At 28.6% G+C, this 52548-nt stretch carries 90 protein-coding genes and 2 CRISPR repeat arrays; of the genes, 5 read left to right on the top strand and 85 right to left on the bottom strand.

Going from position 1 to position 52548, the window contains the following annotated elements; translation table 11 throughout:
* Nucleotides 1-432 precede the first annotated feature (432 nt).
* A complete protein-coding gene (locus tag IC175_RS17230; protein ID WP_227851759.1) occupies nucleotides 433-861 on the bottom strand; it encodes an HTH domain-containing protein in 429 nt (142 codons plus the stop codon).
* An 18-nt stretch (nucleotides 862-879) separates the two neighbouring features.
* The gene (locus IC175_RS17235) at nucleotides 880-1386 is read right to left on the bottom strand and encodes a hypothetical protein (protein ID WP_095903999.1); all 507 of its coding nucleotides are present in this window, start codon (nucleotides 1384-1386) and stop codon (nucleotides 880-882) included.
* A 244-nt stretch (nucleotides 1387-1630) separates the two neighbouring features.
* Between IC175_RS17235 and IC175_RS17240 the strand changes: the two genes are divergently transcribed.
* Complete coding sequence (locus IC175_RS17240) at nucleotides 1631-2134, top strand: hypothetical protein (protein ID WP_227851760.1); 504 nt, start codon at nucleotides 1631-1633, stop codon at nucleotides 2132-2134.
* A gap of 28 nt (nucleotides 2135-2162) precedes the next feature.
* On the opposite strand, the gene IC175_RS17245 is transcribed toward IC175_RS17240, so the two are convergent.
* The 77 genes from IC175_RS17245 to IC175_RS17615 all read right to left on the bottom strand — a co-directional run bounded on the left by IC175_RS17245 (nucleotide 2163) and on the right by IC175_RS17615 (nucleotide 48930).
* The gene (locus IC175_RS17245) at nucleotides 2163-2882 is read right to left on the bottom strand and encodes a hypothetical protein (protein ID WP_227851761.1); all 720 of its coding nucleotides are present in this window, start codon (nucleotides 2880-2882) and stop codon (nucleotides 2163-2165) included.
* A 2-nt stretch (nucleotides 2883-2884) separates the two neighbouring features.
* Nucleotides 2885-3328 carry a hypothetical protein gene (locus tag IC175_RS17250; protein WP_227851762.1) on the bottom strand — a complete coding sequence of 148 codons (444 nt, stop codon included), beginning with the start codon at nucleotides 3326-3328 and terminating at the stop codon, nucleotides 2885-2887.
* Nucleotides 3321-4232, bottom strand: coding sequence for a ParA family protein (locus IC175_RS17255; protein ID WP_227851763.1), 912 nt, complete (start codon nucleotides 4230-4232; stop codon nucleotides 3321-3323). The genes IC175_RS17250 and IC175_RS17255 overlap by 8 nt, the downstream gene beginning before the upstream one ends.
* 246 nt (nucleotides 4233-4478) lie before the next feature.
* Nucleotides 4479-5294 (bottom strand): N-acetylmuramoyl-L-alanine amidase, encoded by an 816-nt coding sequence (locus tag IC175_RS17260; RefSeq protein ID WP_227851764.1) that lies wholly within the window; start codon nucleotides 5292-5294, stop codon nucleotides 4479-4481.
* Nucleotides 5291-5551, bottom strand: a complete 261-nt coding sequence (locus tag IC175_RS17265; RefSeq protein WP_227851765.1) for a phage holin family protein — start codon at nucleotides 5549-5551, stop codon at nucleotides 5291-5293. The genes IC175_RS17260 and IC175_RS17265 overlap by 4 nt, the downstream gene beginning before the upstream one ends.
* Nucleotides 5552-5566: 15 nt before the next feature.
* The gene (locus tag IC175_RS17270; protein WP_227851766.1) at nucleotides 5567-5797 is read right to left on the bottom strand and encodes a hemolysin XhlA family protein; all 231 of its coding nucleotides are present in this window, start codon (nucleotides 5795-5797) and stop codon (nucleotides 5567-5569) included.
* A 34-nt stretch (nucleotides 5798-5831) separates the two neighbouring features.
* Complete coding sequence (locus IC175_RS17275; RefSeq protein WP_227851767.1) at nucleotides 5832-6002, bottom strand: hypothetical protein; 171 nt, start codon at nucleotides 6000-6002, stop codon at nucleotides 5832-5834.
* An 11-nt stretch (nucleotides 6003-6013) separates the two neighbouring features.
* On the bottom strand, nucleotides 6014-6361 hold the full coding sequence (locus tag IC175_RS17280) for a hypothetical protein (RefSeq protein ID WP_227851768.1): 348 nt from the start codon (nucleotides 6359-6361) through the stop codon (nucleotides 6014-6016).
* A 25-nt stretch (nucleotides 6362-6386) separates the two neighbouring features.
* Nucleotides 6387-7799 carry a hypothetical protein gene (locus IC175_RS17285; RefSeq protein WP_227851769.1) on the bottom strand — a complete coding sequence of 471 codons (1413 nt, stop codon included), beginning with the start codon at nucleotides 7797-7799 and terminating at the stop codon, nucleotides 6387-6389.
* Between the two features lie 16 nt (nucleotides 7800-7815).
* Nucleotides 7816-8622: a phage tail protein gene (locus tag IC175_RS17290; protein ID WP_227851770.1), complete on the bottom strand. Its 807-nt coding sequence runs from the start codon at nucleotides 8620-8622 to the stop codon at nucleotides 7816-7818.
* Between the two features lie 15 nt (nucleotides 8623-8637).
* A complete protein-coding gene (locus IC175_RS17295) occupies nucleotides 8638-9255 on the bottom strand; it encodes a YmfQ family protein (protein WP_227851771.1) in 618 nt (205 codons plus the stop codon).
* The gene (locus IC175_RS17300; protein ID WP_227851772.1) at nucleotides 9248-10297 is read right to left on the bottom strand and encodes a baseplate J/gp47 family protein; all 1050 of its coding nucleotides are present in this window, start codon (nucleotides 10295-10297) and stop codon (nucleotides 9248-9250) included. The genes IC175_RS17295 and IC175_RS17300 overlap by 8 nt, the downstream gene beginning before the upstream one ends.
* Nucleotides 10298-10717 (bottom strand): DUF2634 domain-containing protein, encoded by a 420-nt coding sequence (locus IC175_RS17305; RefSeq protein ID WP_227851773.1) that lies wholly within the window; start codon nucleotides 10715-10717, stop codon nucleotides 10298-10300. It abuts the gene before it with no gap.
* 4 nt (nucleotides 10718-10721) lie between these two features.
* Nucleotides 10722-10982: a DUF2577 domain-containing protein gene (locus tag IC175_RS17310; RefSeq protein ID WP_227851774.1), complete on the bottom strand. Its 261-nt coding sequence runs from the start codon at nucleotides 10980-10982 to the stop codon at nucleotides 10722-10724.
* Nucleotides 10983-10995: 13 nt separating this feature from the next.
* Nucleotides 10996-12969, bottom strand: coding sequence for an NlpC/P60 family protein (locus IC175_RS17315; RefSeq protein ID WP_227851775.1), 1974 nt, complete (start codon nucleotides 12967-12969; stop codon nucleotides 10996-10998).
* Nucleotides 12962-13651, bottom strand: a complete 690-nt coding sequence (locus tag IC175_RS17320; protein ID WP_227851776.1) for a LysM peptidoglycan-binding domain-containing protein — start codon at nucleotides 13649-13651, stop codon at nucleotides 12962-12964. Before IC175_RS17320 ends, IC175_RS17315 begins: the two co-directional genes overlap by 8 nt.
* Before the next feature lie 16 nt (nucleotides 13652-13667).
* On the bottom strand, nucleotides 13668-16019 hold the full coding sequence (locus IC175_RS17325) for a tape measure protein (RefSeq protein WP_227851777.1): 2352 nt from the start codon (nucleotides 16017-16019) through the stop codon (nucleotides 13668-13670).
* Between the two features lie 71 nt (nucleotides 16020-16090).
* On the bottom strand, nucleotides 16091-16660 hold the full coding sequence (locus IC175_RS17330) for a zinc-ribbon domain-containing protein (RefSeq protein ID WP_227851778.1): 570 nt from the start codon (nucleotides 16658-16660) through the stop codon (nucleotides 16091-16093).
* Between the two features lie 372 nt (nucleotides 16661-17032).
* Complete coding sequence (locus tag IC175_RS19735) at nucleotides 17033-17260, bottom strand: hypothetical protein (RefSeq protein ID WP_413927254.1); 228 nt, start codon at nucleotides 17258-17260, stop codon at nucleotides 17033-17035.
* A 256-nt stretch (nucleotides 17261-17516) separates the two neighbouring features.
* Nucleotides 17517-17675 carry a hypothetical protein gene (locus IC175_RS17335; RefSeq protein WP_227851779.1) on the bottom strand — a complete coding sequence of 53 codons (159 nt, stop codon included), beginning with the start codon at nucleotides 17673-17675 and terminating at the stop codon, nucleotides 17517-17519.
* 59 nt (nucleotides 17676-17734) lie between these two features.
* On the bottom strand, nucleotides 17735-18577 hold the full coding sequence (locus IC175_RS17340) for a BRO family protein (protein WP_227851780.1): 843 nt from the start codon (nucleotides 18575-18577) through the stop codon (nucleotides 17735-17737).
* A 126-nt stretch (nucleotides 18578-18703) separates the two neighbouring features.
* On the bottom strand, nucleotides 18704-18880 hold the full coding sequence (locus tag IC175_RS17345) for a ribbon-helix-helix protein, CopG family (RefSeq protein WP_021360954.1): 177 nt from the start codon (nucleotides 18878-18880) through the stop codon (nucleotides 18704-18706).
* A gap of 225 nt (nucleotides 18881-19105) precedes the next feature.
* Nucleotides 19106-19526: direct repeats of the CRISPR family, unit length 29 nt; unit sequence CTTTACATACCACATAGTTAATATAAAAC.
* A 91-nt stretch (nucleotides 19527-19617) separates the two neighbouring features.
* Nucleotides 19618-19974: a CRISPR direct-repeat array (repeat unit 29 nt; unit sequence CTTTACATACCACATAGTTAATATAAAAC).
* 237 nt (nucleotides 19975-20211) lie between these two features.
* Nucleotides 20212-20370: a hypothetical protein gene (locus IC175_RS17350; RefSeq protein WP_227851781.1), complete on the bottom strand. Its 159-nt coding sequence runs from the start codon at nucleotides 20368-20370 to the stop codon at nucleotides 20212-20214.
* A 54-nt stretch (nucleotides 20371-20424) separates the two neighbouring features.
* The gene (locus IC175_RS17355) at nucleotides 20425-21243 is read right to left on the bottom strand and encodes a toxin Bro (protein WP_227851782.1); all 819 of its coding nucleotides are present in this window, start codon (nucleotides 21241-21243) and stop codon (nucleotides 20425-20427) included.
* A gap of 123 nt (nucleotides 21244-21366) precedes the next feature.
* The gene (locus IC175_RS17360) at nucleotides 21367-21534 is read right to left on the bottom strand and encodes a ribbon-helix-helix protein, CopG family (protein WP_196377605.1); all 168 of its coding nucleotides are present in this window, start codon (nucleotides 21532-21534) and stop codon (nucleotides 21367-21369) included.
* A 523-nt stretch (nucleotides 21535-22057) separates the two neighbouring features.
* Nucleotides 22058-22216 (bottom strand): hypothetical protein, encoded by a 159-nt coding sequence (locus IC175_RS17365; RefSeq protein WP_227851783.1) that lies wholly within the window; start codon nucleotides 22214-22216, stop codon nucleotides 22058-22060.
* A gap of 54 nt (nucleotides 22217-22270) precedes the next feature.
* Nucleotides 22271-23086 (bottom strand): Bro-N domain-containing protein, encoded by an 816-nt coding sequence (locus IC175_RS17370; RefSeq protein WP_227851784.1) that lies wholly within the window; start codon nucleotides 23084-23086, stop codon nucleotides 22271-22273.
* A 120-nt stretch (nucleotides 23087-23206) separates the two neighbouring features.
* Nucleotides 23207-23395 carry a hypothetical protein gene (locus tag IC175_RS17375; protein ID WP_227851785.1) on the bottom strand — a complete coding sequence of 63 codons (189 nt, stop codon included), beginning with the start codon at nucleotides 23393-23395 and terminating at the stop codon, nucleotides 23207-23209.
* Nucleotides 23396-23544: 149 nt separating this feature from the next.
* Entirely contained in the window at nucleotides 23545-24372 is an 828-nt protein-coding gene (locus tag IC175_RS17380; RefSeq protein ID WP_227834517.1) for an SHOCT domain-containing protein, read from the bottom strand.
* Between the two features lie 277 nt (nucleotides 24373-24649).
* A complete protein-coding gene (locus IC175_RS17385; RefSeq protein WP_227851786.1) occupies nucleotides 24650-24811 on the bottom strand; it encodes a type I toxin-antitoxin system toxin in 162 nt (53 codons plus the stop codon).
* A 267-nt stretch (nucleotides 24812-25078) separates the two neighbouring features.
* A complete protein-coding gene (locus IC175_RS17390; protein ID WP_227851787.1) occupies nucleotides 25079-25402 on the bottom strand; it encodes a DUF6054 family protein in 324 nt (107 codons plus the stop codon).
* 57 nt (nucleotides 25403-25459) lie between these two features.
* Nucleotides 25460-25714 carry a hypothetical protein gene (locus IC175_RS17395; protein WP_227851788.1) on the bottom strand — a complete coding sequence of 85 codons (255 nt, stop codon included), beginning with the start codon at nucleotides 25712-25714 and terminating at the stop codon, nucleotides 25460-25462.
* Between the two features lie 354 nt (nucleotides 25715-26068).
* Nucleotides 26069-26509 carry a phage tail assembly chaperone gene (locus IC175_RS17400; protein WP_227851789.1) on the bottom strand — a complete coding sequence of 147 codons (441 nt, stop codon included), beginning with the start codon at nucleotides 26507-26509 and terminating at the stop codon, nucleotides 26069-26071.
* 70 nt (nucleotides 26510-26579) lie between these two features.
* Nucleotides 26580-27053 (bottom strand): phage tail tube protein, encoded by a 474-nt coding sequence (locus IC175_RS17405; RefSeq protein WP_223195609.1) that lies wholly within the window; start codon nucleotides 27051-27053, stop codon nucleotides 26580-26582.
* Nucleotides 27054-27069: 16 nt separating this feature from the next.
* Complete coding sequence (locus IC175_RS17410; protein WP_227851790.1) at nucleotides 27070-28380, bottom strand: phage tail sheath family protein; 1311 nt, start codon at nucleotides 28378-28380, stop codon at nucleotides 27070-27072.
* Entirely contained in the window at nucleotides 28381-28566 is a 186-nt protein-coding gene (locus IC175_RS17415) for a hypothetical protein (protein WP_413927255.1), read from the bottom strand.
* Nucleotides 28550-28987, bottom strand: coding sequence for a DUF6838 family protein (locus IC175_RS17420; RefSeq protein ID WP_227851792.1), 438 nt, complete (start codon nucleotides 28985-28987; stop codon nucleotides 28550-28552). Before IC175_RS17420 ends, IC175_RS17415 begins: the two co-directional genes overlap by 17 nt.
* Entirely contained in the window at nucleotides 28980-29405 is a 426-nt protein-coding gene (locus tag IC175_RS17425) for an HK97 gp10 family phage protein (RefSeq protein ID WP_227851793.1), read from the bottom strand. Before IC175_RS17425 ends, IC175_RS17420 begins: the two co-directional genes overlap by 8 nt.
* Nucleotides 29405-29767 (bottom strand): hypothetical protein, encoded by a 363-nt coding sequence (locus tag IC175_RS17430; RefSeq protein ID WP_227851794.1) that lies wholly within the window; start codon nucleotides 29765-29767, stop codon nucleotides 29405-29407. Before IC175_RS17430 ends, IC175_RS17425 begins: the two co-directional genes overlap by 1 nt.
* A complete protein-coding gene (locus IC175_RS17435) occupies nucleotides 29761-30162 on the bottom strand; it encodes a hypothetical protein (RefSeq protein ID WP_227851795.1) in 402 nt (133 codons plus the stop codon). Before IC175_RS17435 ends, IC175_RS17430 begins: the two co-directional genes overlap by 7 nt.
* A gap of 9 nt (nucleotides 30163-30171) precedes the next feature.
* Nucleotides 30172-30405, bottom strand: a complete 234-nt coding sequence (locus tag IC175_RS17440) for a hypothetical protein (protein ID WP_227851796.1) — start codon at nucleotides 30403-30405, stop codon at nucleotides 30172-30174.
* The gene (locus IC175_RS17445) at nucleotides 30405-31304 is read right to left on the bottom strand and encodes a capsid protein (protein ID WP_227851797.1); all 900 of its coding nucleotides are present in this window, start codon (nucleotides 31302-31304) and stop codon (nucleotides 30405-30407) included. The genes IC175_RS17440 and IC175_RS17445 overlap by 1 nt, the downstream gene beginning before the upstream one ends.
* An 11-nt stretch (nucleotides 31305-31315) precedes the next feature.
* Nucleotides 31316-31879 carry a phage scaffolding protein gene (locus tag IC175_RS17450; RefSeq protein WP_227851798.1) on the bottom strand — a complete coding sequence of 188 codons (564 nt, stop codon included), beginning with the start codon at nucleotides 31877-31879 and terminating at the stop codon, nucleotides 31316-31318.
* Between the two features lie 42 nt (nucleotides 31880-31921).
* Nucleotides 31922-32116 carry a hypothetical protein gene (locus IC175_RS17455; RefSeq protein WP_227851799.1) on the bottom strand — a complete coding sequence of 65 codons (195 nt, stop codon included), beginning with the start codon at nucleotides 32114-32116 and terminating at the stop codon, nucleotides 31922-31924.
* Nucleotides 32117-32137: 21 nt separating this feature from the next.
* On the bottom strand, nucleotides 32138-32788 hold the full coding sequence (locus tag IC175_RS17460; RefSeq protein ID WP_227851800.1) for a hypothetical protein: 651 nt from the start codon (nucleotides 32786-32788) through the stop codon (nucleotides 32138-32140).
* A gap of 1 nt (nucleotide 32789) precedes the next feature.
* Entirely contained in the window at nucleotides 32790-33041 is a 252-nt protein-coding gene (locus IC175_RS17465) for a hypothetical protein (RefSeq protein ID WP_227851801.1), read from the bottom strand.
* A gap of 72 nt (nucleotides 33042-33113) precedes the next feature.
* A complete protein-coding gene (locus tag IC175_RS17470; RefSeq protein WP_227851802.1) occupies nucleotides 33114-33356 on the bottom strand; it encodes a hypothetical protein in 243 nt (80 codons plus the stop codon).
* A gap of 2 nt (nucleotides 33357-33358) precedes the next feature.
* The gene (locus IC175_RS17475; RefSeq protein WP_227851803.1) at nucleotides 33359-34798 is read right to left on the bottom strand and encodes a minor capsid protein; all 1440 of its coding nucleotides are present in this window, start codon (nucleotides 34796-34798) and stop codon (nucleotides 33359-33361) included.
* On the bottom strand, nucleotides 34791-36242 hold the full coding sequence (locus IC175_RS17480; RefSeq protein ID WP_227851804.1) for a phage portal protein: 1452 nt from the start codon (nucleotides 36240-36242) through the stop codon (nucleotides 34791-34793). Before IC175_RS17480 ends, IC175_RS17475 begins: the two co-directional genes overlap by 8 nt.
* Before the next feature lie 5 nt (nucleotides 36243-36247).
* Nucleotides 36248-37489, bottom strand: coding sequence for a PBSX family phage terminase large subunit (locus IC175_RS17485; protein ID WP_227851805.1), 1242 nt, complete (start codon nucleotides 37487-37489; stop codon nucleotides 36248-36250).
* Nucleotides 37479-38162 (bottom strand): phage terminase small subunit, encoded by a 684-nt coding sequence (gene terS / locus IC175_RS17490; protein WP_227851806.1) that lies wholly within the window; start codon nucleotides 38160-38162, stop codon nucleotides 37479-37481. Before terS ends, IC175_RS17485 begins: the two co-directional genes overlap by 11 nt.
* A 49-nt stretch (nucleotides 38163-38211) precedes the next feature.
* Entirely contained in the window at nucleotides 38212-38940 is a 729-nt protein-coding gene (locus IC175_RS17495) for a hypothetical protein (RefSeq protein ID WP_227851807.1), read from the bottom strand.
* A gap of 165 nt (nucleotides 38941-39105) precedes the next feature.
* Nucleotides 39106-39258 carry a hypothetical protein gene (locus tag IC175_RS17500; RefSeq protein WP_227851808.1) on the bottom strand — a complete coding sequence of 51 codons (153 nt, stop codon included), beginning with the start codon at nucleotides 39256-39258 and terminating at the stop codon, nucleotides 39106-39108.
* A gap of 119 nt (nucleotides 39259-39377) precedes the next feature.
* Nucleotides 39378-39563, bottom strand: a complete 186-nt coding sequence (locus IC175_RS17505; RefSeq protein ID WP_169470346.1) for a DUF4177 domain-containing protein — start codon at nucleotides 39561-39563, stop codon at nucleotides 39378-39380.
* Between the two features lie 93 nt (nucleotides 39564-39656).
* Nucleotides 39657-39932, bottom strand: a complete 276-nt coding sequence (locus tag IC175_RS17510; protein WP_169468902.1) for a heavy metal-binding domain-containing protein — start codon at nucleotides 39930-39932, stop codon at nucleotides 39657-39659.
* Nucleotides 39933-40395: 463 nt separating this feature from the next.
* A complete protein-coding gene (locus IC175_RS17515; RefSeq protein WP_227851809.1) occupies nucleotides 40396-40896 on the bottom strand; it encodes a hypothetical protein in 501 nt (166 codons plus the stop codon).
* Nucleotides 40897-41049: 153 nt separating this feature from the next.
* Nucleotides 41050-41871 (bottom strand): ORF6C domain-containing protein, encoded by an 822-nt coding sequence (locus IC175_RS17520; RefSeq protein ID WP_227851810.1) that lies wholly within the window; start codon nucleotides 41869-41871, stop codon nucleotides 41050-41052.
* 101 nt (nucleotides 41872-41972) lie between these two features.
* Nucleotides 41973-42380, bottom strand: coding sequence for a RusA family crossover junction endodeoxyribonuclease (locus IC175_RS17525; protein ID WP_227851811.1), 408 nt, complete (start codon nucleotides 42378-42380; stop codon nucleotides 41973-41975).
* Nucleotides 42381-42389: 9 nt separating this feature from the next.
* Entirely contained in the window at nucleotides 42390-42692 is a 303-nt protein-coding gene (locus tag IC175_RS17530) for a hypothetical protein (RefSeq protein ID WP_227851812.1), read from the bottom strand.
* Between the two features lie 21 nt (nucleotides 42693-42713).
* Nucleotides 42714-42929, bottom strand: a complete 216-nt coding sequence (locus IC175_RS17535) for a DUF3850 domain-containing protein (RefSeq protein ID WP_227851813.1) — start codon at nucleotides 42927-42929, stop codon at nucleotides 42714-42716.
* 18 nt (nucleotides 42930-42947) lie between these two features.
* The gene (locus IC175_RS17540; RefSeq protein WP_227437391.1) at nucleotides 42948-43187 is read right to left on the bottom strand and encodes a zinc-ribbon domain-containing protein; all 240 of its coding nucleotides are present in this window, start codon (nucleotides 43185-43187) and stop codon (nucleotides 42948-42950) included.
* A gap of 13 nt (nucleotides 43188-43200) precedes the next feature.
* Nucleotides 43201-43395 (bottom strand): hypothetical protein, encoded by a 195-nt coding sequence (locus tag IC175_RS17545; protein ID WP_227482694.1) that lies wholly within the window; start codon nucleotides 43393-43395, stop codon nucleotides 43201-43203.
* Nucleotides 43396-43465: 70 nt separating this feature from the next.
* Nucleotides 43466-43645 (bottom strand): hypothetical protein, encoded by a 180-nt coding sequence (locus IC175_RS17550; protein WP_227482695.1) that lies wholly within the window; start codon nucleotides 43643-43645, stop codon nucleotides 43466-43468.
* Nucleotides 43638-43808: a hypothetical protein gene (locus tag IC175_RS17555; RefSeq protein ID WP_227851814.1), complete on the bottom strand. Its 171-nt coding sequence runs from the start codon at nucleotides 43806-43808 to the stop codon at nucleotides 43638-43640. The genes IC175_RS17550 and IC175_RS17555 overlap by 8 nt, the downstream gene beginning before the upstream one ends.
* A gap of 63 nt (nucleotides 43809-43871) precedes the next feature.
* Entirely contained in the window at nucleotides 43872-44051 is a 180-nt protein-coding gene (locus IC175_RS17560; protein ID WP_227851815.1) for a hypothetical protein, read from the bottom strand.
* A 108-nt stretch (nucleotides 44052-44159) separates the two neighbouring features.
* Complete coding sequence (locus tag IC175_RS17565; protein WP_227851816.1) at nucleotides 44160-44492, bottom strand: hypothetical protein; 333 nt, start codon at nucleotides 44490-44492, stop codon at nucleotides 44160-44162.
* Nucleotides 44476-44610: a hypothetical protein gene (locus IC175_RS19500; protein WP_255615867.1), complete on the bottom strand. Its 135-nt coding sequence runs from the start codon at nucleotides 44608-44610 to the stop codon at nucleotides 44476-44478. Before IC175_RS19500 ends, IC175_RS17565 begins: the two co-directional genes overlap by 17 nt.
* Entirely contained in the window at nucleotides 44610-44975 is a 366-nt protein-coding gene (locus IC175_RS17570; RefSeq protein WP_227851817.1) for a hypothetical protein, read from the bottom strand. The genes IC175_RS19500 and IC175_RS17570 overlap by 1 nt, the downstream gene beginning before the upstream one ends.
* A gap of 13 nt (nucleotides 44976-44988) precedes the next feature.
* Nucleotides 44989-45246: a hypothetical protein gene (locus tag IC175_RS17575; protein WP_227851818.1), complete on the bottom strand. Its 258-nt coding sequence runs from the start codon at nucleotides 45244-45246 to the stop codon at nucleotides 44989-44991.
* A gap of 75 nt (nucleotides 45247-45321) precedes the next feature.
* Nucleotides 45322-46212: a hypothetical protein gene (locus tag IC175_RS17580; protein WP_227851819.1), complete on the bottom strand. Its 891-nt coding sequence runs from the start codon at nucleotides 46210-46212 to the stop codon at nucleotides 45322-45324.
* 14 nt (nucleotides 46213-46226) lie between these two features.
* The gene (locus IC175_RS17585; protein ID WP_227851820.1) at nucleotides 46227-46853 is read right to left on the bottom strand and encodes an ERF family protein; all 627 of its coding nucleotides are present in this window, start codon (nucleotides 46851-46853) and stop codon (nucleotides 46227-46229) included.
* On the bottom strand, nucleotides 46843-47121 hold the full coding sequence (locus tag IC175_RS17590) for a hypothetical protein (protein WP_227851821.1): 279 nt from the start codon (nucleotides 47119-47121) through the stop codon (nucleotides 46843-46845). The genes IC175_RS17585 and IC175_RS17590 overlap by 11 nt, the downstream gene beginning before the upstream one ends.
* An 80-nt stretch (nucleotides 47122-47201) precedes the next feature.
* On the bottom strand, nucleotides 47202-47447 hold the full coding sequence (locus IC175_RS17595) for a hypothetical protein (protein ID WP_227851822.1): 246 nt from the start codon (nucleotides 47445-47447) through the stop codon (nucleotides 47202-47204).
* Nucleotides 47437-47619, bottom strand: a complete 183-nt coding sequence (locus tag IC175_RS17600) for a hypothetical protein (RefSeq protein ID WP_054270888.1) — start codon at nucleotides 47617-47619, stop codon at nucleotides 47437-47439. Before IC175_RS17600 ends, IC175_RS17595 begins: the two co-directional genes overlap by 11 nt.
* 132 nt (nucleotides 47620-47751) lie before the next feature.
* Entirely contained in the window at nucleotides 47752-48081 is a 330-nt protein-coding gene (locus IC175_RS17605) for a helix-turn-helix domain-containing protein (protein WP_227851823.1), read from the bottom strand.
* A gap of 37 nt (nucleotides 48082-48118) precedes the next feature.
* Complete coding sequence (locus IC175_RS17610) at nucleotides 48119-48757, bottom strand: BRO family protein (RefSeq protein WP_227851824.1); 639 nt, start codon at nucleotides 48755-48757, stop codon at nucleotides 48119-48121.
* Nucleotides 48758-48759: 2 nt separating this feature from the next.
* Nucleotides 48760-48930: a hypothetical protein gene (locus IC175_RS17615; protein WP_227831648.1), complete on the bottom strand. Its 171-nt coding sequence runs from the start codon at nucleotides 48928-48930 to the stop codon at nucleotides 48760-48762.
* Nucleotides 48931-49051: 121 nt separating this feature from the next.
* Between IC175_RS17615 and IC175_RS17620 the strand changes: the two genes are divergently transcribed.
* The gene (locus tag IC175_RS17620) at nucleotides 49052-49363 is read left to right on the top strand and encodes a hypothetical protein (protein ID WP_227831649.1); all 312 of its coding nucleotides are present in this window, start codon (nucleotides 49052-49054) and stop codon (nucleotides 49361-49363) included.
* On the opposite strand, the gene IC175_RS17625 is transcribed toward IC175_RS17620, so the two are convergent.
* On the bottom strand, nucleotides 49349-49486 hold the full coding sequence (locus IC175_RS17625) for a hypothetical protein (protein WP_227851825.1): 138 nt from the start codon (nucleotides 49484-49486) through the stop codon (nucleotides 49349-49351). The genes IC175_RS17620 and IC175_RS17625 overlap by 15 nt on opposite strands.
* 76 nt (nucleotides 49487-49562) lie before the next feature.
* Between IC175_RS17625 and IC175_RS17630 the strand changes: the two genes are divergently transcribed.
* Nucleotides 49563-49742: an Arc family DNA-binding protein gene (locus IC175_RS17630; RefSeq protein ID WP_227831651.1), complete on the top strand. Its 180-nt coding sequence runs from the start codon at nucleotides 49563-49565 to the stop codon at nucleotides 49740-49742.
* A 3-nt stretch (nucleotides 49743-49745) separates the two neighbouring features.
* Here the strand turns inward: IC175_RS17630 and IC175_RS19505 are convergent, their stop codons facing one another.
* A complete protein-coding gene (locus IC175_RS19505) occupies nucleotides 49746-49874 on the bottom strand; it encodes a hypothetical protein (protein ID WP_255615868.1) in 129 nt (42 codons plus the stop codon).
* 102 nt (nucleotides 49875-49976) lie between these two features.
* Here IC175_RS19505 and IC175_RS17635 point away from each other — a divergent pair, with 102 nt between their 5' ends.
* A complete protein-coding gene (locus tag IC175_RS17635) occupies nucleotides 49977-50171 on the top strand; it encodes a hypothetical protein (RefSeq protein ID WP_227851826.1) in 195 nt (64 codons plus the stop codon).
* Between the two features lie 77 nt (nucleotides 50172-50248).
* Here the strand turns inward: IC175_RS17635 and IC175_RS17640 are convergent, their stop codons facing one another.
* The 3 genes from IC175_RS17640 to IC175_RS17650 are packed head-to-tail and all read right to left on the bottom strand — an operon-like array spanning nucleotide 50249 to nucleotide 51742.
* Nucleotides 50249-51016 (bottom strand): phage antirepressor KilAC domain-containing protein, encoded by a 768-nt coding sequence (locus IC175_RS17640; protein WP_227851827.1) that lies wholly within the window; start codon nucleotides 51014-51016, stop codon nucleotides 50249-50251.
* A 15-nt stretch (nucleotides 51017-51031) separates the two neighbouring features.
* Nucleotides 51032-51475, bottom strand: coding sequence for a helix-turn-helix domain-containing protein (locus IC175_RS17645; RefSeq protein WP_227851828.1), 444 nt, complete (start codon nucleotides 51473-51475; stop codon nucleotides 51032-51034).
* Nucleotides 51476-51514: 39 nt separating this feature from the next.
* Nucleotides 51515-51742, bottom strand: coding sequence for a helix-turn-helix domain-containing protein (locus tag IC175_RS17650; RefSeq protein ID WP_255615869.1), 228 nt, complete (start codon nucleotides 51740-51742; stop codon nucleotides 51515-51517).
* Nucleotides 51743-51930: 188 nt separating this feature from the next.
* Here IC175_RS17650 and IC175_RS17655 point away from each other — a divergent pair, with 188 nt between their 5' ends.
* Nucleotides 51931-52302: a helix-turn-helix domain-containing protein gene (locus IC175_RS17655; RefSeq protein ID WP_227851829.1), complete on the top strand. Its 372-nt coding sequence runs from the start codon at nucleotides 51931-51933 to the stop codon at nucleotides 52300-52302.
* A 21-nt stretch (nucleotides 52303-52323) separates the two neighbouring features.
* Here IC175_RS17655 and IC175_RS19510 read toward each other — a convergent pair whose 3' ends face one another.
* Nucleotides 52324-52455, bottom strand: coding sequence for a hypothetical protein (locus IC175_RS19510; RefSeq protein ID WP_255615870.1), 132 nt, complete (start codon nucleotides 52453-52455; stop codon nucleotides 52324-52326).
* Between the last annotated feature and the right edge of the window lie 93 nt (nucleotides 52456-52548).

Genomic DNA, 52548 nt, shown 5'->3' on the forward strand with positions numbered 1-52548 from the left:
AACTCGAAGTTTTGACTTAGATAATCTAATTTTTACTGCAACAGAAATATTAGAAGAAAATGAGATTGATTTGATAATTATTGATGAAGTAAATAATATTGTTTGGAAAAATGAAAAAAGCACTCCCGCTCATGAGAATGCTTAGTTATAGATATAGAAGTGTACTGCGAATACACTTCTATTTTTTATTATATCATATAATTTATACTGTTAAAAAGACTTATTTAAATCGATTTTAAGGTGTGTTGAGCAAGGTTCTTGATAGTTTATACATTAATGTATTTCAAAAAAATAAGCACTCCCATAAAAAGAGTGCTTTGGTGTATGTTAATGTATATATCTAATACAATCATAACATGTCTTATGTTTTAGTATGATAATTTTCGTTCGCTTTATTGTTACATGTTATACTATAATTTTTTAACTATCCATTTACTTTTCTGTATTTTTAAACAATAAACTCAAACTCATGACAGTAGCACATATCTTATACTTTATTTCTGTTGATAGATAATCCTCTCCATTTATAAAGTCTATTAGATATTTTTCTTCAATATGTGCAGCCCTAGCTATAAAATCGATATTAATTTCATATACATTAATTAAAAGACTTAAGATACCTCTGAGTCTAGAGTCAGAATCAACATCTATAATATATTCAAGTTGCAAAACAAAATTTATCCATTTAGACCATATATCTAAATCTACTGTAAATTCTTTTTCATACTTTTTATAACTTTTCAATTTTTCTGTTTCTATCTCAAGTAAATTGGATAGAATATTTTCATTTATATAATATTCATCTATTAATTTCTTAAGAAGAGACTCTATGTAATCCTTATCTATTTTTTTTGTTTCCATCAAATTCTCCTCTTTAAATTAACGAACCCATGTAATTAAATTAGGAACTACTCTTGCAACTACTTTACCACCTAAATCATAAGCAGCGCCAGTTACTATTGCACTATATCTACATCCAGAAAGTGCTCTATATGGTACGGAACCACTAAATCCAGTTACTCTATTACTTGAAGAAGAACCACCATGAGAAACATTAGTTACATTTACAGCTCCAGAAAATCTAGCAGCTGGTATAAACATTGTTATTTTATAATTGACAGTTTTAGAACCAGCTGTTAAACTTAATTTCCCTGTATTTCCTTCAAATATCTCGCGAGTAGATATTTTATTTGGATCAATATTAGGGTCAACTAAAGGAATAACTATTTCTTCGCCTTCTTTTAGTTTTATTTCCTTTCCTGCTACATTAACTACATATTCTTTTTCTTGTGTCTCTGAATCATATGCAAAAGAAGTTATAGACATAGATGCAACTAATAAAACTGCTGATAATATTCCTGTTAATTTTTTAAATATTTTTGACATAAAAACCTCCTATAATTTAAATTAATTATTTTGAAATCGATTTCTCCTTTATTCTATTATAATAGAGTTTATAAGTCAATACATTATTCTATGCAGATAGAATAAGTTTTATGTACAAGCTTTTAAAATACTTGCATTAAGTCTAAATATTTTTTCATCTAAAATTGTTCGACAAACTGCTGATATAAATTCTTAAATATGCTATAAATTAAAGTATATTGTATATGAATTTATGGAGGATTTTATGAACTTGATAAGTTGGAATCAAAATAGAAAATTAAAAAAACGTTTTAAAGGAAATAAGAAAAATATAAAAAAATACCATGAATATTATATAAAAATATATAATCATTATAATGAAACTGAAACTGTAGATAGCATTCGAAAGATAGAAATCGAGCAGACTAGAATTCGAGGACAATTAGAAAAAAATAATAATCCTGGTAATGCATTGTATATAGCTCTAATTGCAATAGTTTTTTCGTTATTATATAATCTTTCATCTAATATTGTAGAATCATATTTATCTAACTTAGTATTTAATATCTTAAAAATTAAATGCCCTAATTTAGATTTACTTATTCAATTAATATGTATTCTTATTTTTTTAGCCTATGTACAGTCTACTTCTTTAAGTATAGCCAAACCTTATCGAGATGATATACAATTTTATACTACTGCATTAGATGTATTAGAAGATATGAAAAAGAAAATACTTAGAGAAAGAAAGTACAAAAAAAGAAGGTAACAACTAACTCTAGTTGCTACCTTCTAGTCTATTCTTTTATATTTCTTATGTATGTTTGTGACTTTCTATCTCCAAATACTAATTTTAGTATTTTATTTAGTTCATAAGAATCCCAATATTTAAAACTAGACTCACAAATTATAATAGAAAAAGAGAAAATACTTTGTAAAACTTCTATAGTATTATTTATAGCAAATCTAATATTATCATCATTTACAACATTTATATCAGAAAAGTAATTTAGAATATTATTTTTACTTTCTGAAGTCAATGAATGAGAAAGAGCAGATAATTTTTTATAGCTATTCTCCATCCTACTATTCAAACTCCTGCTTTCATTTTTTAGTGACCATTTAGAATTATTTTTTATTATTTTTTCTAACTCTACTTTATTAGCAGTATATGATCTATCATTTATTTTATACTCTTCAGACAACAATTGATTATACTCTTGAATAATATGTTTTATAAAATTCTCCAAAGAACTTCTTAGAACTAATAACGCTCCTCTTTGATAATTATTCAAAAGCAGCGAAAAAGATTCTAACAAACACGAAAATGTTATATCAAAGTATTGAGTTTCAAAAAAATGTCTCAGTTCTATTTTATTTTTTAAATAATTTATAGAATATATTGAAGAAAAAATATTTCTTAACTCTGACTCATAAACATCGCTTATTCCCGTATTTGTCATTATTTTAAGAATATTATTAAATTGATTATTCATATCTTTAATATAATAATCCATTTTTATACCTCTTCTTTCTCTCTATTATTAATAAAATCAACCCATTCATTAATTGCAGAACTATTTTTCGAAATTTTTTTATCTACCTTAATACTTTCCTCTTTACTATCAAATTTAACTATAAACTCTTGTAAGAAATCTACTAATTTCAATATATCTTGATAGTTCAAATTAATATAAACTTCCTTTTGAATTCGTGCAATTAGGAGAGTTCTTGTACTAAATAAATATTCTTTAAAAGGTTCATTGATTTTAATATAGCTTAAAAGTTTACAATTCACAAAATCTTTTAAAATGGAATTCTTAGGAAATAAATCTTTGTTAAGAATAATTTCAAACATAATACCAATGAATAATAACTTACTTTGAGATATACTTAATTTATTTCCTTTTATAATTTTGATGTCATTTTTTATATCTTCTAGAGTTCTATTGTTATCAGGCATTACACTTTTCCTCCATTATTTTTAATGTTTCTTCTAACTCCCTTGTAATTTTTTCTATAGAATTTACTAACTCTGAATATTTAGCATTATTTTTAACTTCATCTATCATTCTAAATCGTGTTGATGCAGAAGGTATATAAGGAAAGTCATTCTCAAAAAATTTAAAATTCTGAAATTTTTCTTTTAAATCTGTTCTTATCCTTTCTTCGTTTTTAATGTTTCTATTGGCCAATGTGAAGATTATTCCTAACCTTTCAATTTTTTTTAAAGAAGACTTTTTATACATGAAATCTTTCATAATTCTTTCATTTATTTGGTCCTCTAATAATGATATACCTATAGAAGAATATAAATCAATTTTGCTTGGTATTACATAATAATCTGATGCAACTAAACTTGAATGTGTCAATATTGACCAAGTTGGAGAACAATCTATAAAAATATATTCAAATTCGTCAAGTATATTATGTTCTTCAAAATATTGAGAAACTGCACTACCTTTATTCACATTATCTCCAGAAACCTCCCTTAGCAACCTTAAATCTCCTGGTATTAAATATAAACCTCCTACAATAGATTTAACAATACTCTTTGGTTCTTTTACAATACTTGAAGATTCAAACATCTGCAAAACAGTTTCTTTATTATCTGAAAGTGATTTATAATATTCAGAAGATTTCATTTCTTGTTCATAAATACAATCTTCGTCATTATTTCCTAGGTTCTCAGAACTGAACTGAGTTTTATATAATAGTAAACTTTGTGTTGTATTAAATTGTGGATCCATATCTACAATAAGAACTTTATGACCTAAATCAGATAATTTTTTTCCAATATTAATAGTTAATGTTGTTTTACCAACTCCACCTTTCATATTTATAAATGATATAACTTTTGCTTTCATTTTTCCCCCACCTTTAAAATATATTTTTGTAGAAATTAAATATTATTTAATATTTAATTTCTACAAAAACAATAATATACCTCTTTTTATATGACAGAAAATCATTTTATTATACTAAATATATCATTTTAAAACAATTTTATATTACCTCTAGTATATACTTTTTTTACTCTGAAATAACATATAAATTGTATATAAATTGTATGAAAACTATATACAAAATTCTTACTTGTAAATCATAAGTTTTTATAATTTTCCTTTTACAAGTACTATAATTTTATCCATTGTTGACCATACATCATTACCATATATTTGAGTAAATTTTTCTCCTGTAGTCTTACTCAACGCTTTCATCTTACTGCAAGATATTCCACCAATTACATACAGATTTTGTGTTTGATGTGGCTTATAATCTTTTATATCTACTACTAAATAACTTTCTTTTAATCTCTTGTAATATAATCCTAAGATGTCTGCTGATACTTTATCATCACCGTTGTACACTATTGTATGTTTGACCATCTTTTTCTCCTCTGTATTATTTATTTTTTTATTTAATATACCTTCAGCTATTAACTTTGCAACTATATCTTTATGTCTAATATAATAATCTGTATCTGCTTTACTATCTACAAAACATACTTCAATTAATATTGCTGGTGCTTTTGTATGACTAAGCCAGTAAAGACCTCTCACATCCGATTTAGCACCTCTATTTTTAAATACCATTGATAGTTTATCATTGACTCTATTTGCATACATTTTGCCATTATTAGTTTTATATATAGTTTCTGTACCCATAGGATTTAGGGTTGTATTATTTGCATTAAAATGAATTTGTACTGCCAAATCTACATCTTGTCTGTTGGCTATTTGACATTGTTCAGATAGATAATTATTCGATTTATCTATCTTGCCAGTATATACAGTTGCTCCACCTTGTTTTAACCATTTAACAATTAAATCAGTTAGTATTCTGTTTTCTTTTCCTTCATCTATATATCCAACTGCTCCTGTTCCTTTACCTGTTAGCGTATGCCCTGGTATTATTGCTATTTTCATTGTTTATTTTCCTCCTTTAACTGTTTGTAAGTTTGATTTATACTTATTGATATACCCCAGCAAATTACACCTTGTAAGACTGCATCAGCATTTAACCCTAACATCCATACTGAGAAACCTATCCCAAGTATCAATAACACTACTGGAATATACTTGTTATCTAACTGTTTATACTTCTTACAACCTGCTCCTATAACATAAAGAGCAGCTACTAAAATTAGCAACTGCTCTGGTATAAAACTTATTAAATTATCCATCTTTTATCCTCCTAATCAAAATATTCCTCTCTGTATTGCAAATATAAAGAAGCCTACAAGTGTTGTAATCATTGTTCCAATTAGCCACTTAAGCATACTTGTAAGTGAGTTTAAATTCTCGCACAATGCCTTTAACTCTGCTTTTGATTCAATATTCGCTATCTTTAATTCATCTATTTCTTCACCCTGTTTATTTATTCTTGTTTCATGTCTTTTTAAATCTGCGTTGAAAAGTTCTTCATTCATGAAAACCTCCTAATTAATTGAAATAAAAAAGAACCTATATCGTTGGTTCTACTGGTGTTTCTTCTTTATTTAATAAACCTGTTAACGCTAAATATTGTTCCTCTGTAATCCTGTTTACTGCATAGAATACATCCATCTTATGTTGTAAATCCTCTTTTGTACTATAGTTCTTTTGTTCTATCATTAATTTTAATAAGTTATACATGTTAATTCCTCCTATAAATTGTTATTTAATTTTATATTTTCTACTTCAAAGGCTGTGTTTACTATCTCACTATCTCTATTTTTATTTTCTTCTTTTAACATACTTAATTCTTCTTCTAATGCTTTTAATCTCTTTTGTTCATCTGTTAAAATGACTGGTATATCTTTTAAAACAAGTTCTTTTGTGATTGGATTTATAGATTCTATATGTTGTTTATTATAGTCTATACTTCCATATTCAACATCAACATAATATAACTCTATTATTGTATCATGCTCTAATATATCTCCTGTTGCTTCACCTGTTTGTGACCAAATTTTTCCGTTTTGGTCGTAAATTATTCTATTTGCTCTATTCATTTTAATTACCACCTTTCATTTTGTTTTATTCATACGCTATCCAATCAGCAAAATAACCTTCTGAATAAGATACAGGAAAAGAAATATCCTTGCAATTAGTTATAGTAAAATCTATAGTGAGTTCTGACTTATTTAAATAAATTTTATTTGGCGTAGGTCTAAACCCCGAATAGTTATTATCATAAATATTATTATTATATATAGATACATCATAACTATAAGCAATAATTACAGAAGGCACAAAATCTAAATTTAGTTTTATACCCTTATTAGTTTTACCTTTTTGACCAGTTACAGGATTTGTAGTTACATGTTCAGGTATTGTAACAACTGGAGAATTGCCTTTTGCCCATTTTTTTCTTTGACTAAGTTGATTATTCAAATTAGTAATTTGATTTTGCAATTCCTGCACACTAGCATCTGAACTATCAAAACTCGTTTTAATCTTCTCTGATAACTCAACAAGTGTATTATTTAAATTTGCATCTATATTTTTAAGTGCTAAAGTATTTATAATACTTGTTTTTCCATTCTTAAATCCTTCTCCAATTTCTACTAATTTAGAAGATATATCTTGCAGAGTTGCATCTGTTTGTAGTGGCATTATTTCTTTACTTATACTCAAAACCTTCTCAACAGTTGCACTTTCTGCGTCTGTAGCTACTATTTTAAGTGTGTGTATTGCATTGTCTGTAAGTTCATAGTTAATTGTTTTTTCTAGATATAAATCTGTTGTTATTGTTTCTTTTAACACATTATCAATGAACCACTCTATTTTACTTAAATTATTATCTGTGTCTATTGCTATAAATGTTACAGTAGTGGAATTGTAAGAGGATATATTTAATTTTGGTTTAGTGTTGCCTTTTGTGAATGTAATAGTTTTCTCTAAAAATTTACCTCCTTGATAAGTACTAAGTTCTATAGTTATGTTATTTTTAGAATTAAAACTTAAGGTTGATAAATGTTCATCTGTAAGACTTAAAGTATAGTTACCATCAAGAGCATAGTTTTTTTTAGATATGACAACATCATTTAATTTTTCAGTTACATCAAATTTTACACTTGTGTTACTATCTGGAATTCTATAACTTATATTACAAGAATCACTAATAACTCCTAAATCTTCGTTTATAATAATATTAGGGTCTGGTATAAGTTCAAGAGTAATAACTTGTTTCATACCACTACTACTAGTTATCATACTTCCACCAGATATAAAATAAACACGAGTTGCAGTTTTTTCTCGTTTAGTGCTTGTAGGAACTGTTATAATTTTAGAATTACTTAAATCAAACTCACCATAATAAGTTGTTTCATACATACTGCCTTCGTCAGAAACATAAGGGCAAGGGGAAAGAAAAACATCTCGTTCTGAATAATAACCTCTTCTTTTTTTAACAGTTCTATTACATATATACGTTGGTGCTGGAGGCATTTAATCACCTTCCTTTCTACATTGGTATTAAATTATTATTTATCATTGATATAATACTACTTCTATTACCTTTTACTTCTTGCATCACTTCTTTTAATGCTCCTTCTACATTATCACTTTCAAATAAATTATCTGTATCTTTTATAGTTGTTTTATCTGCTATTGTTTCTATACTATCTACACTAGTTTTTACCTCATTTAATGCACTAACTATATTTGTTTTGTCTGTTGTTTCAAGGAGTGTTGTATCTCCTATTTTATTGTTTAACTCTGTCTTAGTAGTTTCTATATTGCTTGTTAACTCCGTTTTAGTTGTATCTATTTTTGTATCAACGGTATCTATTTTAGCCTCTAAATCTTGTAAATCTTTTAATGTAGCAAAAATTATTGTAGGGTCAATTTTAAGTTCTATATTATTTACATTAGATACAACAAAGATAGTTTTTACTTTCATGTCAATTACTGCTCCATCTTCCAATCTAGGTTTGTATGCTGACCTATATTTTGATATAGCAAGTAAATTACCTTCTGTATCTAAATAACCTATCTCTCTAACTACAAATCCACCAGCACTAGCAGGTATTAGACTTTCTAAAATCAAGCAATTTGTCATACTTTCATCAGTCTTGACATTCCCTACTTTACCTTCCCAAACTACATTTTTTAATACTGTTTGTTCCTCTGTAGGATTATACTCATTTCCTCCGCCATCTCCAAGTTGAATCTTGACAAAATCAACTTTTCCTCCTACTATACTTGCATTTGCTATCTTAGCCTTACCTATATTTGTTAATATCGTGTAATAACTTTTATCTATAGCCAAACTACCACCTCCTATCTAATAAATCGTTATTTCTTGGTATCCAAATCCATTACCACTTAGTATACTTATTTCTCCTTGTGTTTCAATATCACTAGGTGACCAAGGGTAAATTGTAATTTCATGTCCTGTAATAGTAGTTGCTCCAAAGTACAGACCATTATCTTTACTTACTAATACCCTAGTGTAGTCTAAAGTCATGTTACAAGGTTTAACACTACTTACAAATGAATGAACTTCTTCAAACCAGTCTTGATTTCTTGCATCACTCTCAAGGTGTATATTATAAGTAGCATTATTTATAGTTAATTCATAATTACCTTCTCCAACTATACTATCTAGCCAGTTTCTTAAAAATCGTTCTGAGTAAGGTAATTTACTTATATATTTACTAAAAATCCTAAATCTTCTATCTTCTAGACTCTCATTTGATTTAGGGACTATAGACATTATTTTTTCCCATCTTTTCACACCACTTGAAGTTAAGTCCTCTAAAAACTGGTCATTTAAGACATCATCTAATTTATCATTTAATGTTTTAATTTCTTTGTTATCTGCATTAAATATCTTCTCATATTCTTCTTTATCTTGCAGAATTTGTGGTAAGTAATTTATTAAATTAATCTCTTTATCCAACTACCTCACCTCTTACTACTATTGAATCTTTATCAACACTAAAATTTGATGCGACATCATTTATCATTGTATTTGCAATATCTAAAATTCCATCAATACTAATCAATCTGGTTTCAATTTGAGATATACGAACTATTAAGTTCTCTTCATCTTCCCAACTCATATTTAACTCGTTTAAGTAGTCATCAATTGCTTCCTCTGCTATATTCTTTATATTCTCCCAAGCATAGCCACTCTTGTATGTTATCTCTGCTGATATGTTTATAGTTGTACTTGTTACGCCTTCAACTGTTACTCTATGACCTATCGGTGCTAATCCAATGCCTTGTCCTTGATGTCCAATTGGGTCAATTTCTTCTTGTACTAGATTAACTAAATCACTAGATGGTACTTTAAAATTAGAGTTAATTATTACTAACTTAACAGTTCCTCCACCATTCCAGACAGGATAAACCTTAACTCCTCCGACATCTTGTATCTTATTAACTTCATCCTTATAGTTTTGTATATTACCACCAAAACTTTGTGAGTTTAAACTATCATAGTATCTTTGTCTCAAACTATCTTCACTTTCTTCATCTTCTCCATTAATTAGTATTTCTGTTAACTCAGCAGTTTCAAGACCATCTATATATTCAATTGGAATCAACTGACCAAGTTCAAAAATAGGACCAGTGGTTTCGCATTTCATCTTATATATACCTTCGCTAATCCTTTCAGTTGCAATATAATTGTATTCTCCTAGATTGAATCTTGAATCAAGAGGAATATCTATATTAAAGACTCCTTTTGCAATTGTATTAGTGGCTTCAAGTGGTGTAATTCCTCTTTCTTTACATCTTTTCTCTAAATAATAGTAACTAGCAGTATCTACAAATGTTTGGTCTAGCATTTCATCCATTGCAATGTACGTCTCTGTAAGTTCTATAGCCACTGGTGCCAAGGCATTATATATTATAGAACCTTCTCTTTTATCAAAAGTATCTGGTACACTATCTAACATTCTTTTAATCATATTTTCAAATGTCATTAATTCAAACAATTATACACTCACCATCTTCTCTGCATTTAAATTCCCATACTTTGTATGAACTATAAACTTACAATGTACTTTTCCTTTTACATTTTCAAACTCAAAATTATCTACATTTTCAATCCTATCATCCTGTACTAATGCCTCTTTGATTCGTCTTTCAAGTTCGGGTATTACATAAGAAATAGGCTCTCCAATTAAATCGTTTAGTTCAACTCCATAATTTCGAGAATAAATAAGGTGCTCATACCTTTCAATATTTAAAATTAAAAAGATGGTCTGTTTTAATGCTTCTACATCATCACAAATACCATCTATCTTAGATTTTTCTATATTTAATTTAAAAGTCTTACTTGGTTCTTGCCTTACATCAAAATTTATAATTGATACATCTTCTATATCATAGTCAATAGCGTCTGTTGGTATCACTTTATCACATCCTATCTAAAATTAAATACTGTTGTCCTCCTTGCATACGAATTAATACTAACTTATCCCCTATTTTTTTATCTGTATATCTTTTAAATGCATCTGTTTGTATTAAAAAAAATTCACCAATAGATAGTTTCTGTTCTATCTTAACTTTTAGAGGACTAATACTTTCTATTGTTCCAAATACAACCCTAATTGGATTGCTTGTTTCTACTGCATCCATTGCAGCTTTCTTGATTATTTGTAATAAATCTTGACTCATATTATCACCTCGCTTAAAAGAATCTTCTAGCTCTTGCAAAATCATGATTCTTATTTTGTCTACCACTTAAACTACTTATTTTGACTACATCACCAGTCTTTGGCGAATGTATGAACTGGTCATTTCCTATACATAGTCCAACATGATGTACATTTCCTTTACCTTGATTATATGCAAAGAATACTAAATCCCCAGCTTTTACATCATTTATGTTGCATAATAGTTTTGCTCTACTATCTTTTGATTGGTCTGCTGAAACTCTAGGTAGATTTATTCCTGCACCTCTTTTAAATGCCCATACCATAAGACCACTACAGTCAAAACTTTTTGGACCATTGCCACCTCGAGCATATGATTTACCAAGTTGATTTTTTGCTTCTTGAATAACTTTATTTACTTTACTATTATTATTTGTAGATGTATTAGCATTGTTATTATTTTGAACTTTATAAGTTGTATCTTTTAAATTCTTTTCTGCTTCTTCATTACTTCCAACTCCTGTACCTGAATTATTAGGACTATAGGTACTTCCTGTTATTTGTTTATAGAACTTGCTTACCCCTGGTACCCAATCTTTATTAAGAGGGCTATCATAAAGAGGTGCATATTTGTCTCTAATACGTTCTAATGTTTTTCTTCCTGTATGAATATAGTTTCTTGATAAATTGCTAATACCTCTTTTTATCCCTTCATCTACAGAACTAAAAGACATACCTTTCATACCAAAGAAATTATTTTTATTTTTACAAAGTGAGGAACTACCATTACCAGTTTCATGTATAGAAATAGCAGCCATTAAAGCTGCATTTACTTTGTAAGCATTAGAATATTTAACAAATATATTTCCTGTATTTGATAATTTTCCTTTAAATACTTTATTCAATTTATTTATCATATCATTGTCTTCTTTGCTTGTAGTACTCTGTGCAGGACCATTTTTCTTTTCATCTTTATTATTTGTGTTTCCACTGCTATAACTTGATGAAGAATAAGAAGCGAATTCGTCTCCATCAACAAGAGTTAAATCCATAAAGTGACTGTTATTTTCAAATGTATGTTTTACTTTCTCAACTAACATATAATTTTGTAACTCAATATCTCCTAAATTCAAAAAAACAGGTACTAAACAACCTGCTCTTACTCTAATGTCTCCTAATACATTTTTTAAACTTAATGACTTAGTTTTCTTATTATATAATTTTAAAAGTATATCACATTTTTGTTTTATTTCTGCTTCACTCATGTTCTTGTCTACTGTATCAAACATTTGAAGTATTCCCCAACTTCTCATATGCGTAGAATCTTGTGCAATATACACATCTCTTTTTCCTGTCTCCTCGTTATCTCTTACTAGTTTTATTTTTGTATAAGTATCACTGTCTATACTTGAGTTATAGTCAAAATCTTCTATTACATCATTGTTCATAACAGTATCTAATTTCATTGATGCAACATTTTTTAATGTTATCCTTCCAAAATCATCATACAAAACATACATTTCTTTTTTCTCTCTTAGAGTATCATCTAGTGCAGTTAAAACCATATCAAAGAGTGTTTTATTTTCTTCAACTCTCGATATTTTATATTTTGTATCTTCTATGACATTGTATTTTAATTTAAAATCTTTAGCTAACATCTTTACAAGTTCACTTGCAGTATTGTTCTCAAGAACATAAGTATCTTTATTTTTAAAAAATCTTAATTGGTCATAGGCAACTATCTTGATATGATTTTCTTTATCTCTTTTCTTCTGAAATATATATCCATAAAATATGCCTACACCCTTGTAATATAATCTTACTGAGTTACCTTCGCAAAACTCTAATATCTTATCCATAACTATTGTAAATTCTAATTTACTTGGTATACCTCGTCTTTCTATCTCCCATGTAATACTATCTAAAACGGCAGGTTCGTAAAAATCTTCCCAGTGTGCAATAACCAATCTTACATCTCTATCATTCGCCAAAACTAAATCATCAGCCAAGTTTTAACACCTGCCCTTTGTAGATGGTATACTTAGGTACTTTTTTACCCTTGTTAGCCTTATCCATCATAGTTTTATTTAATTCATATACTTTTTTATATAAAGAACCATTACCAAGTTGTTTTTGACAGATTGACCAAAGACTATCGCCACTTTTTACTGTGTACGTCTTAGAGTTTGGCGCATTAACAGAATCAACTCGTTTTGGCTCTATCTTTACGCTTGGTCTACCTGTATCGTTTTTAGGTGTAGCAGGAACTAACTTTTCAGTTGAGTAATCTCTATATTGTTTTAACTTTATTGCAACTTTTGTATCTGAGCCATTGTCTGCATCTTCCAAAATTGTGTATTCTTCTAATGACACTTTTATATTAGTGTTAAATAAGACCTTGTTACCTAACTCACGAGATACAATAAACTGGAATGGCTTACAATCTGTTTTTAATAGTTCTAGTTTACTTAAAAAGAATTGAACATCTTTAAATTGACCGCGATAAAAAGGTAGTTTATTGTGTGTAAATTCTGCTTCAAAACTTATTTCAGATAGCCCTTCTTTTTTTAATATATTTACTTCTCCAGTATTTATTAAGTCAACTGTCTTATTTTTGTTTGTAACTTTAATCTCTAACTTTGGAGGAGGTATTGGTAATTGTACTCCATCTAAATAAAAGTCATAAGCCATTTTCTCACTCTCCTCTCTAAACTATTCCCTCAGCTGATACAATCATAGCGTCGTTTAATTTTTCTGTTAAAACATTTACTATTCCATCAACATCTGTGTCTTTACTTATGTTATTTGTATTATTCATATCAATTTTAATGTTGACTCCTGTAAATTTATTGATTACTTCCTGTTCTGCAATATCTCTAAGATATTTAAGGTCTTCTTGACTTTTATCCATTGTTTTAGCCATCTTTGCAGTATTTCCTGCAGTATCTTTTACGTTCTTTCCTAAATCTCCAAGCGGAGAATTAAGCCCTGCCGAACCGAATCCGTCGCCAAGTCCGTATTTTTTATCCCATAAATCGTCTAGACCTAAATCTTTCTTAGCTTTTTCGGCTATCTTGTTAATGTCAAAACTATCTTTCAATTTATTTTCTAAATTTTGACCTACTTCATACCCTTTTTTATAAGAGTCAAATGGATTTTTAATGTCCATATATGGTGCTTTCCAGTCTTGTGGTTTAACAGGCTCTTTTAATGTCTTTTGATAATCTTTATATTGTTTTACAAAAGAATCTATTTTGTCTAGACTTCCTATTGTCTTTATATTTACACCTGGGATTAGGTTTAGCGCTTTTATAACTCCATTAATCCCTTTTATTGCTATGTTTGCTGCACTTACAAAAGCGTTGGCTAAAGCTGTAGCGCAGTTGTCAAAGCTTCCACCTACATCTCCCATTGCATTTATCACAAAATTTTGGAATTTATAAAATAATAACTGTACATTATAAATAACAATATTAAATGAATTAACAAAGAACTCTGCAAATGCCATTACTATGTTCCACGCACCTGCAAAGACATCATAAATACAAGTTCCTAGAAAATAGAAAGCTCCCACAATTACTCCAGTTGCAGAAATACTAGTTTTGGCGAAGTGATTAAATATAGCTACTCCCACGAATATCGCTGCTATTACTAAGGCTACAGCTGATACAACCATAACTATTGTGGTAATTAAAAGTAACATTGAACCGCTTAGTGCATCCGTTGATATTTTTGCAGCTATATTCATCATTATATTAGTTAATAATGAACCATTTAATAAATTAGTCCAAAATGCTTGCAGAGCTGTCCAACCAACTTGAATAGCAGTAACTGCAACACCTGCTAAAATAGCCACTTTATAAGCAATAAAAGCTCCTACAATTCCCCAAATCACAGGAGCAATGATTGACCAGTTTTGGGTAAATACATTAGCTACATTAAGTGCTTGTGTTATTACCCACCCCAACCCTTGCGTAATTAAGCTAACTCCAACAATCATCATATTAAAAAATCCACTAAATGATGGACTGCTTAATAAATCAATAAATCCATTAAAAATACTATATCCAACTGAGCCTAATACATATATAGCATCAGTTACATTAATTATGAAGGTTCGAAACCCTCCACTTGAAACTACATTTTCAATTTTCTTCTGTATAGCTCCAAAAATCATGACTGCGTTATTTTTTACACTAGTAAATATCTGTCCTATTGTAAACGGCATTTTTTCAAATTGAGCATTTGTTTCTGCTGATGCTGCAAGCAGAGAATTTTTTACAATATCTGCTGTCAACATTCCTTCACTTGCCATACCTCTTATCTTCCCTATGTCGACATCAAGATAATCGGCAATAGAGCGGATAATGTTAGGTGCTGACTCAAATACAGCATTTAATTCTTCTCCTCTCAGTACCCCTGAACCCAATCCTTGAGTTAATTGTAGCAACGCTGAACTCATTTCTTGTGTACTAGCTCCTGCAATTATGAACTTTTTGTTGAGTTGCTCTGCAAAACCTACTATTTCTCTAGTGTTGCTAAATGCACTTCCTGCGTTCATGCCTATCCTTGAGACTATTTGCGCTGTGTCTAAGTAAGATGCACGAGACCTCTCAGCTGATTGGAATATCATTTTATTTAATCCTCCATCAGATAGCTTACCATCATTTATCATTGCTAATCGCGCGTTGGTATTTGTCATTTGGTCGCTTAAATTTGCTAACCCTCCTAATGTTTTTAAGCCCATATAAGCCCCAACAACCTTTTTGACACTTCCTAACAATCTATCTGTAGAACTTGCCCCCTTATTTATATCTTCATTAAATTTCCTTTGTTCATTATCAGCACTTCCTATCTTTTGTTCTATTCTTGTTAAAACACTTTCAATATTGTTTAAACTTTGTTGAGATGTTTGTATCCCACCTGTGTTAAGCGGATTATGCAGCCTTTGTTGTAGCCTATCAAAACTGTTAATCGTAGTATTGATAGCATTAGTCATATTCCTAAAAGCAGGTGTCATCCCATCGAAAATTCTAATGGATGTTTGTATTGTAGCCATTTTATCACTCTCCCTTCATAAATTTCCATATAAAAAAACACCTACATAAGTAAGTGTTTTATTTTTAATATCTATTTTTTGCCTGCCCAAAACTGTTTCCCACAGTTTAGACATGTAATCCTAACTTTCTTTGCTCCTATATTTCCTGCAACTAGACCTATACCACCAGTTAAACTAGCTCCTACCATTGCTTTCCCTATACCAAAACCTTTTTTTTGAGCTGTCAAGGATGTTGAACCACACTTAGGGCAACAAACTACTTTTTCCTTTTCTATTTTTTCCTCTTTAGCTCTTCTAATTTTAGACATATCATCTTCTTTTTTTCTTTTTTCTTCAAGTATGTCAGAATTTTCATTATAATACTTTCGATATGGTTCTTCAAGTATTTTTCTACAGTCTTCTAAATCTATTCCAGTTAATTCCTTCAACCTTCTGATAGAGGATGCTTTTATAAAACTTGTTTCCTGCATTACATGTTGTAAATTAACACCTTTTAAATCATATTCTTTTTCTTCAATGATACTTTCATCTGCAATTTTTATATCAAATATTTTTGTTCCACATTGACTGCAAAATTTACTTTCTTTCAGACATTTCGTGCCACATTCACTACAAAATATATATTCTAATGTATCGTTCATAGTACAATATCCCCCAATATAATTTTATAAGATTATTATACTATATACGTAAAATTTTTACATTATAATCACATCCTTTCAATAAAAAAGCACCTACTATTTAAAGTAAGTGTTTTTAGTATTTTTAATTTTAAATCCACATAGTTAATATAAAACCTTTATATCCCATTCACTCCAGTACAACTTTCTCATTTACATACCACTTAGTTAATATAAAATGAGTGAATAAGCTTGTTGACTTGTTAAATAAAATACCCTTTACATACCACATAGTTAATATAAAATTAGTGGAGAACAGGTAATTAGTCAAGTATTTAAATATTTTACATACCACATAGTTAATATAAAATATAGCCCAATTCAGCAAAAATATTACTCTATCGAGGTCTTTACATACCACATAGTTAATATAAAATCTGCAAGTACTGAATTTAAGTTACAAGACGAAATAGCCTTTACATACCACATAGTTAATATAAAACCCTTAACTAAAAAACAAGAAGTAAGAATTTTACAATGCTTTACATACCACATAGTTAATATAAAACTTGGATCTGGTAATACAGGCGTAGCATGTGCAAATACCTTTACATACCACATAGTTAATATAAAACCCCAAAATAAACTTAGCATTTTCAATACTTACACATATACAACTCTCTCAAATTTGCAGTGTGCGGATAGTCGTGCAATTGATAACACTTATCAAACCTTCTCAGTACCTTGTATTTCAACTGTTAAAGCATACTTGAGTAGAAAAATCGCTTACTGCAAAACTCTTACCTATATTATACCATTTTTTAACATATAAAGCACTTGAAACAACATAATATCCAAGTGCTTTATCCATATTATTTTACTTATTTTTCTCTAATTTTTTCTCAGAAAGTTTATATACTATACTTTCTATCTTATTATATATATCTATATCTGTTTCTCTTATTTTCAAAAGTTTAATTCTATATTCTTCTTTTCTCTTTTCAATATAAATATTATTAAGTAAATTCTCACACATTGTATTAATCCCCCTCAAAACTAAAATAAACTAAACTAAATTATTTAATACAATATCATTTACTCAATCTTATAAACCACATGATAATTCTTCTTCTCACCTTGTATCTTAGTAGGCTTATTATTATCATCTATCCAACACTTAACCTTCTCTATTACACTTTCTGTATACTTATTTACAGTACCAGTCCAACTTCCATTAGTCTCCCAAACTCCTTTTACTTCATTTTCTTCTAATTTTATCTTTTTAATAATTTCACAAACAGCCATCTGTGCTGGCTTATTACTCTTAGAATATATTTTCAATTTAGATGCTATTTGCTTTGTATCAAAATAATGTTCTTCTTCATCTATCTCGATTGGTAAATCAATGCCTGCCTTTTTATATAATGTTTTAGCTGTTAATAGTTTTGATTTATTGTCAAAGCCTGCATTGTCTAGTAATTCTTTTAACATAGATGTACTATTATAAGCCAGTTGCAGTTTTTCAAGCTCACTTGCTTTTTCTCTTAGTTTTTCGGGGTTAGCATTATCAGTTATGTATGCACCAGTCTTGAATATAGATTCTACTACATCCCAAACCCAATCCATAAAAGTATCAGCCTTTGGCTGTCTACTAAAACGACATATTTCCATTACTCCTTTTGTATTATAAACTATAGTATCTCTTAATACTTCTCTATTCCCTTCAACTGTAACCAACTTGACTACAGTTGAAAATTTATCAAGTCTATCTTTGTTACGTTCATGTATTTTACTTATAGCTATCCTTGGTTCTGTATACTCTAAAGCCATTCCTATTTGGTCTCTAGTCATTAATATATCTTTAGTATCATTTTCATAAAAATTACATTCGACTTCTCCAAAATTTTCTGATTTGATTAATTCTAAATTAGTTTTCATATAAATTCCTCCTCAAATTAGTTTGAAAGAAGTTTCTCTATATGATAGAATATTTCATATAGAAGTACTAACTTCTTTGTGGGAAATAGAGTGTTCAAACTTGGTCGGGCGAACACTCTATTTTTGTTATTTTTTTAGGTCATCATATATTTTGTCTATACCTTTTCTTATTATTTCAGAACGATTACTATCTAATAAATTTACACATTCATCTAACTTATCAATAGTATCTTTATCAGCTCTTACTCTAATCATAGTATCTTTTACACTTTCTGTTGGACGACCCATCTTTTTTTGTGGCATTTATTTCACCTCACTTTTGTTGCTACAATTATATTATAATTTATGTAGCAACAAAAGTCAATTAAATATCCAATTTTTTCTAATTACTTTACTCAACCGACCAATTTTGAGCAAAACAAAAGCACCTACCACAAAAGTAAGTGCTTTCTTTTTCTATTTAATTTTGAATCCACATAGTTAATATAAAATCAAGTATTGTGTAGTGTGTTATTCTTTTTATTCTCTCTTTACATACCACTTAGTTAATATAAAACTACTTAATACTATCTCATCTATTAAGTTTTCATTATACTTTACATACCACTTAGTTAATATAAAATCATGACCACATTCTGAACATATTTGAGAAGTATAAGCCTTTACATACCACATAGTTAATATAAAACTAAATAGATAAAATTTAATTTTAAAGATAAAACCTCCTTTACATACCACATAGTTAATATAAAACTATATCGCAATTGCTGCCACCACTCCATAAATAATCTTTACATACCACATAGTTAATATAAAACAATAAAAAATGATTTGAGACAACTTAAAACTTTATTCTTTACATACCACTTAGTTAATATAAAATACGTTTTATCCTCCCAAAAGCATTTTTATAGAATTGCTTTACATACCACATTGTTAATATAAAACGAGGTATATGGTGTTTTACCACCCACTTAGAATGCTGACTTACATGCCATTTAACCAATCGATGGCAAAGATGTAAAGTCTTTTATATTTGAATTTACATACCACATTGTTAATATAAAATGTGCAAAATCAGCTATTGAGTTTGAAAGTGCTTTTGCCTTTACATACCACTTAGTTAATATAAAATATGATTTGTAGAATAAACAAAATCCGCTTAATAATCTCTTTACATACCACATAGTTAATATAAAATTAAAATATTTCCTAATTGGTGTACTTTGTAAAAAGGCTTTACATACCACATAGTTAATATAAAATGATTATTTACAGATATTCAATTAGAATGGACATTTAACTTTACATACCACATAGTTAATATAAAATAGAAGTACAAAAGAAGCTTGAAACAATGTATAATGGCTTTACATACCACATAGTTAATATAAAACCCCAAAATAAACTTAGCATTTTCAATACCTACACACATAAAACTCTCTCAAATTTGCAGTGTGCGGATAGTCTTGCAATTGATAACACTTATCAACCCTTATCAATGCCTTGTATTCCAATTGTTAAACCATACTTAAACATAAAAATCGAACACTGCAAAACTCTTACCTATATTATACCATTTTTTAACATATAAAGCACTTGAAACAACAGAATATCCAAGTGCTTTATCTATATTATTTATTCTCTTTTTCTTCTGATTTCCTACCTTCTTCTTTCACTAAATTTACAAATCTATAAAATCTTTCTGGATTTTCATTTTTCATCTTTTCAAAGATACTTCCAAGTTCTTTAATAAGTTCTATCCTATCCATATCAAGTAAATTCTCATACATTGTATTAATCCCCCTCAAAACTAAAATAAATTAAATTATTTAATACAATAGAATTTACTCAATCTTATAAACCACATGATAATTCTTCTTCTCACCTTGTATCTTAGCAGGTCTATTATTTTCCTCTATCCAATTTCTTATTTTATCTATTAAACTTTCTGAATACTTATTTACACTTCCACTCCAACCTTTTTTACTTTCCAATACTACTAATTTTTCATTATCTTGTATATTTAACTTCTTAATAATTTCACCTACTGCATGAAACGCAGGTTTATTAGACTTAGAATAAATATTTAACTTAGTTGCTATTTGTACTGTGTCAAAGAAATGTTCCTTTTCTTCTATTTCAAGAGGTAACTCTATTCCTGCCTTTTTATAGATAGTTTTTGCTGTAAGTAACTTTGCTTTTTCATCTATTCCAGCACCATTTAAGAATGGTGTTAGTATTTCTATAGTCTTGTTAACTGTATCTAGACTTTCTATTTCATTTGCTTTTTCTCTTAATGCTTGAGGGTCAGCGTTATTAGTTATGTATGCACCTGTTTGTCTTATTGATGGTAGTACATCTACTGCTAACCATGTTTGAAATTTTACTGCTGTTTCATTTTTAGCTTTCATACCTAAAAGATAAAATAATGATTCAGGTATATAATCATCTTTCCCCAACAAGTTGAGGAAACCAAAATCTTTACAATATTCATTCATTCTTGACCATCTAATTGTTTCGTTGCCACTTGTGGCAATGGTAATCCACCCAAATCCTCTAGCTGTGTCTTCTGCATTAATTCCTATACTTCCATCTTCATATTTAATAGTTCTCACTTTTATTCCTAATTCATTATTTTCAAAATTCATTAGTTCATTATTCATACAAAAATCACCCTTTCTATTTATTATCTTGAAAGAGTTATCTTTACATGATAGAATATTTCATATAGAGATAACTCTAGGTTAAGTAGTCCATTTTGCTTTGGTCGGCGGTTGGGCTACTTTTTATTTGTCTTTTAGTAGTTTTATACCTCTTCTAACTCCTTCGGCTTTGTCTATATTTTCTTTTTCGCAATATTTTTCTAGAATATTTTTAGATTCTTCATCCAATCTTATAGTTATTCTACTGCCTTTGGGATTATCTGTAGGTCTACCTATTTTTTTACTTGGCATATCTTCACCTCACTTTTGTCTGCCTTAATTATATTATATAGTTTCGGCAGACAAAAGTCAATGATATATCCAATTTTTTCTAATTATTCTACTCAACCGACCAAATTTGAGCAAAACAAAAGCACCTACCATAAAAGTAAGTGCTTTCTTTTTTCTATTTAATTTTGAATCCACATAGTTAATATAAAACTTTATATGTTATTGTGGAAGATGATACTTTAGAAAACTTTACATACCACATAGTTAATATAAAATGAGTTAAGAAAAAAGGTAGTACTAAATATGTTTTAGTCTTTACATACCACTTAGTTAATATAAAATTAGTAAAAATGGTACTCATATAGTGCCAACAATGAACTTTACATACCACTTAGTTAATATAAAACTGTGTAACCATGACCAAAAGTATTTATGTTTACTCCATTTACATACCACATTGTTAATATAACTCTTACTTCTATTATACCATTTTATACCAAACAAAGCACTTGAAACTATGTAATATCCAAGTGCTTTATCTATGTTATTTATTCTCTTTCTCTTCTAATTTCCTAACTTCTTCTTTCACTAAATTTACAAATCTATAAAATCTTTCTGGATTTTCATTTTTCATCTTTTCAAAGATACTTCCAAGTTCTTTAATAAGTTCTATCCTATCCATATCAAGTAAATTCTCATACATTGTATTAATCCCCCTCAAAACTAAAATAAATTAAATTATTTAATACAATAGAATTTACTCAATCTTATAAACCACATGGAAATTCTTCTTTTCACCTGCAATCTTAGTAGGTCTATTATTCTCCTCTATCCAACACTTAACCTTATCTATTACACTTTGTGTATATTTATTTACAGTACCAGTCCAACTTCCATTAGTTTCCCAAACTCCCTTAACTTCGTTTTCTTCTAATTTTATCTTTTTAATAATCTCACAAACAGCCATCTGAGCTGGCTTATTACTCTTAGAATATATTTTCAGTTTAGATGCTATTTGCTTTGTATCAAAATAATGTTCTTCTTCGTTTATCTCAATTGGTAAATCAATTCCTGCTTTCTTGTACAATGTCTTTGCTGTTAGTAATTTAGATTTGTTATCAAAACCTGCTCCATCTAGTAATTCTTTTAACATAGATGTACTATTATAAGCTAGTTGTAATTTTTCAATCTCACTTGCTTTTTCTCTTAGTTTTTCGGGGTTAGCATTATCAGTTATGTATGCACCAGTTTGTCGAATCTGAGGTAGTACTTCATCACTTATCCAATCTTGAAACTTTTCTGCTTCTTCTTTTCTTGATTTAAAGATTAATTTATACACTCCACTTTCAGTAAGAAAATTTTCTCCAGCATTATTAAGTTTTCGGATGTCAGTATTACTGATATCCGAATTTCTTAACTTTACAACTTGCTTTTCATTCATAAGTCTTATATTCTCATTAACATTTTTTATATCTAAACAGTTTGCTACATCTTTTGAGTTGAATAAAATTCTTCCTTCAAATTCGAATACTTCAATCTCTTTTCCTTCAAAATTCATTAATTCATTTTTCATAATTTTACACTCCTTAAAATTGATTTTTTCCAAGGAATGACGTATACTATAACTAGTTGATGTATAGTATACGTCAATAAGGGATGTTCAAACTTGGTCGGGGCGAACGTCTCTTATTTTTTATTCCTCTTTTTCTAACTCTTCATTAATCTTTTCTTCAAGCCAAACTGTTTTAGTTTTGTTCTGCTTTTTTAAATGTTCTTCAATTTTTTCTACTTTCTCTCTATCTAACAGAACACTAAAAGTTTTTTTATTCTGTCGTCTTTGCTTGAAGTAATCTGCTCTACTGCTATCAGTAATAACTTTCACCTCTTTTCTGTATCGCGATAATATAATTATACATTGTATCGCGAAACTTTTCAAGAGTTTTTACTAATTTTTTCTAATTATTTTACTCAACCGACCAAATTTAAGCAAAACAAAAGCACCTACCAAAAAGTAAGTGCTTACTATATTATCTATTCTAATAATTCCTTTTTCTTTTTATTATATTCTTCCTGTGTAATTGCTCCTGAATCTAATAACTCTTTTAGTTTTTTTATTTGGTCTAGTGGGTCTACATAACTCTGATACTTTTTCTTTTCAGCCTCATCTATACCTTTTTGAATCTCTTCATCAGTCATAATATCACTTTCACTAAGATGTAAATCTAATGCAGATTTTTCACCAGTTTGTACTTTTCTATAGTACTGAATATAAATCCTATTATACCTACCTCCATCATCTTTAGTGTAAAATTCAAAAGTGCAACAATCTATCTTAAAATCCTTTAATTCTTCTGTTATATATTTTATGAATAGTTGACATTCTTTAGTATTTTCAAATTTTTCATTTTGTACTGTTAAATAAAATTGAGTAAGCCCAGACTCAACTACATCAACTTTATAGTGACTACCCTTATATTCTTGAGGTACTAATTCTTCTAATTTTGCTTTTAACTCCTCTACTGAGATTTTTTTTCCATATTTTTTCTCCCTTTTTTCTTTATCTATTTCTTCTTGTTTTCTGATTCTTTCAATTTCTTTTTCTGATTCTTCTTTCTTTTGTTGTTCCTCTAAAATAGCCATCTTTTCTTCTGTATATGGGCTTATATCTTCCCAAACTGCATATAAATATATTGTAAAAATAAGAAACATATAAGATATAATACACATCACTCTTTGTTTTTTTCTAACAAAATAAAGAATTATCAATGATGCCAAAAGCACCAAACTTCCTGGCATAAATCCTATAAATATAATTATACCTAATAACATTAATATTATTGCTATTATTATCGCTGACATAATAAAATCCCCCACAAATTACTCATCTCACACAATATTATAGCATAATTTGGTAAAATAAAAGCACCTACCATTTAAGTAAGTGCTTTCTTATTTACATTTTTTACAATTGAATTTATTCATTAATTTAGATTCATTATCATTGTTTATAAAAATTAACATTAATTATTGTCAAAACTGATAATAATTAATGTTAAAATTTTTTTATTGTGGTATAATAAAAGCAAGAAGAACTACAATCTATTGGTAGTAGAGTGGAGTTCATAATAAACAGAGTTTATTTTTTAAATTTATGGAACTTTATTTTAAAATCAAGTTCCCAACCACTCTTAGTTCCAGCTTTGAGTGGTTTTTTATTTTTCTTAAATAGATTACTAACTAAACCGACTATTAAACTAGCAAATAGCCTTTCTAGTACTCCTTTAAAAAAATTATCCATATATCACACCTCCCTTCTTAATGTTGGGAGGATAATTTTTGATACATGAACTCCACTCTATAAATTGTAGATTACATCTTCTTGCTACAATTATTATAACATATATTACTTACACATTTTTCCTATTTATTACTTTTTATTTTCTATCTTTTCAATAAAAAGCACCTACTATAAAAATAAGTGCTTTCTGTGTTTATTTAGTTTTAATGATTAATTAATAGGTTAGTACGAATTCCATACCAACCTAAAAGTATCTACATAAAACAATTAAATAATATAATCAATAAGTATTTTTTTTATTCTTTTAATCAAATTATCACCTGTTCCCCAATCAATCTTAAATAACCCAATTGCACTACCAGTTGAGGTGATTTTAACAAGTGTTTTTCCTGTAATATTTTCACAAATCACTACCAAACCTGCATCACTATTGCTTCTTGCATAGTATTTTTCAAAGATTGTAACTATTATAGACTTATCATTTTTCAAATTATAAATATCGACAGAAACTAAATCTGCATCAAAATTTTCTTTTATAATATTGTGAGCTTCTAATGGTGTCATTTTTACAGTAAATACTTCTTTTGCCATATCATTCATCACATCCTAAATAAAGATTAATTTTTATCTTAATAAAAATGTACTTCTTTAGTGTTTTCTAACACTTTTATCAAATAGTATTCCTATTCCTCCTAATAAAGCCAATATAGAACCAAGATTTCTATATTGTGAAATAGATTGTTCTAAATATATATTGTATTGGTTGGTATCCATTGTTCCACCATTTTGTCGCATAATACAATCTATATTAAATTGCCCTAAGCCTATACAGCAAAATAACACTATTATTCCAATTACAAAAGCAAATATACATATTGTAAGTTTAATATCTTTATTTTCCATAAATACACCTCTCATAATTTAGATTTATTTGTTATTTTTTACTTAATGATATATTATCTACATTATACTATACAACATATATATCCATCTATTTCCAAAATTGTAACACTTTCATATATTAGTAATGTGACTATACCAATTTAATCTTTAGCTTTAAGTTCTACCTTCTTCGCCCCCTCTTTTTCTCTCTTTCAGCTTCTTTCATTGCTTCTTCCTCGTCTTCTATTTTAACCAGTATCGAGGCGGCTGCTAATGCTCTCTCATTAACTTCTAAATTCAAATATTCACTAGGTTTCCACTTTAATTTTTGAATACAATAATGAGTTATACTAGCATCAAAATCGCCACCCCTAATTAGTTTTTTGCTTCTTCTACTTTATCTTCAAATGTTGTATCAAATCCATTGACTTCATTTACTTTTACTGTATAATTTACATACTCACCTGCTGTAAGCATTGTTTTTAATAGCTGAGCTTCTCCCATTACTCCATAACTATTTTGTAACTCTGCATCCTTTAAGTCAGGAAATACTGTTGATGCTACACATAATTCAGCTACATAACTGTTGTAGTCAATTTCACTAGTGTATTGTCCTGTATGTTTTCCATTATTGCCTACAACTTTCACCCTTTTAGTACAATTTCTTCTTAATACTTCATCTTCCTCAGAAGATAAAACTCTTAATTCCCATTCAACCGGTTTTCCTTCTTCATCTAAAAATCTATCGCTTGCCACATACATTACATTCTCATTTTTTATTGCATTTTGACTTAAAAAAGCACTTAAATTACTCATATTATCCTAATCTCCTCTTATTTTATTTTTTACATAAAAAATACACATCCATAATTTATAAATGTGTATCTTACTCCATACCTAATAATATTTTAAATTCCTCTGGCATATCAAAATCATCAAAAGTGAAATCTATATCTTCCTCTAAATATTCACTATCAGCATCAAATGTAGCTAATATTCCCCCATCCATGTTACACTCTTTTAATATAATGGTTTGTCTTCCAACGCTTGATGTGGGGTCTTCATTAGTAATTTGCATATCAAAATATACATCTTCTCCAGTTTCCTTATACCTAAGCATAAGCTTTCTAAATATAGAAGTATTATAATGAATGGTTGCACTTCCAGTTCCTTTCCAGCCTGTAGTCTTATTCCCTTTTCCTGTTCTTCCTAGGATTGGTATCTCACTTTTAGTTTTTTCAAACTTTGCTTCTACCTTTATACATTGCATAAGATGATATCTCTTACCTTCTATTGTTACAAAACACTCTGCTAATGATGCACTTATTGCATCTTTTGAATTCATAGTAATATTACTCATTTTTTAACACTCTCCTCTAACTTACTGAAACAGTCATATAAAGCTTGCTCATAGCATTAATAACCTTAACCGCATCACTCACTATAACTGTTTTCTTATCATTTCCAAGTTCTACAGATACATCATCAGTTTTAAAATCTTCTATTGCCCTTATATTTTCTAATTCCTTATGATGTTTTACTACATCATTCCAAAACGAGATACGACCAGCCTTATCGTTAGGCACTTTACCAAGATATTTATCGTTAAATAAAGTTGCAATATCATTAGCGATTTGGTCAAGTACTCTAACACTTTGATTGCTCGAAAAATCGTCATTTTTATCATCTGTAAAGCTGACAAAAGTATTTATATCCTCTAACACATGAACTTCGTCACCTACTTTATGGAATATAAACTTACCAGTTTTTAAAGCTTCTTCAAGTTGTATTTGAGTGTAATTAACATCAACATCAAACTCGCCATCATATCGCTTGTTAGTGTTAGATTTATTTATATCACATCCTGCTATTGCTCCAGTAGCCCAATAAATCAAGCTAGATTCAACTAAATCTTTATCTTTAATCTTATTTTCTACAGACACTACACCTTCATAATCTGTATCACTTTTCTTATATAGTACTGTTTGGAACTTAGCTCCTACCTTATCTCTCATTCTCTTTGTAAACTCTACAAACAAACTTTTAATCTCTGTCGTTGTTGCCAAACATCCTAAAGCATTAAATGAATAGCTTTCTATTTTATCTAAGAAAGCTTGGTATTCTGCTCCTGTAACTGCTTCTCCATTAGTCCCATTTGTAAATACTAACCCTGCACTTGCTTCTAGTATTGCATCCTTTTTCCAAATGACATAATCATTATCTTCTAAATCTGTAATCACTTTAGCTATTTGAGTATCTACCTTCTTATTATCTAAAAATGTTACAACATCAAACTTAGTGTTATCATCAACATTGGTTGTTACTATTACCTTTAAGTCATTACCTCTTATTCCACTATACTTCGCTATAGCAATACTACAACTAGCTTTAATACCTTTATTTAGTTTATAGAAATATCCTAGCCTTATATTTTTGAATAAATCTCTCAATCCTCTCAGCTTCTCATGAGTGTAATCATATCCAAAATACTTAGTTGAATATTTCTCAAAATCATCGCTAGTCACTTGAAATACTTCTTCATCAATACCCCAATCAAGTTCAAGTGGCATTGCTACAATACCTCTATCACTAAGCGAACTGGTTGCCCTCTTAGCTGAGATAAAGTTTATATAAGCACCAGGTAGTACCTTATTTTGTGTTATAAATGTTCCTCCACCTAAAGCCATCTAACTCACTCCTTTCATAAATTTATCTATTATTTCCTCTACCTCTGAGAAGGAATATAATTCATCTTCTTTTAAAATTGCATTTAATAAGTCTTTTCTATTTACATACTTTTTAGAATTAACTATTTGCTCCTTGGTAAACTTATAATTATCTTCTTTACTTAATGTTTTACTCAAGTTTATCACCTCTCTTTAATCCACCAAACAATTCAACATCACTCATTTTTTCTGTATTATTACTTTTCATAGTGAAATAGTTATAATCAACAAAGAAATGAAGTACATTATCTATAATTTCATAGTTCATATTTGTACCTCTGACTAAATCTTCATTCACATTTATATACTCTAATTCTTCTAGTAGCATTTCAGCTATCTCATTTATCTCAAATGATTTATCATTGCTTTTTGGAAAATAGTGTACATCAAATGAATTTTTCTTCAACTCTCTACCACTTGGATATGATGTTTTACTTGAATTTATAGGAACAATAAAAAAACAAGGTTCATTTATACCTTGCTCTACATCTTCACTGTAAATTGTGTAACTATCTCCAAATGACTTATCTAATTTTACTGATATTCCATCAATTATATTATTAATCATCAAATACCTTCTTTAATAAAATCATTAATTTTTTCTCTATTATTGCATCTACTTGACCTCTTAATTCTTGTACTGAAATAGTCATCATATATCTACCTTTAACCCAACCTTTATGATTTCTAGTTCTATGTCCGTATTCAATAAAACTGGCATATTTAATGGGGTTAATAATTTCTATAATGTAAGTATCTCCAGCTTTAATGACTGGAAGTGACCTTGCATAAGCTACACCATTCCAACCTTGTCGTAACACTCCTGTGTCAACTGGCGTACGTTTTATAGCTTTACCAATTAATCTTGCTGCTAACTCTTTTGCACAGTCTCTGCAAAACTTATCGAGTTGACTCTCTTCCAACCTTTGTAGATTTCTTTGCAACTTTTTCAATTCTTTAAAATCAACACTTCCACCTCTACCCATTATGCTTTATCCTCTAGTAATTCCAATATTACCTCTTGATGATTTGGGTATATAGCAGATTCTCCACTTCTTACATACTCTTTTGTAACATTATTTTGATTAGTTATAATAAGCTTTGAACCTGCTTTAACGCTTATATTTGGAGATATAAAGAGTTTAATTGTTTGCTCTAGCTTAGCTACTTTTCCCTGTTCTGTAGAAGTAATATTCTTATATGAAAGCTTACAAGGTTGATTTTCTAATACAACTACTTCTTTATTGTTAGTTCGTTTTGTAATAGGGTCTTTGACTGGTTGATATTCTGCTATAGTACATTTATCTCTATATAACAATTCTATTGCTTTCCTTGATTTATTTACCATCTTAAGCACCTAAAAGTTAATATTTTATTCTTACCATAAGAAGTAAGGTAGGCTACAAGAGTATCAAAGCGTTGTTCGGGAGTTTGTGAGCCACTTCCTATAGCAAAATCTACCTTCGTATCACCTTCTGATATAGACTTTTCTACAGATTCAAAATTAAGACTTTCTATATCTAATTGACCCATATTTTTCTTAGTAAATAGAAATTCTCCAACTATCATATCTATTTCAATATTTTTTAATTTTTTTGGAATTTCATTTATGTTGCAATCAAGTTTAATTATATTCTCTATCTTTTCTTTAACAAAACCTATTAACCACTTATCTCCGTCTTTTAATGTATATTCAAAGCTTTCAAGTCTTTTTTCTATATCATCAATTATATTATTTTCCATAACTTTCACCTACTTTTTAGTAAGCTTATTTTTCTCTTTAAGCTGCTTATTTTCTTCTTCTAAAGATTCAACTTTATTTCTTAAAATATTATTTTCAGCTACCAAATCTTTTACATTTAATGACTTGCCATACTTTACTGCCTTACCAGTTTCATCTATCAAATCATATCCCATCTCTAAGAAATCATCTATTTTACATTCTTCTATAGTTAATATTCTATTTAATTTCCTTACTTGTGCCATTATGCTCCAGCTCCTTCAACAACAAATTGTATATCATCAGCTTTTTTATTTAATATAAATACATCCTCAAAACTTTCTTCAAAATACAAGTATTTTCCTTCTGTTACTGCCCTTGGCTCATCTAATGTAGAAAATTGATAAGAAACTGGTGTAATTATTGAACTTGGATGTATTAAAGACATAAATATTTGCTTAGCTCCTGCACCTGCTTTCCATCCAGTAGTAAAGTCATATACTGTTTTCATAAGATTAGATGGCACTTTAACTATCTTAACTGAATCAATATCAGTTGTTTGACGATTAAGAGAAGTCCCTCCATCTTTTATATTTACAGTTCTTTGTATCTCTTTTGCATTCTTGATTAAAGTGTCAACTCCTGGTGTAACATATAATATTCTTCCAACAGCAGGTACTCTAGCTTCTGTCATTTTTTCCATTAACTTATCAAAAACCTCTAAGATATTTGCTGTTGTAAGAGAGGTTGTCTCTGCTGTGTTACCTAGAGCCGTCCAGTCTGCATATATTTTAGATATGCAGTAAGCATCCATCTCAGGGAATTTTTGTTCTTCATTGTATACTTGAGTTATATTACCTATTGAAGCTACATAATTAGTTTGGTCAATATCCGCTGGATGAACTAATGTTGACCATTTTCTTTGGTTAGTTAATACCTTGGGTTCCCAAGCATTATCATAGTTTCTTTGAGCTACTGCTATTGTATCTCTGTTTGAATCTACCCTTCCAGTTGTAGATATAGTTGGTATTTCTATTGTTTTAGACCCAGTCCATCTATATCTTCCATTATTTTCTGTAGCATACAAATCCCCGAAGTTTAAAGTATAAGGATATGCTTGTGCTAAAACATTTGAATATTCTTTTGCATAATTTAGTGCTGCCATTTTATTTCCTCCTATTTATTATTATTTTCATGAGGTCTTACCCCAGTAAAATTAAAACCAAAATCATTTATCTTAGGCTCTTGACCTGGTGTTATCGTATCTATTTTAGGTTCTTCACCTTCTAGCGTTGCATTAAACAAATAATCTTTATCCTGTTTCAAAGGATTTATTTGTTCTTCAAAAGCCTTTTGTCTATCTTTACTATTTCTTAAGCTTTCTATGTCTAAATGAGCTTTCAATGCGATTTCATCCCTACATTTAACAGATTTAAAAGCATCGCCTAACCAATAATTAAAATCTTTTTCTTCAATTTCTTTTTTGTAAGTTTCTTCTAAAGTTTTCTTATCAGTTTCATAAGTTGTTTTTAGATTCTCTACATCTTCTTTTGTCATACCTCCTTCAAACTTTTTAATAGTTTCATTAGCTGTATTAAGTTGTGTTTCAAGATTTACATAATCTTCTTGAGTAACTGTAGTCTCTTTTATTTTCTTTTCTATAGACTTTTGAAGAGAAGCTACATCAATTTTGTTATCCTCGATTTTTATTCCTTCCAGTAATTCTTTTATCCAATCCATTTCTAATATCTCCTTTCATTTTTTACAAAATAAAAAAGCCTCTTAAAGACTTTTTTCTAATGATTTATTTAGCTCTTCTTTTACCTTCTTTAAAATTTCATCAGAAACTTTATCAATATTAGCTTTATTTTCTTTTCTTAATTTATTACAAAGAATACCTACGTTAAGATTAGCAATACAATTAATAACGATTTGTACTACACAAACTACAACTATAACTTGAGTTAATATACACATTAAAATCACCCACCTTTTTATCTAATAATCTATCTTAGTTTTCCCTTCTTTAGCAAAACGTGCTTTTATATCTTTAGATGCTAGCTCTCTTATATACTTCAAATCCTCATCAGAAAGTCGCTTTGCAGGACTTTTTATTTTTATTTTTGTTTCATTAATTTTTTCTTTTCCAAATATTCTATTTAAATTTTCTTCTAAATTTCTCACTGCTTCGTTAAATATATCAATTTCTTTTGTAGCACTTTTTATATTTTTCTCAAAATCTGTTGTATCTAGCTCCAACTTAGCTGAAAGTTCTAATTTACTTTCCTCATCCTTTTCTTCATCAACACATCTATGCTTTTGTTCTAAATTTCCAGCATAGTTTGTTGTATTTTCAATAGTTACAGTATATTCAACTCTTTCATATAATTCCTCAAATTCTTCAGCATTATATGTATATATTGCGCCATCTTCTTCTTGTACAATGTAATCACCTATATTAGCTTGGTGTATGCCTATAATAGTTTTTACAAGCATTATAGGTTTTTTATCTTCATTACTGTCAACTGCAAACCAAATGTCTTGATTCATAATTGCTTTTATTATCCAAGTTGGTAACTTTGTTTGTTTTGTATCTCCAATCCATTTAAATGCTTCTATTTTATTTGATTTCTTCACAAACTTAGCCATATTACTTATTCCTCCTTAAAGCTTTAACCATATTTTCATTACTAACAAGCAAAGAATATGGTATGAGTATCACACCTAAAATAAAATTGAGTAGCGGGAATAAAGCTAGAAAAATAAAATTATATTTTTTTCTTTTTCTAACATTCATACTTTTAAATAATTCAATTAATTCCTTGTTACCATCAACCCTCATTTTTAATAAGTAAAGCCCTGCGAAAAACACAATTATTGATAAAATATATAATTTAAACATTTCAAATCACCCTCTCAACTAAATTTTCACATAATAAAAGCACCTACTAATTAATCATTTAGCAAGTGCTTTCTAATACCAATAAGATATTTTCTCATCTGGATAATTATTTTCTTCTATAAATTTACGTATCATACAGTAAACATGAGACATATAAAAATGATTCCCTTCACTGTCTCTTTCTGCTATTTTTACTATATCAAAAGATTTATCTTTAGTATAAAGTATAACTTCTCCAAACTCTCCATCTTCTTCTGGTTGATAAAAATAAGATACTTTATCATCTTTTATATAATTTTTCTTTATAAGTACCATGTTTATCCCTCCCTCAAAGCTTTTTCATAATCATATTTTCTCACAACTAAACCATGAGCTTTCTTATAATCATAATTATATCTATCCATAAGAAACTTTTCTAATCTCTCATGTTTTAATAATATTATATCACATTTTCTTATATCTTTTCCCTCAATTAATCTTTGCCAAGAGATAGCCATATCATAACTAGGGTCAAAACTTTTATATCCGCCATATAAATTATATTTATTCATAAATACATGGCTTTTTATATCTTGTATTACTTTTTCACTATAGCCTGTATTTTTAGCTATAGCTTTAATATCACTGGTTCTTTTTCTTATTTCTTCATAATATAAATTAGCATGTTTTTCTTCTCTTATATATACTTCTAGGTCGTTTAGTCTTTTCCTGCTTATTGCTCCACTTGAGGAACCATCTTTTACATACTTAGAATTATACTTCATTGATGATGGTACATAATAAGTCTCACCATCTTCTTTTCTTGCTGACCTATAGCTTTTTTCACCATCAAAATATGGCACTACTACACATCTACACCTAGGATGAAATGGTGGAGCTGTAATTCCTATTTCATAATACTTCATTTCAATGACTTTGCCATCAAGAGGACTACATCTTTTCTCACAAACCCTGCTATCTAATGCACTTACTATTTCATATTTCTCAACCCCTAGACTATTAAAACAATCCCTTTGACTTGCTGAACTAAAAAAGGCAAGCTCAGATTTTACTAATAACTTAGCTTCTTCTTTGCTTGTATTAAAGTTTTTATTAATTTTATTTGTTAAGTCTCCAGGAGATGCTCCATTAATTAAAGTTTGTTTTAATCCTTTATCAAGTTCACTTATTAATCTTGGTCTATGCTTATTCCATATTCTATTACTAAATGTTACTCCATCAGTAGTCCAAGGTTTATTAATTATTTTATTAATCATATTTGGAATAAGCATGGCTAATAAAACTCCTGAGCCTTCACCTTTTTGAGTTTCAAAAGCAGTATGATAATAATTATCTTTATAAGTATCTGTTACAAGTCTATTTACATTCTCATACTCTTTTGAATATAATATCTCAATTTGATGCCTTGTTTTTAACTCTAATGCTTCTAGTCTACTTATACGAACTCTTTTAACTGCACTTTCTAGTTCTTTCAGCCACTTTTGGCTAATTGCATTTTCTTCTCCATACTTGATATATTCTTCTAATGATAATTTAAGTTCAGCTAATTCCTTTGAATTTAATAACTTTTCAGCTTCTTGCATATTTATTTTATTATCTTTAGCAAATTTCATATACCAATTATTTATTTCTCTAATAATATTATATAAAACTAAATCATATTGTTTTTCTAATTCCTTGTTAAAGGTATCACCTTTATTATGAACATCTTCTTCTAACTGATTAAAAATCTTTATCCAGTAATCCATATTATTCATTTATAGGCTCACCTTCTTTAGTTTTCTTTTTAGTCGGAAAAACATCTTCATATTCCTTCATACTTTCTTCTTTCTGTTTTTTAAGTCGCTTTAATTCATCATTAACATCTTCAACCCAAGGATGATTACTGACAATAGTTTCATCTGATATAATTCCAATTGATTTAGAAGCCATATCTATTTTTTCAGACTCATTTATTATCATAGAGTGATTAAATGTTATTTGAACTGACTTATAATCATAGCTCTTACTACTACTTATCTTTAAATACTCACATACAAACCATAAAAGCTCTCTAATTGCTTTTTTAAACTTCTTTTCAGTCTTAGAACATTTTAAATCAAGTAGTGAATATAAAAATTTAAGTGCTACACCCGATTTATCACCTGTGTTTTGAGATTCGGGATTAACCCCTTGACCAAAAATAATTATATTCTTTTCTAATCTATCAAGAAGCTCCTTTTTAGCTTCAACTGGTATACTTATCTCTAGTTTATCAACTCCACCTCCACCATCTACTTTAATTGATTTATAGTATCTTATATTATCTATAAACTCTTGTAGACTTGTTCCTGGATATTCTTTTAATACGTAAATAACCTCTTGTATTTCATCTAAATTGTCTGCAAGTGTAGAAATGTTATTATCATATATATCAATTAAAGACTTATAGAAAGTTAAATCTGAGACACACTTTTCATTATTTTTAAAAGGTATAAATGGAACTTTACCCCACCCCTGTTCTTTGTTATTTATTCTAAAATGACCTTCTTGTATATCAGTCATTTTTCCATATTCATCATATAAAAACTCTTGAACAAAACTATTACCTCTTTCAATAAAGTAAGTTACGTCATTTTCTGTATAATATTCAACTCTTTTTATTTTATTTCCATCTATATCTTCAATGTAGTAGAATCTAATAAATGCAACTAATTCCTTCTGTCTTTTACTATCCCAAATAGGAATAGATTCTTCTGCTGGTATTATCACATATTTAAACTCACCTTTTCTATTAACATATGGATGTAACCATTCAATACCTTTATTACTAGCATTAAGGTATAGTTCTGTTATTGTATCGTCAAATTCTTCTCCCAGTAAGTCATTTAAAAGCTTAGTAAGCTTATCATCATCTGCATTAAATACAATAGGATTCCCAACACTATAACCCACTTTTTGGTCAACTAAAAGCTTATGATAATTATTGACTGCTTTATTATTAACTTTAGTAAAATCATCAACCTTAGCTCCATCTAAGAGATAATATCTTCTCTTATTGTTTACATCAGTATTACCATAATAGTATTCTTCTCCTTGTTTATACTGCTCTGGTCTGTGTTTTAAAATGTAATGTTCTATAACATTAATTAAATTAAAAGTACTCTCTTTTTTTAGTTGAGCTTTTATTAAGTCTGTTTCACTTATATAAATTTTTAACACCTCCTTTATTTCAAGAAGCTTATTCCACTATTTTTAAGTTTATTATCTATAGAATATCTAAGAGCTGCCATTGCATCATCCATAAATTCAACTGGTTCATCAAGATATAACCCTGTTCTTTCATCTTGTTTCCATTTCCATTGTTGAATTTCTTTTATTGTATTGGTGCAACTAGGATGTACATGTATTCTTAACTGTTTTAAATAATCTATTTGAGCTTTAATACTGCCTGGTCCTTTTTTAACTCCTTTAGCTTTATATCCTGCACTTTTCCACATCTTAATTCTGTCAGGTTCAGCACTATCACAATACATAAATAAATTCTTTTCTATCCCTTTACTATTTGCAATTCTTATTATTTCTGATGTATCCATTTCATGTACATATATTTCATTACATATATATAGTTCACCATCCTTAAAACCAATTCTAAGTATTGCATTTGCATGGTTAAATCCAAAGTCTTGTGACAGTCTCATATTATCAAAATACTCAAATTCTGTAGGAAATTCATGTATAACATAATTTTTAAGTATTGCTCCACCAGTTTCTCCCCATTCTCCAAGACCATATACTCTATAACCTTCGGGGTCTTGCTCTTTTCTCATTTGCATTCTTCTGTAGTAAGCTTCATCTATGAATCTATTTTGTAGATAAGTACTATGATGAGTAAATATATCATCATTTTTATAGTCAAAATACTTTCTTTTTATCCAATGAGTAGCTGATACCGGATTAAATGTAAATGTCATTTGATAGTATAAGTTAGGATTAGTTAAAATACCTCTTAAACGGTCGTCTAGTATGTCTATATCACTTTCCATAAGTTCTGTAGCTTCTTCACACCAAACCCATGTTAACTTACCTTTCGAGAAGTTAATTGATTTTAATTTTTCTCTTTGTTTTGCATCATTAACTCCTCTGAAAATTATAGAGTTACCAGTAACTTTACTCTTAATTTCTAAAGGATTTAGAGTAGTTTTCCAATACTTATCAGCTTGTTTACCATAAATACGATTTATAGCTCCTGTAAGTTCTGCATAGGTTGAATACTTGTGTGTAGCTTCTGATTTTCTAACTACTAATAAGTTAGCTCCTTGGTACTTTTTATCTCCTAACTTTAGTATATAGTCTTGTGCTACGTTAACAGACTTTCCACTACCTGCTGAACCTTTCATTGCTCTGTATCTTTTTTTAGTAAAGTTAGCTCCCTTGAAAACTGGATTAAAATCTATTCTAACTATCATTGTTATCCCCATAATCTACACTTATTTTCAACTCATCATCTCCAATATCATCTTTATTTAGGTTAGCAACCTCACATTTTAACTTCTCAACTCTATTTTTCTGCTCCTCTGTAGCCAAATTCCAATCCTTATGAATCATTTCATCATACTGCTTAATTAAACTCCTTAACTCACTCATTGCCCTACTCTGTGCATTAAGAAAAGATGCTTGCCTATCCCATGCAAATTGAAATTCATACTCTATCTTCTCACCATTTTCTGTACTTTCATGTTTCTTTAATTCCTTAATCATTTCTTCTTTATCTTTAACATACATTATCTTTTGTGCTCTTATTATTGCTGCATACTGAATTGTTATCTGTTCCCAAAGAATATCGAATTTATCTTTATTCTTTATTTCATTAATTAGGTCTTGAGTTTCTTCGGGTAAGTATTTTGAGAAGAAACCAAACTTTTCAGCATTCTTATTACCAGGTGGACCAGTGGCATTTTTATTACCTATGGGTGCACCCCTTTTACTTTTAGGTGCACCCTTCTTTTTTTCACTAGCCCAGTTGTATCTTTTTATCCATGACTTTAAAGTGTTTAAACTAATGTCATACTTTACTGATATTTCCTTTTGTTTCATACCTTTTAGGTAATCTTGTTTTACCTTTTCTTTGACATCTTGCACATCACCACCTCGTTTGTTTGTCGTTTTGGGAATAAAAAAAGAACTCTTGTTAGAGTTCTATTTTTGTTAACTTATGTATTATAGCTATTTCATTATATATTTCCTCAACATATTTCTTTATTTTAGGTTGCAATTTGTACATTTCTTCAATTACACCATCCATATTTACCTCTGAAGGTCTAAAACAGTTATATTCGCTTGTTGTTACTCTATCTGGACCTGTCATACCCTTCCACCTAAAATTATATCTGTGTTTCATTTCATTGGCATAATCTCTTATTTGTTTTGAGTCTAAACGATATCTGTCAATTATATTCTTAATCTGTAAATTATTAATTTTACTTGATATATATCCATATGATACCTTTTTACATTGTTCTTCAAAAACTTCCTTATCACAAATATCATCAATATCTATCTTACTTTTATACAAATTATACTCTGATGCTAAAATTTGCATAATATAATCCTCTACGGAATTATAGCATAATATACTATTTTTTAGATATTCTCCCCTAATATACAAATCAACTATTGCTTTTGCACTATCTTCATTTTCACCCACAATTTCATCAAACTCATTTATATTTATATTTTTTTCACTTGCTTTAGCTAAATTGTGATTAGCACTTGCAAAAATATAATATAAATCATAAAATCTTTGAAAAACAACATATATCCTTTTATTTTGTTTTTCACCTTTAATAAAGTTTAACGGATTCTCAAAGTATTCTTTTCCTCTTACAAAATCATTTAATTGCTTAAGTTCTTCTTCCATATATTATCATCTCCTTCCAAAGTATAAAATTCAACTTCAAAGGTCAATATCCTTCAACAATCGTTCGACAGCTACAAAATAATTCTAAATAATACTCTTCTTTAATTTATTGTATAAAAAAAAGACCACCTATAAAGATAGTCTAAATCTTATGTATTTTTATTTCTAATCTTTACACCAATTCCTGTCAGTCTTACCCTTTATATAAGTTCTCACTATTTCACCACAATCTAAACATAAATCTGAATATATAGTAGATTGTACAGGTAGCGTTTTATTTATAACTTTATCTAACTTTCCATCTCCTATATACTTCAACCCAATAGTTTCAGCATATATACCTCCTGTTGTTAAAATACCTGTTTATATATTTTCACTACCACAATTAGGACATTTCATAGTTATCTCCCTTATGTTTTATTTTATTATACACTAATTTATTCTTTAATTTCTCTTTTAAATACAGCAATACCTTCAATCCAATTTATCTGAAATAAATCCCAGCCATCTTTTCCTAGATTATTAAATTCCTCTTCTAAAATAGGTATCCGTACATCGTTTATAGTCTTACCTTTATTAAAAAGTGGTGTAGCTGGTAACTGAAAAAATTTATACTCATACATATCCATACCTCCTAATAATTATTTTCTTTTATATTACCATAATATATAAAAAAGACCATCTACAAAGATGACCTTTTGGATTAATCTCTATTTTTATAATGTTTTTACAGCAGTTCCATATGCAAATATTTCAACAACTTGCTTTTTACTTGCAAATCCATCTGCCACAGCAATACGATATTCAAATTGACAATTGATTACAGCATTTCCACCTAATTGTTCACACTTTTTCTTTAATTGTTCCTTTACTCCCTTAAATGCTGAGTTTGGGTCTGCACTTCTAAAAATACCTTCTTTATGAGAGTCTATTGCAAATATAGCATCTATAACCCCATATTCTTCTTTAATGTCTCCAGTACTTATAATCATATTTATACCCTCCAATACCTTTTTCTTTAATAGTAGTCTAAATTATATGATATTTCAACAAAATCAATTATACTTTTATACTACTTTCAAAAATAAAAAGGGAGATATACATATTATTTAAGGGAGCAAGTTCTAGGAATCGAACCTAGATTAAACCACTACTTGCATGGTGAGTGAGGTTACCAAGCCCCACTCTTTTTAGACATCTGAATTAAGATACAAAATATAAAATTTTGCCCTCAATTTCTCTACTTTTTAGTGTATCCGTTAATTAATATTTGAACATAGTTAGAATTGAACTAACAACATCCTCATGCCCTGCCTAGTCTGTTCATATAAGCTAGGCGAATCCCTTAACCTAGCTCACATATATATTTAGTTTTGAGAGGGAAATCTTCATTTCCACAATACTATTATCTCATGTTTCAAGACTTCATGTCGGACATAAAACGGACATAACTTCTTATTGTATTTCTAATAAATTGAATATTGGTTCTTGCTCTGTAAGTGCTTGTCTGCCAAACATAGCTATTGAAATAGATGCTATAGCTATATCCCTTCTTCTTCTTAATTGTCTTTCTTCCATAAACAATTTATCTGTTATTTGAAACCATTCAAATTTATTTATATATCTAAATTTTATTATTTCTCTTTCTACATATCTTAAATTATTTATAGCTATGTCCAAAGTCTTTTTTATTGCCATCATTGTGTATAATTCAATTTCCTTTTCAGTTTTTTTATCTTCAATAGAAACTAATTTATCCTCAATTTTGTTATTTATATTATAAGTTTTGCTTGTAAGAATGCTATCATAGCTTATTGCCTTGGTTAAATCTCCAACAGAACATTTATCTAAATTATAAATATCCCCTTTCAGTTTGTTTATATTAGCATCCATTTGATTATATTCTTCAAGAAACTTCTTAGTTGCATTAAAAAACTCTTTTTTAGTTTTAGACATACTCACACACTCCTATCAATTATTTATGTTATAATAATATTTGTATATAAAAGTTTTATATTTTTGACAAGTGGAGTGTGAAAGCACTCCTTTTTTCTTTTAATTAACCTATTGAAGGTTTTCCCCTTTAAAGAGGGGAATTCTATCCCTGTCTTAACTTACTATTGATAATTGACTATTTAATAATCTTATTTCATCTTCAAGAACTGTAGGTAACTTATAATTATCTACTATTTCCAGTACCTTATCTAACTGACAACGCTTTATAGCCTTATAACTTTCTACGCCAAATTCTCGTTTAATCTGATGATATATATCACTATATACTTTACCTCTTAAAGATTTATTTTTATAAGCCTTACTTCCATGTCCACCAAGTGATTTTGTTGCTACCTTCTTAACCTCTTTGACAATACACTCACACTCAACGTTAAAAAGTGGTGCATCATCCATAAAATTCTCTAATTTCTCATTAACATTCTCTATTTTAGTTTCTAAGACTTCTTGTTTCTTATCTAGCATAAATATAGCTTGTAACTCCTTTGATGCACTTAAAAGAGGGTTATTTAATTCTTTTCTCATAGAGAAGTATCCATCAACTATTTTTTCATATTGTTCCCAAGCCTTATCGTCTTCCAGTATTTTAAGTAGTTTTGAATAACCTCTCTCAGATAACAAGTAAATATTTCTTGATTGATTAAAAGATTGTTTACTATATCCAACATCTTCATAACCTAATCCTTTTGAAGGATTAGCCTTTAAATCTATAATATCTACATTTGTTTTAAATCTTTTTATGTTATTGTTAATTAACTCATTAACTTTGAATAATTCTCTATTATGTATCTCAGCTATATCCTTTACTAGCATTGCTTTCTTGCCTTTTCCAAACCCACCCTCAATATCATGAAATTTCATTCCCTCAACTTCTAAAGTTCCAAGTACTGTTATTTCTTTATTTATGTTTTCATTCATAGTCTATCTCTCCTTTATCATTTGATATATTCTTTATTTAGCTTTTTCACATTTTTATGAAAAACTAAGGACCTAATCTAACAAACGAATTTTTCCATTGGTTAAATAACATCTTCCAATACAACTTCAATCCTTGGCTTATCACTATAATACTTACTAGCTACTACCTCAACTATCTGTGTATCATCCTTATACGCTATCTCATTAAGTGCATCAGCCACAATCTTAACAACATTATCAATATCTGGTTTCTTACTAGGTCTTAACACATTATTTCTTTTCTGCTCTTTAACCTTTTTACTGTTACTTTTAGCTATAGAATAATAGCATCTTAAAGTCATTTTTATATAACCTTCAAAGTAATATTTAACTTTAGATTGATATAGCCACTTTATAAGATTCTCATAATCTTTAGTTTTATTAGGTGTATAGGTTCTTTTAGCGTAAGTATTCATTCTTGGTCTTTCTTTTCCGATTGGTTCTCCATCTATTGTAAAATTAATCTTCATTGCCTCTCCTTAATCCTCTATATAATAAAATTCCGCTTCTCCTACTTCACATTCATGAACTATCCAGTCGCGTGCTTTACTACTACTATAATAAATATAGTTAAATAAAAATTCCTTAATTTCATCTTTTTCAACTTCAACTTTAATCTTTGTTTTGCAATCCTCACAATCATCCCTACTGCATCTATCACAATACATTTCAACCTTCATTAATTTACCTATTTCTTTTTTTAATAGTCTTAAGTTCTCTCTATCTTTTCTTAATTCATCTAAATCTTCTAGTGTTATAGTTGCTGTTGCAGATTCTAACATTTGCTCTTCCTCCTTAAATTCTTATTTTATTCCCAACTCAACATAACCATTTCCAAGGTTAACAAAATACTCAACTTCTTTGTTTACTTCAATTCCTGTAAATTTTTTATCTTTAAATGACTGTAATATAACTGTATCTCCTGCTTTAAAATCTACTGTATGCTCTACTTCAATTTGTTTTTTATTCTTAATTACATCTTTAAAAGTGCTAGAAGATATTTGCAATTCATGTATCATAAGCTCACATCCCTTAATTTACTCAATTACTCTCATATTCACTTTTCCATTTTTAAAAAGTTTTATTTGATATTTTTTTCCACAATGGGGACAAGTAACTATCATTTTTTTAAACTTAGCTAATGTATAGAAATTCCTACCACATCCACCAAAACATTTACCTCCATTGAATATTTCAAATTCTCCATAGTCTCTATCTAACTCATTTGCTTCATCTCTATGTTCATTAACTATATATTTATATATCAAAGTATTCATTAAAAACACCTGCCTAATCTATTTCGATTTCGACTATAGCTCTACTTAAAAGCTTTACATTATAATTTTCTTTTATATTTTCCTCATCTTTTTTAAAAGCTCTTGCTTCTTCTAAATCATTAAATATAGAACTGTATATGTTCCCTTTTTCCCATTCTCTTGTTGTCTGCCAAGTTACTTTAAACTCTGTAATAACTATATTAACCACTCCTTTTGATAAGTCAAAGTAAGTCTATAAACTTTTAGTTTCATCCACAAACTTACCTTGACTATTTATTTTATTTTTTTAATTCCTTATAGTTTTCTTGACATATTTTATCCATATTTTCTTTGTATCTGCATCCTATACACACATTACAAGTTATAAGGTTATTGCTAATTACAAAGTCATAATTGGCACATCTTTCATCACATTTTTTATGAAGTATTCTTTTTTTTAATTTGATTCTTTTATTCATTTTCAATCTCCTTATCCAACCAATTTTCATATGCTATATCACAATCTTTGCTTTCACAATCTACTCTATCATTTATACAACTACCACAAATCTCTTTCCCAAATTTCTTATACACTTCTCTTTCACCAAGATTCTTCGACTGGCACATTTCTTTGTTAGTCATAAAATCACTCCTTGCATGCTCTAAATGATTCAACTACCATTTCAGTCTCTCCACTAGTATCTTCTACAAAGTTATTTGTCTCCCATTAAACTCTTTTATATAATCTGCTATATCATATACTCTTTGACATTTATGCTCTATACAATGGCAAATGTCATTTAAGCTTACTTCTTCTGGTATTTCAACTATAATTTCATGTTCTAAAGTCACTTTTTCCTCAAATTTAATTTTATATTTTTTCATTTTAAATCCTCCTTTATTTCGTTTTTGAGAGTCGCAAAACACTTCAACAGTAATTTATATTAAAATACAGTTTGCAACTCTCTAAACTGTTTTTGTTAGATATTTCTTCTATTCAAATATAAGTTCTTCGCTATCAAGCCACTTTTTAATACCATCCTCACAATCATATTCAATGTCATCCTTCTTACAGTCATAAATACAACATTCACACACCTGTTTATTATGTAAAAAATCTATCAGCCTATTAATAAATAGTGACTCCTTTTCTTGTAATTTCTCTTTAAGAGTTTTATTTTCTTCTCTTAACTCACTAATTTCATTAAAAACATCTAAAAGTAACTTTGAGTCTATCTCATTATCTTCATTTGAAATTCTATACTCATAAATCCTACCAACCATAAAACTAGTTACTATTAATGTAATACTAGTTAAAATATTCATTTTTCAACATCTCCTCATATTCTTCTCTAGCCTTATCTATAGCGATTAATATTTCCTCGCCATCATTATATAGCTCTTTTGCTCTCTTAATTGTGTACTCTGTTCTTGAAACTTCCATTATTCCTCCTCGATGTATTCAACTTTCCACCCACTTCTGCTTGGGGTCTTTCTTTTCAATATGTGACTTACTGCTGGTTGTTTTAATCCTAAAAAACAAGCAGCACTATCAATAGATTCAACTTCTTTTACTTCTCCAGTTTTAACATTTCTCATTCTTACAGGCTTATTATTACGAGGTCTTTTACACCTACTTTTTACACCAAATTCAGATAACATGCTATCAATTCTTGGCATCACTTTTTTACCTTTTCTTTCAATTCCAACTAAGCAACAATATAATGCTAAGTAATTTCTACATGTAGGGTCATCATCTATGATATTTGTTCCTAAAGAACCACTAAAATATTTTTCAACCTTTAGCATTTCAGCCCCCTCCCTATTCAAACGGCATTTCAAACACTTTTTCTTTGTAATACCTAACCCCATCTTTATTTATAATGTCAAACTTAATTCCTGCAATGATAGCATCCTGTATTCTGTTTAATACTTCAATAGCTCTTTCTTCTGATTTATACCTACCTATTTCTCTAGCATTTGATTCCTCTTCAAACACTGCACATACTTGTTTATTACTTATTTCAACTCTATTAACTCTCATTAAATCTAATCTATCTTGACTTCTAATTATTATCATTTCTATTCCTCCAATATATTTATTTTTTAACTTCTAGGAAGTAATATTGTATAATTACTCCCTAGATTATTTAATTTATCCAAATTTACTTTCTTCAAGTTGACCTCTTGTAGCCATGTTTTTTAATTCCTCATCTGTATATTGTCCAAAGGTTTGATTGAAATTATGAAACTTATTTTTATTGAATTTACTTTGTATAGGCTTGTAATCTTCTTCTAATGCTTTTATAAGATAACCTGTGATACTTTTTACTCCATCTGTATTTTTAACCAACCTTAGTTTTTCTTCTAAGTAGTCATTTCCTCTACCTGTATGTATAAATACATCAATGATTTTTTCAATGTCTTTAGATTCTAAATCAAAATATCTTTTTATGTTATCCACAACCACCGAATCGTCTTTATTGTTGTTGTTATTCTTATTGTTATTCTTATTGTTATTCTTATTGTTATTCTTATTGTTATTCTTATTGTTATTGTCCCCGTATCGTGGTACGACTCGTTCACGTATCGTCGACGTATCGTAGGAATCGCTATTTCTAGCCGTTTCGTAATAGTCCTCAAATATTTTTCTTATATCTGATTTTTCTATTGATGGAATTACATATTTTATTAACTCAACATCTTTAACTTCTTTAAGTTCTTTATTAAGTAAATCTATAATTGGTTTACCACCTTTAGTTAGGTTATATTTGCCCCAGTTTTTTATGGCAATTTCTCTAGTATCGGGATTATATTTAATACATTTATGGTGATTTATGAATCTATCCATCAATGCTCTTATACTTTCTTCTGAGTATCCCATCCAAAATGCTAGTTGTTTTTTAGTCACTTGATAAACTCCTATTTGTGTTGTTTGAGGATTACTAAGAAGAAGTATGAAGAAGAATTTATCTTCTGGTGTCCATTCCTCTTGTACCTTTGGGTCAGTCCAAAAGCTTGTATATATCTGTCTAAAAACTGCCACTCTATCACCTCCTGTTATGCTCCTTTAAAACCTTGTTTCTCATATGCTGCACAAACAGCATCATATTCACTTTTATTTAAATCTTTTATATCTTTTCCTAGTTGTTTGAAAACATGTTCTTTTAATAATACTTTATTAACTCCTACACTATTAGCTATTGCATATAGTCTGCTTAGTTGTTTGTCCGTCAATATTCTATCTACTGTACTTTTACTTTGTTGAGTCTTATTGTTAGAATTACTTTTAGATTCATCTTTTCCACTTACTGCATCAAAACTATCATTCTCAGTTATGTTGAGTAACTGAATATATAAATATCTAGTTTGATAGGTTTCTATACCTCCTAGTGCTTGTAATTCATTAGAGCCTTTTAATTGCAATTCTCTCATTGGAGAAGTAAATACTATCTCTTCTGTTGGTTTTTCTCCATTAATCAATGTTAGTGTTGCATAGTCATTTGTAAAAACTACTATAGGGCATAATTTGGCTTTTTCTAATAGTTCTGTAGCTTGTGGCAAGAAGTCTGCCAACTCAAAATACTTAAAGTTAGCGAACTTATTCTCTCCACTTTTCTTTAGATTTAACTTACTGAACTTAACTCTTACATCCATCAATTTAATGTAAATATTATTAGATTCCAATTTCACCACGCTCCATGTCCTTTATATTTCTTTTTAAAACACCTTCCCATCCATCTATATAGTCCCCATATAAACCATCTGATTTTTGCTTTTCTAAATCTTTTTTAAACTGCTCTATTGTCCAATTTTCTTTATGCCTTTTTATACAATATTCTAGTCCTGCAATACTTCCTAAAGCTTGCTCTGCTTCTATTCCTTCAAATCTAGTAAATTTTAATATGAATAATCTATTTTCTAAATCCTTAATTATTTCATTTCTAGTTTTCATTTCTTCCCCCTTGTGCTATAATATATATATCATTAAATTTATTTTTTGTTTTTGATTAGAGCCATTGCAGTGGCTCTTTTCTACATTATTTGAATACTTAATGATCTATCTGTTTCAAATTCTTCTCTCATTAGCAGTTCTTCTGCTTCTTCTGTATCTTTTTCTATCCTCTTGTACTCTGCATATGCTTCTTGTTTAATTCTGTCTTGTTCATCTGTTGTAAGACTTCTATCTGCCCATGCTCTTTGTACTATATCTAAATATATTAAGTATTGTGCTTTTCTGTATTTTTCTATATCTTTGATTAATTCTTGTCTACTTTTCATTTTCCACTCCTCCTATTGATTCAATTTCTGAATTTAGCATAAGCAAAATATCCTCATATGCTCCTAATTCCTTTTCATCTGCTCTACACTTATATCCAATTGATTTTTTAAATTCTATCCTCTCATTTAGAGCCTGTATCTTATATTCTAAAAATCTTTTAGTTACTTCCATCTTCAATCCCCCTTAAAGTTCAAGTCCTCTTTGCTTGCATTCTTCCATATAACTTATACACTCTATATAAAATTTTGGTGTAGGTACTTTTTTATGTTTTTTACAGAATCTTAGAAACCATCTTAGAGTCATTTAAATCACCCCCTTTCTCTTTTTCATTACATTCCTATCTTTCATTGCATTTTTCATTACATATTCTTCAAAAGAAATTAAATCTATCCTGTATGAACTACCTATAGGAATTACAGTATAATGGTTTTGTGCCATTGCTTCTCTTATCATGTTTCTTGCAGTTGAATCAGACACTTTTAAATACTCACTAAACTCCTTTACTGTGACTAAATTCATTCTTCTAATTCCTTCTCTATCTAAAAACATCTTAATGATGTCCGTTGTATCATCTCTTTGCATTAACTCCTGCACTAAGTCTTTTGTATCTATGAATTGTAATGCTGTACTCATTTTTATACCTCCTTTATATATTTTGAATATTCTGTATTCAGTTTTCAAAGTAACTCAACTGCTTGTATGGTCTCTCTGACTTTATAACTCTTATACAATCATCTATAATTTGTATTAGATTACTTGAAATATCAAAGTCTATATCTTCCCATTTCTCCACACCAAGTATTAAAAATAGTCTCGCTTTTACTTGGTTGTATTCTTTATTAGCTTTGTCTATATCCAATCTATTTTTTATGTATCTGGAATACTGTTGTTTTTTAGAACAAGTTATCTTACATAACTTTTTATATTCTTTTATTGTTCCTTTTAAATCTCCTATAGTACCTGTAAGTTCTGTTATTACATCTTGTTGTAACTGATATTGACCTGTTTCCCTTATACTTGGAAGCACTTCATCAAACACCCAACTCTCGAATTTTTCTGCATTTGGAAGATTTGAGCCTACTATTAATCTGTAAACATCACCCTCAGTTATTAATGCAATCTTGATACCATTAATTTTAAACCCATCGTGTTTCACGACTCCTTTGCAATGTCTTAGAATCGCATCATTAGTATTTTTATAACCTAAAGACTTTGCAATATCTTTTCCTACAAAGTAAGGTTTATTATTAATCTCTGCCATTCTTATTTGTCCAAACTCCATCTTTTCAAATATTTGTAAGTTATTCATGCTTATTCCTCACTTTCTATATTAAATTTATTTTCTTTTTTAATTTTCTCAACAAAATCCCAACAAGCATCTATTATTATAGAATTTTTACTTTTCCCATATTCTTTAGCTATATTCTTTACATAGTGATTTAATTTTGGAACGAGTCTTACAGTCATTCTCACTTTTTCCATTCTTATTCCTCCTCTTTTTTTGACACTATTTTAGTGTCTGTATCCATTATATTATGACACTATTTTAGTGTCAAGACTTTTTTACGTATCTTTTGTATAATGTCATTAAGGAGGTGTCAAAATGACTACTATTACTGTAAGAATATATACACCATTAAATGAAAATTTAGAAAAAATTTCTTATCAAACAGGTATTCTTAAATCTTCGCTTATTCTATATGCTATTAATGACATTATTAGAAATTCAAAAGTTAATGAACTTAAATCAATCTCGTATAAAAGTGATGATAGTGTTCGTTCTACTCTTAGGATTCCTGAACATTTAAAATTGTTATTGGAAAAAAACGCAAAGGACAACAATATTTCAGTCAATTCTCTAATAAATAATGCTGTGCATTCATTTTGCATATCTCATTGGTTAATTTATCTTTGATATATACAACCAACATGCAACTATTATAATAGATGTAACAGGCATTCCTATTTCACTGCTTAAATCTATCAACGCTTTGTACAAGTTCTCTGGTATACGAAGCGTTGTTTGCTCATGTTTCATTTCAATCCCCTCTTTCTCTAATTATTTTTATGATATAATAATGACATCATTTAGACTTTAAAAAGGAGGTATTATTATGTCATCTGTATTACCTAAATACACTTTACGAATAAATAAAATTTTACTTGAAAAAATTAAGTATATTGCAGAAAGTGAAGGTCGTTCTGCTAATAAAGAAATTGAACAATTAATAAAGAAGCATGTTGAAAATTATGAACAAGCAAAAGGAGAAATAAAAGTTAATATTGAAGAATAACATTTATAAAGCTTCGCTAATCACTGATAGTATGTACTCATTTACTGACATACCTCTTTGATTAGCTTTTTCTTTGCATTTAGCATATAATTCTTCTGTAATACTCAGTGTATATTTCTTTTTACTATTCAATCTATCTCACCTCTTTTGAATATTCTGTATCTATTTCTTAACACATTATCTCAATACACCATGTTATAATTAATTTAAATTCTAATGAAAGTTGGTGTTATCATGAAATTTGTTTATGTTAAGATATTTAATAACTGGATTGATATAACTGATATTGGCACTATAAATGGTTGCAATGCAGTAGAATATATTAATGGGAACCTTGATGAGATGTACTCTAGTAATTATGTTTCTGTATATTACAAAGATAAAAACTATTGCATTCATCCATCATGCATTCAAATAGTTACAAAATAAAGTGTTTATCTCTCTTTAAAAAACTTTTAAGGGAGATATTTTTATTCTATATTTAATTTTCAAAGTGCTAGTTCAATTTAACCTAACATTGATATTTGTTCTTCCTCTTCCTTTAATAATCTTTTTAGAATGTACTCTTGACCTTTTCCTGTAACTCTTGTTGTTCTATAAGTAAATACACCTGTTGATGTTTCTCTAGTACCTTCTATAGTTTCTAAATATCCTTTATCTACTGCATATTGCTTTGGTTCAGTTGAATTTTTAAATACCAAACCCCATAATCTTAATTTTTCATATAGCCTTTTCTCACCAATTATTATTCCATTACTTTTTGAAATCACCTTAGCTACTTCTCTTACAAGTAAACTATTTTTTGATGATGCTATTTGATTAATAAATCTATTTTTTTCTTCCAGTTCTCTATTTTTACTTTCTATTTTCCTTTGAGCTACTTGTAATGCTCTTGCCATTATTTCATCATCTGACATATCTTCTGTTGTATGTATATATCCACCAGTTTTACGTATTTCTTTTAATATCTTTTTAACTTCTTTTTTAAATTGTTTTGCGATTGTTTTTCTACTCTGCATTAAAACCTCATACAATCCATCTTCTGTTAAAAATAATTTATTTCCACCACTATTACTATTTGTAATAGTCACTTTTTCTTCTTCATCTATACTCATTAGCATTTTAGAAGTATTATAGTATCCTTCACTTGTCTTACTGTAATCTATCCATTCAGCTACATCCCTAGCTAAAAATAGTGGATTTTCTAAAGTTCCATAAACTCTAAATTCTTTACCTAATAATTCTTGTGCTTTAATTATTTGTAAGTTGTTCATATAATTTTCTCCTTCCTATACTGTTTTATTTGAAAGTTTCAGAATTAAAATTGATTTAAAAATGTCTTCTAATTCTTGCATAACATCATTCCAAACTTCTTCTTCATCTTCATCAATCACATCATCTTCAACTATATCTATGAAATCATCTTCCTTTTTTAGATAATCTTTGATTTCTTTATGTAACTTCAAAGTTATACTTGAAAGACTTTTCATTTCAAGTTGTGGTAAAAACATTACCCCTGCTTCTGTAGTCCTTCTAACATGTTCATATCCTAATAAGTTGTTGTTGTAAATAGAAACCATTTTGGCTACTACTGTATTCGGTGGTATCCTTTTATCATTCTCATATGCTCTTAAACTCTCTACTGATATATTTAGTAACTCAGATGCTTTTTCTTGTGTAAAACCAGCATTTTCTCTGCTTAATTGATAAATATTTTGGTATTGATATAACATTTATCTTTCTCCTTTCATAATGTAAACTTAATATATAGATTAATTCACCGCCTCAGTAAACTTTAAGTTGACGTTATTATTAAAAAAAATTTCCTCTATGCTTAGACCAAAGAAATCTGAAATAGTCTTTGCTTCTTCAAGAGTAAATTTAGTTTTGCCATTCTCCTTATGCGAATAAGAAGCTAAAGTTATATTAAGTAAATTTGCTATATCAGATTGATTAACATTATTTAGTTTCCTATATGCCTTTAATTTTTTAGTATTCATTATTAACACCTCTTTTCTAGTCAACTTTAAGTTAACTTTATATTTATATAATAGTCTACTTTTAGTTTACTGTCAACATAAAATTTACATTTTTTTAAAAAAAGTATTCATTTTGTTATATATTTCATAAAAAATATAACATATAGTTTATAATTGCTTATATAAACATCAATGAAAGGAGCAATATTATGACTCTTCAAGATAGAATAAAAGAAGAAAGGCTTAAACTTGGTTTAAATCAAGTTGAATTGGCTAAGAAATTTAATGTAACTAAACAAACTGTGAGCAATTGGGAGAGCGGAAATAGAATTCCAGACACTTTAATGCTTACCAAATTAGCTGACTTTTTTTGTATATCAGTAGATTCTCTTTTAGGTAGAACTAATAATGAGCAAATAGATAATTATGAAAATTTCATTGATGAACTAGACAGTTCTGATGATGTAAAAGAATTAATAAAGATATTTCTTGATTTAGATGATAAAACTAAAGATAAGATGCTAAAAATTGCTCAGGTTTTTATAGAAGAAGAAAAATCAAAAGTTGATAATCAAAAATAAATTTATCTAAAAGAAGAGAAATTATTCCTCTTCTTTTTTGTTGTGTAAGTTTTTAATAATTTCTTTATATTCATCAAATTTATATGCATTAACACTTTCTAATTCACTAAAAATATTATTCAATTCTAGTATTAGTTTATTTGATTCATCCACACAACTACCCCCTCATGTAACAAACTTACGTTCGCATTTTAGTTATAAATCCCCTGTAATATTTAATAAATCATGCCTATGTATACCCTTTGT

Source organism: Clostridioides sp. ES-S-0123-01 (genome assembly GCF_020658415.1).
Taxonomy (GTDB): domain Bacteria; phylum Bacillota; class Clostridia; order Peptostreptococcales; family Peptostreptococcaceae; genus Clostridioides.

What these genes read in the sequence shown, in the direction of transcription:
- IC175_RS17230 (WP_227851759.1), bottom strand. Translation starts at nt 861, where the DNA reads ATGGAAACAAAAAAAATAGATAAGGATTACATAGAGTCTCTTCTTAAG.
- IC175_RS17235 (WP_095903999.1), bottom strand. Translation starts at nt 1,386, where the DNA reads ATGTCAAAAATATTTAAAAAATTAACAGGAATATTATCAGCAGTTTTA.
- IC175_RS17240 (WP_227851760.1), top strand. Translation starts at nt 1,631, where the DNA reads ATGAACTTGATAAGTTGGAATCAAAATAGAAAATTAAAAAAACGTTTT.
- IC175_RS17245 (WP_227851761.1), bottom strand. Translation starts at nt 2,882, where the DNA reads ATGGATTATTATATTAAAGATATGAATAATCAATTTAATAATATTCTT.
- IC175_RS17250 (WP_227851762.1), bottom strand. Translation starts at nt 3,328, where the DNA reads ATGCCTGATAACAATAGAACTCTAGAAGATATAAAAAATGACATCAAA.
- IC175_RS17255 (WP_227851763.1), bottom strand. Translation starts at nt 4,232, where the DNA reads ATGAAAGCAAAAGTTATATCATTTATAAATATGAAAGGTGGAGTTGGT.
- IC175_RS17260 (WP_227851764.1), bottom strand. Translation starts at nt 5,294, where the DNA reads ATGAAAATAGCAATAATACCAGGGCATACGCTAACAGGTAAAGGAACA.
- IC175_RS17265 (WP_227851765.1), bottom strand. Translation starts at nt 5,551, where the DNA reads ATGGATAATTTAATAAGTTTTATACCAGAGCAGTTGCTAATTTTAGTA.
- IC175_RS17270 (WP_227851766.1), bottom strand. Translation starts at nt 5,797, where the DNA reads ATGAATGAAGAACTTTTCAACGCAGATTTAAAAAGACATGAAACAAGA.
- IC175_RS17275 (WP_227851767.1), bottom strand. Translation starts at nt 6,002, where the DNA reads ATGTATAACTTATTAAAATTAATGATAGAACAAAAGAACTATAGTACA.
- IC175_RS17280 (WP_227851768.1), bottom strand. Translation starts at nt 6,361, where the DNA reads ATGAATAGAGCAAATAGAATAATTTACGACCAAAACGGAAAAATTTGG.
- IC175_RS17285 (WP_227851769.1), bottom strand. Translation starts at nt 7,799, where the DNA reads ATGCCTCCAGCACCAACGTATATATGTAATAGAACTGTTAAAAAAAGA.
- IC175_RS17310 (WP_227851774.1), bottom strand. Translation starts at nt 10,982, where the DNA reads ATGAGTCAAGATTTATTACAAATAATCAAGAAAGCTGCAATGGATGCA.
- IC175_RS17320 (WP_227851776.1), bottom strand. Translation starts at nt 13,651, where the DNA reads ATGGCTTATGACTTTTATTTAGATGGAGTACAATTACCAATACCTCCT.
- IC175_RS17325 (WP_227851777.1), bottom strand. Translation starts at nt 16,019, where the DNA reads ATGGCTACAATACAAACATCCATTAGAATTTTCGATGGGATGACACCT.
- IC175_RS17330 (WP_227851778.1), bottom strand. Translation starts at nt 16,660, where the DNA reads ATGAACGATACATTAGAATATATATTTTGTAGTGAATGTGGCACGAAA.
- IC175_RS19735 (WP_413927254.1), bottom strand. Translation starts at nt 17,260, where the DNA reads ATGTGGTATGTAAAGGTATTTGCACATGCTACGCCTGTATTACCAGAT.
- IC175_RS17335 (WP_227851779.1), bottom strand. Translation starts at nt 17,675, where the DNA reads ATGTGTGAGAATTTACTTAATAATATTTATATTGAAAAGAGAAAAGAA.
- IC175_RS17340 (WP_227851780.1), bottom strand. Translation starts at nt 18,577, where the DNA reads ATGAAAACTAATTTAGAATTAATCAAATCAGAAAATTTTGGAGAAGTC.
- IC175_RS17345 (WP_021360954.1), bottom strand. Translation starts at nt 18,880, where the DNA reads ATGCCACAAAAAAAGATGGGTCGTCCAACAGAAAGTGTAAAAGATACT.
- IC175_RS17350 (WP_227851781.1), bottom strand. Translation starts at nt 20,370, where the DNA reads ATGTATGAGAATTTACTTGATATGGATAGGATAGAACTTATTAAAGAA.
- IC175_RS17355 (WP_227851782.1), bottom strand. Translation starts at nt 21,243, where the DNA reads ATGAATAATGAACTAATGAATTTTGAAAATAATGAATTAGGAATAAAA.
- IC175_RS17360 (WP_196377605.1), bottom strand. Translation starts at nt 21,534, where the DNA reads ATGCCAAGTAAAAAAATAGGTAGACCTACAGATAATCCCAAAGGCAGT.
- IC175_RS17365 (WP_227851783.1), bottom strand. Translation starts at nt 22,216, where the DNA reads ATGTATGAGAATTTACTTGATATGGATAGGATAGAACTTATTAAAGAA.
- IC175_RS17370 (WP_227851784.1), bottom strand. Translation starts at nt 23,086, where the DNA reads ATGAAAAATGAATTAATGAATTTTGAAGGAAAAGAGATTGAAGTATTC.
- IC175_RS17380 (WP_227834517.1), bottom strand. Translation starts at nt 24,372, where the DNA reads ATGTCAGCGATAATAATAGCAATAATATTAATGTTATTAGGTATAATT.
- IC175_RS17385 (WP_227851786.1), bottom strand. Translation starts at nt 24,811, where the DNA reads ATGGATAATTTTTTTAAAGGAGTACTAGAAAGGCTATTTGCTAGTTTA.
- IC175_RS17390 (WP_227851787.1), bottom strand. Translation starts at nt 25,402, where the DNA reads ATGGCAAAAGAAGTATTTACTGTAAAAATGACACCATTAGAAGCTCAC.
- IC175_RS17395 (WP_227851788.1), bottom strand. Translation starts at nt 25,714, where the DNA reads ATGGAAAATAAAGATATTAAACTTACAATATGTATATTTGCTTTTGTA.
- IC175_RS17400 (WP_227851789.1), bottom strand. Translation starts at nt 26,509, where the DNA reads ATGAGTAATTTAAGTGCTTTTTTAAGTCAAAATGCAATAAAAAATGAG.
- IC175_RS17405 (WP_223195609.1), bottom strand. Translation starts at nt 27,053, where the DNA reads ATGAGTAATATTACTATGAATTCAAAAGATGCAATAAGTGCATCATTA.
- IC175_RS17410 (WP_227851790.1), bottom strand. Translation starts at nt 28,380, where the DNA reads ATGGCTTTAGGTGGAGGAACATTTATAACACAAAATAAGGTACTACCT.
- IC175_RS17420 (WP_227851792.1), bottom strand. Translation starts at nt 28,987, where the DNA reads ATGATTAATAATATAATTGATGGAATATCAGTAAAATTAGATAAGTCA.
- IC175_RS17425 (WP_227851793.1), bottom strand. Translation starts at nt 29,405, where the DNA reads ATGGGTAGAGGTGGAAGTGTTGATTTTAAAGAATTGAAAAAGTTGCAA.
- IC175_RS17430 (WP_227851794.1), bottom strand. Translation starts at nt 29,767, where the DNA reads ATGGTAAATAAATCAAGGAAAGCAATAGAATTGTTATATAGAGATAAA.
- IC175_RS17435 (WP_227851795.1), bottom strand. Translation starts at nt 30,162, where the DNA reads ATGGAAAATAATATAATTGATGATATAGAAAAAAGACTTGAAAGCTTT.
- IC175_RS17440 (WP_227851796.1), bottom strand. Translation starts at nt 30,405, where the DNA reads ATGGCACAAGTAAGGAAATTAAATAGAATATTAACTATAGAAGAATGT.
- IC175_RS17445 (WP_227851797.1), bottom strand. Translation starts at nt 31,304, where the DNA reads ATGGCAGCACTAAATTATGCAAAAGAATATTCAAATGTTTTAGCACAA.
- IC175_RS17450 (WP_227851798.1), bottom strand. Translation starts at nt 31,879, where the DNA reads ATGGATTGGATAAAAGAATTACTGGAAGGAATAAAAATCGAGGATAAC.
- IC175_RS17455 (WP_227851799.1), bottom strand. Translation starts at nt 32,116, where the DNA reads ATGTGTATATTAACTCAAGTTATAGTTGTAGTTTGTGTAGTACAAATC.
- IC175_RS17460 (WP_227851800.1), bottom strand. Translation starts at nt 32,788, where the DNA reads ATGGCTAAGTTTGTGAAGAAATCAAATAAAATAGAAGCATTTAAATGG.
- IC175_RS17465 (WP_227851801.1), bottom strand. Translation starts at nt 33,041, where the DNA reads ATGTTTAAATTATATATTTTATCAATAATTGTGTTTTTCGCAGGGCTT.
- IC175_RS17470 (WP_227851802.1), bottom strand. Translation starts at nt 33,356, where the DNA reads ATGGTACTTATAAAGAAAAATTATATAAAAGATGATAAAGTATCTTAT.
- IC175_RS17475 (WP_227851803.1), bottom strand. Translation starts at nt 34,798, where the DNA reads ATGAATAATATGGATTACTGGATAAAGATTTTTAATCAGTTAGAAGAA.
- IC175_RS17485 (WP_227851805.1), bottom strand. Translation starts at nt 37,489, where the DNA reads ATGATAGTTAGAATAGATTTTAATCCAGTTTTCAAGGGAGCTAACTTT.
- IC175_RS17495 (WP_227851807.1), bottom strand. Translation starts at nt 38,940, where the DNA reads ATGGAAGAAGAACTTAAGCAATTAAATGATTTTGTAAGAGGAAAAGAA.
- IC175_RS17505 (WP_169470346.1), bottom strand. Translation starts at nt 39,563, where the DNA reads ATGTATGAGTATAAATTTTTTCAGTTACCAGCTACACCACTTTTTAAT.
- IC175_RS17510 (WP_169468902.1), bottom strand. Translation starts at nt 39,932, where the DNA reads ATGATTATAAGTACTGGAGACATTAAAGAAGAATATGGGGTTATAGAT.
- IC175_RS17515 (WP_227851809.1), bottom strand. Translation starts at nt 40,896, where the DNA reads ATGTCTAAAACTAAAAAAGAGTTTTTTAATGCAACTAAGAAGTTTCTT.
- IC175_RS17520 (WP_227851810.1), bottom strand. Translation starts at nt 41,871, where the DNA reads ATGAATGAAAACATAAATAAAGAAATAACAGTACTTGGAACTTTAGAA.
- IC175_RS17525 (WP_227851811.1), bottom strand. Translation starts at nt 42,380, where the DNA reads ATGAAGATTAATTTTACAATAGATGGAGAACCAATCGGAAAAGAAAGA.
- IC175_RS17530 (WP_227851812.1), bottom strand. Translation starts at nt 42,692, where the DNA reads ATGTTAGAATCTGCAACAGCAACTATAACACTAGAAGATTTAGATGAA.
- IC175_RS17535 (WP_227851813.1), bottom strand. Translation starts at nt 42,929, where the DNA reads ATGATACATGAATTGCAAATATCTTCTAGCACTTTTAAAGATGTAATT.
- IC175_RS17540 (WP_227437391.1), bottom strand. Translation starts at nt 43,187, where the DNA reads ATGAATACTTTGATATATAAATATATAGTTAATGAACATAGAGATGAA.
- IC175_RS17550 (WP_227482695.1), bottom strand. Translation starts at nt 43,645, where the DNA reads ATGAATAAAAGAATCAAATTAAAAAAAAGAATACTTCATAAAAAATGT.
- IC175_RS17555 (WP_227851814.1), bottom strand. Translation starts at nt 43,808, where the DNA reads ATGACTAACAAAGAAATGTGCCAGTCGAAGAATCTTGGTGAAAGAGAA.
- IC175_RS17560 (WP_227851815.1), bottom strand. Translation starts at nt 44,051, where the DNA reads ATGAAAAAATATAAAATTAAATTTGAGGAAAAAGTGACTTTAGAACAT.
- IC175_RS17565 (WP_227851816.1), bottom strand. Translation starts at nt 44,492, where the DNA reads ATGAATATTTTAACTAGTATTACATTAATAGTAACTAGTTTTATGGTT.
- IC175_RS19500 (WP_255615867.1), bottom strand. Translation starts at nt 44,610, where the DNA reads ATGGAAGTTTCAAGAACAGAGTACACAATTAAGAGAGCAAAAGAGCTA.
- IC175_RS17570 (WP_227851817.1), bottom strand. Translation starts at nt 44,975, where the DNA reads ATGCTAAAGGTTGAAAAATATTTTAGTGGTTCTTTAGGAACAAATATC.
- IC175_RS17575 (WP_227851818.1), bottom strand. Translation starts at nt 45,246, where the DNA reads ATGATAATAATTAGAAGTCAAGATAGATTAGATTTAATGAGAGTTAAT.
- IC175_RS17590 (WP_227851821.1), bottom strand. Translation starts at nt 47,121, where the DNA reads ATGAAAACTAGAAATGAAATAATTAAGGATTTAGAAAATAGATTATTC.
- IC175_RS17595 (WP_227851822.1), bottom strand. Translation starts at nt 47,447, where the DNA reads ATGAAAAGTAGACAAGAATTAATCAAAGATATAGAAAAATACAGAAAA.
- IC175_RS17600 (WP_054270888.1), bottom strand. Translation starts at nt 47,619, where the DNA reads ATGGAAGTAACTAAAAGATTTTTAGAATATAAGATACAGGCTCTAAAT.
- IC175_RS17605 (WP_227851823.1), bottom strand. Translation starts at nt 48,081, where the DNA reads ATGAGTACAGCATTACAATTCATAGATACAAAAGACTTAGTGCAGGAG.
- IC175_RS17610 (WP_227851824.1), bottom strand. Translation starts at nt 48,757, where the DNA reads ATGAATAACTTACAAATATTTGAAAAGATGGAGTTTGGACAAATAAGA.
- IC175_RS17615 (WP_227831648.1), bottom strand. Translation starts at nt 48,930, where the DNA reads ATGGAAAAAGTGAGAATGACTGTAAGACTCGTTCCAAAATTAAATCAC.
- IC175_RS17620 (WP_227831649.1), top strand. Translation starts at nt 49,052, where the DNA reads ATGACTACTATTACTGTAAGAATATATACACCATTAAATGAAAATTTA.
- IC175_RS17625 (WP_227851825.1), bottom strand. Translation starts at nt 49,486, where the DNA reads ATGAAACATGAGCAAACAACGCTTCGTATACCAGAGAACTTGTACAAA.
- IC175_RS17630 (WP_227831651.1), top strand. Translation starts at nt 49,563, where the DNA reads ATGTCATCTGTATTACCTAAATACACTTTACGAATAAATAAAATTTTA.
- IC175_RS17635 (WP_227851826.1), top strand. Translation starts at nt 49,977, where the DNA reads ATGAAATTTGTTTATGTTAAGATATTTAATAACTGGATTGATATAACT.
- IC175_RS17640 (WP_227851827.1), bottom strand. Translation starts at nt 51,016, where the DNA reads ATGAACAACTTACAAATAATTAAAGCACAAGAATTATTAGGTAAAGAA.
- IC175_RS17645 (WP_227851828.1), bottom strand. Translation starts at nt 51,475, where the DNA reads ATGTTATATCAATACCAAAATATTTATCAATTAAGCAGAGAAAATGCT.
- IC175_RS17650 (WP_255615869.1), bottom strand. Translation starts at nt 51,742, where the DNA reads ATGAATACTAAAAAATTAAAGGCATATAGGAAACTAAATAATGTTAAT.
- IC175_RS17655 (WP_227851829.1), top strand. Translation starts at nt 51,931, where the DNA reads ATGACTCTTCAAGATAGAATAAAAGAAGAAAGGCTTAAACTTGGTTTA.